At 73.1% G+C, this 55,816-nt stretch carries 52 protein-coding genes and 1 pseudogene; 33 read left to right on the top strand and 20 right to left on the bottom strand.

Annotated features, from left to right (window positions below; translation table 11 throughout):
- Positions 1 to 132: 132 nt before the first annotated feature.
- From ACZ4SW_RS19205 to ACZ4SW_RS19185, 5 genes are read right to left on the bottom strand one after another with little or no spacing between them, the layout of a single operon-like run.
- Positions 133 to 684, bottom strand: coding sequence for a NifU family protein (locus tag ACZ4SW_RS19205; protein ID WP_468244551.1), 552 nt, complete (start codon positions 682 to 684; stop codon positions 133 to 135).
- Positions 677 to 2,470, bottom strand: coding sequence for a nickel-dependent hydrogenase large subunit (locus tag ACZ4SW_RS19200; protein WP_468244548.1), 1,794 nt, complete (start codon positions 2,468 to 2,470; stop codon positions 677 to 679). The genes ACZ4SW_RS19205 and ACZ4SW_RS19200 overlap by 8 nt, the downstream gene beginning before the upstream one ends.
- A gap of 8 nt (positions 2,471 to 2,478) precedes the next feature.
- On the bottom strand, positions 2,479 to 3,600 hold the full coding sequence (locus ACZ4SW_RS19195) for an NADH-quinone oxidoreductase subunit B family protein (RefSeq protein ID WP_468244545.1): 1,122 nt from the start codon (positions 3,598 to 3,600) through the stop codon (positions 2,479 to 2,481).
- Entirely contained in the window at positions 3,597 to 4,142 is a 546-nt protein-coding gene (locus ACZ4SW_RS19190) for a hemerythrin domain-containing protein (protein WP_468244542.1), read from the bottom strand. The genes ACZ4SW_RS19195 and ACZ4SW_RS19190 overlap by 4 nt, the downstream gene beginning before the upstream one ends.
- 55 nt (positions 4,143 to 4,197) lie before the next feature.
- Positions 4,198 to 5,295, bottom strand: a complete 1,098-nt coding sequence (locus ACZ4SW_RS19185; RefSeq protein ID WP_468244539.1) for a hypothetical protein — start codon at positions 5,293 to 5,295, stop codon at positions 4,198 to 4,200.
- A gap of 191 nt (positions 5,296 to 5,486) precedes the next feature.
- Between ACZ4SW_RS19185 and ACZ4SW_RS19180 the strand changes: the two genes are divergently transcribed.
- From ACZ4SW_RS19180 to ACZ4SW_RS19170, 3 genes are all read left to right on the top strand, one after another.
- Entirely contained in the window at positions 5,487 to 5,939 is a 453-nt protein-coding gene (locus ACZ4SW_RS19180; protein ID WP_468244536.1) for a phage holin family protein, read from the top strand.
- 310 nt (positions 5,940 to 6,249) lie between these two features.
- Positions 6,250 to 6,462 (top strand): hypothetical protein, encoded by a 213-nt coding sequence (locus ACZ4SW_RS19175; protein ID WP_468244533.1) that lies wholly within the window; start codon positions 6,250 to 6,252, stop codon positions 6,460 to 6,462.
- 182 nt (positions 6,463 to 6,644) lie between these two features.
- Positions 6,645 to 7,514, top strand: a complete 870-nt coding sequence (locus tag ACZ4SW_RS19170; protein WP_468244530.1) for a helix-turn-helix domain-containing protein — start codon at positions 6,645 to 6,647, stop codon at positions 7,512 to 7,514.
- A gap of 198 nt (positions 7,515 to 7,712) precedes the next feature.
- Here the strand turns inward: ACZ4SW_RS19170 and ACZ4SW_RS19165 are convergent, their stop codons facing one another.
- The 3 genes from ACZ4SW_RS19165 to ACZ4SW_RS19155 form a co-directional block, all read right to left on the bottom strand.
- On the bottom strand, positions 7,713 to 8,084 hold the full coding sequence (locus ACZ4SW_RS19165; RefSeq protein WP_468244528.1) for a DUF2255 family protein: 372 nt from the start codon (positions 8,082 to 8,084) through the stop codon (positions 7,713 to 7,715).
- 303 nt (positions 8,085 to 8,387) lie between these two features.
- Positions 8,388 to 8,795: a (R)-mandelonitrile lyase gene (locus ACZ4SW_RS19160; protein WP_468244525.1), complete on the bottom strand. Its 408-nt coding sequence runs from the start codon at positions 8,793 to 8,795 to the stop codon at positions 8,388 to 8,390.
- Between the two features lie 100 nt (positions 8,796 to 8,895).
- On the bottom strand, positions 8,896 to 9,222 hold the full coding sequence (locus ACZ4SW_RS19155) for a carboxymuconolactone decarboxylase family protein (RefSeq protein WP_468244523.1): 327 nt from the start codon (positions 9,220 to 9,222) through the stop codon (positions 8,896 to 8,898).
- 438 nt (positions 9,223 to 9,660) lie between these two features.
- Between ACZ4SW_RS19155 and ACZ4SW_RS19150 the strand changes: the two genes are divergently transcribed.
- The 7 genes from ACZ4SW_RS19150 to ACZ4SW_RS19120 all read left to right on the top strand — a co-directional run bounded on the left by ACZ4SW_RS19150 (position 9,661) and on the right by ACZ4SW_RS19120 (position 17,884).
- Positions 9,661 to 10,401, top strand: a complete 741-nt coding sequence (locus tag ACZ4SW_RS19150; protein WP_468244520.1) for an SOS response-associated peptidase — start codon at positions 9,661 to 9,663, stop codon at positions 10,399 to 10,401.
- 122 nt (positions 10,402 to 10,523) lie between these two features.
- A complete protein-coding gene (locus tag ACZ4SW_RS19145; RefSeq protein ID WP_468244518.1) occupies positions 10,524 to 11,609 on the top strand; it encodes a substrate-binding domain-containing protein in 1,086 nt (361 codons plus the stop codon).
- A gap of 121 nt (positions 11,610 to 11,730) precedes the next feature.
- Complete coding sequence (locus ACZ4SW_RS19140) at positions 11,731 to 13,062, top strand: ABC transporter substrate-binding protein (protein ID WP_468244515.1); 1,332 nt, start codon at positions 11,731 to 11,733, stop codon at positions 13,060 to 13,062.
- Between the two features lie 25 nt (positions 13,063 to 13,087).
- Positions 13,088 to 14,065, top strand: coding sequence for a carbohydrate ABC transporter permease (locus ACZ4SW_RS19135; protein ID WP_468244512.1), 978 nt, complete (start codon positions 13,088 to 13,090; stop codon positions 14,063 to 14,065).
- Positions 14,062 to 14,925 (top strand): carbohydrate ABC transporter permease, encoded by an 864-nt coding sequence (locus ACZ4SW_RS19130; RefSeq protein ID WP_468244509.1) that lies wholly within the window; start codon positions 14,062 to 14,064, stop codon positions 14,923 to 14,925. The genes ACZ4SW_RS19135 and ACZ4SW_RS19130 overlap by 4 nt, the downstream gene beginning before the upstream one ends.
- Positions 14,926 to 14,954: 29 nt before the next feature.
- Positions 14,955 to 15,986, top strand: coding sequence for a hydroxyacid dehydrogenase (locus ACZ4SW_RS19125; RefSeq protein ID WP_468244507.1), 1,032 nt, complete (start codon positions 14,955 to 14,957; stop codon positions 15,984 to 15,986).
- Positions 15,983 to 17,884 carry a DUF2264 domain-containing protein gene (locus ACZ4SW_RS19120; RefSeq protein WP_468244504.1) on the top strand — a complete coding sequence of 634 codons (1,902 nt, stop codon included), beginning with the start codon at positions 15,983 to 15,985 and terminating at the stop codon, positions 17,882 to 17,884. Before ACZ4SW_RS19125 ends, ACZ4SW_RS19120 begins: the two co-directional genes overlap by 4 nt.
- An 11-nt stretch (positions 17,885 to 17,895) precedes the next feature.
- On the opposite strand, the gene ACZ4SW_RS19115 is transcribed toward ACZ4SW_RS19120, so the two are convergent.
- Together ACZ4SW_RS19115 and ACZ4SW_RS19110 are read right to left on the bottom strand one after the other, a co-directional pair.
- Positions 17,896 to 18,741, bottom strand: a complete 846-nt coding sequence (locus ACZ4SW_RS19115; protein WP_468244501.1) for a chitosanase — start codon at positions 18,739 to 18,741, stop codon at positions 17,896 to 17,898.
- A gap of 144 nt (positions 18,742 to 18,885) precedes the next feature.
- Positions 18,886 to 21,687 (bottom strand): SpoIIE family protein phosphatase, encoded by a 2,802-nt coding sequence (locus tag ACZ4SW_RS19110; RefSeq protein ID WP_468244498.1) that lies wholly within the window; start codon positions 21,685 to 21,687, stop codon positions 18,886 to 18,888.
- Between the two features lie 221 nt (positions 21,688 to 21,908).
- On the opposite strand from ACZ4SW_RS19110, the gene ACZ4SW_RS19105 reads away from it, so the two are divergent.
- The 14 genes and pseudogenes from ACZ4SW_RS19105 (at position 21,909) to ACZ4SW_RS19040 (ending at position 38,322) form a co-directional block, all read left to right on the top strand.
- Positions 21,909 to 23,639 carry an enoyl-CoA hydratase-related protein gene (locus ACZ4SW_RS19105; RefSeq protein WP_468244495.1) on the top strand — a complete coding sequence of 577 codons (1,731 nt, stop codon included), beginning with the start codon at positions 21,909 to 21,911 and terminating at the stop codon, positions 23,637 to 23,639.
- A 53-nt stretch (positions 23,640 to 23,692) separates the two neighbouring features.
- Positions 23,693 to 24,883 (top strand): hypothetical protein, encoded by a 1,191-nt coding sequence (locus tag ACZ4SW_RS19100; protein ID WP_468244492.1) that lies wholly within the window; start codon positions 23,693 to 23,695, stop codon positions 24,881 to 24,883.
- Positions 24,880 to 25,422, top strand: coding sequence for a hydrogenase maturation protease (locus tag ACZ4SW_RS19095; protein WP_468244489.1), 543 nt, complete (start codon positions 24,880 to 24,882; stop codon positions 25,420 to 25,422). Before ACZ4SW_RS19100 ends, ACZ4SW_RS19095 begins: the two co-directional genes overlap by 4 nt.
- 70 nt (positions 25,423 to 25,492) lie before the next feature.
- Positions 25,493 to 25,888, top strand: a complete 396-nt coding sequence (gene hypA, locus ACZ4SW_RS19090) for a hydrogenase maturation nickel metallochaperone HypA (RefSeq protein ID WP_468244486.1) — start codon at positions 25,493 to 25,495, stop codon at positions 25,886 to 25,888.
- Between the two features lie 3 nt (positions 25,889 to 25,891).
- Positions 25,892 to 26,641: a hydrogenase nickel incorporation protein HypB gene (gene hypB, locus ACZ4SW_RS19085; RefSeq protein ID WP_468244484.1), complete on the top strand. Its 750-nt coding sequence runs from the start codon at positions 25,892 to 25,894 to the stop codon at positions 26,639 to 26,641.
- The gene (hypF, locus tag ACZ4SW_RS19080; RefSeq protein ID WP_468244481.1) at positions 26,638 to 29,073 is read left to right on the top strand and encodes a carbamoyltransferase HypF; all 2,436 of its coding nucleotides are present in this window, start codon (positions 26,638 to 26,640) and stop codon (positions 29,071 to 29,073) included. Before hypB ends, hypF begins: the two co-directional genes overlap by 4 nt.
- A 53-nt stretch (positions 29,074 to 29,126) precedes the next feature.
- Positions 29,127 to 29,435, top strand: a complete 309-nt coding sequence (locus ACZ4SW_RS19075) for a HypC/HybG/HupF family hydrogenase formation chaperone (protein ID WP_468244478.1) — start codon at positions 29,127 to 29,129, stop codon at positions 29,433 to 29,435.
- Complete coding sequence (hypD, locus tag ACZ4SW_RS19070) at positions 29,432 to 30,556, top strand: hydrogenase formation protein HypD (RefSeq protein WP_468244475.1); 1,125 nt, start codon at positions 29,432 to 29,434, stop codon at positions 30,554 to 30,556. Before ACZ4SW_RS19075 ends, hypD begins: the two co-directional genes overlap by 4 nt.
- Positions 30,549 to 31,628: a hydrogenase expression/formation protein HypE gene (gene hypE / locus ACZ4SW_RS19065; protein WP_468244472.1), complete on the top strand. Its 1,080-nt coding sequence runs from the start codon at positions 30,549 to 30,551 to the stop codon at positions 31,626 to 31,628. Before hypD ends, hypE begins: the two co-directional genes overlap by 8 nt.
- A gap of 206 nt (positions 31,629 to 31,834) precedes the next feature.
- A pseudogene (locus ACZ4SW_RS19060) lies at positions 31,835 to 32,423 on the top strand (hypothetical protein).
- Positions 32,424 to 32,454: 31 nt separating this feature from the next.
- Entirely contained in the window at positions 32,455 to 34,578 is a 2,124-nt protein-coding gene (gene pabB / locus ACZ4SW_RS19055) for an aminodeoxychorismate synthase component I (protein WP_468244469.1), read from the top strand.
- Positions 34,575 to 36,101: an AMP-binding protein gene (locus ACZ4SW_RS19050; protein WP_468244467.1), complete on the top strand. Its 1,527-nt coding sequence runs from the start codon at positions 34,575 to 34,577 to the stop codon at positions 36,099 to 36,101. Before pabB ends, ACZ4SW_RS19050 begins: the two co-directional genes overlap by 4 nt.
- A gap of 240 nt (positions 36,102 to 36,341) precedes the next feature.
- Positions 36,342 to 37,520 (top strand): FAD-dependent monooxygenase, encoded by a 1,179-nt coding sequence (locus ACZ4SW_RS19045; protein WP_468244464.1) that lies wholly within the window; start codon positions 36,342 to 36,344, stop codon positions 37,518 to 37,520.
- A 13-nt stretch (positions 37,521 to 37,533) separates the two neighbouring features.
- Complete coding sequence (locus ACZ4SW_RS19040; protein ID WP_468244461.1) at positions 37,534 to 38,322, top strand: aminotransferase class IV; 789 nt, start codon at positions 37,534 to 37,536, stop codon at positions 38,320 to 38,322.
- 125 nt (positions 38,323 to 38,447) lie between these two features.
- On the opposite strand, the gene ACZ4SW_RS19035 is transcribed toward ACZ4SW_RS19040, so the two are convergent.
- Positions 38,448 to 40,025: a N,N-dimethylformamidase beta subunit family domain-containing protein gene (locus ACZ4SW_RS19035; RefSeq protein WP_468244459.1), complete on the bottom strand. Its 1,578-nt coding sequence runs from the start codon at positions 40,023 to 40,025 to the stop codon at positions 38,448 to 38,450.
- Between the two features lie 73 nt (positions 40,026 to 40,098).
- Positions 40,099 to 41,289 carry an AI-2E family transporter gene (locus tag ACZ4SW_RS19030; RefSeq protein WP_468244456.1) on the bottom strand — a complete coding sequence of 397 codons (1,191 nt, stop codon included), beginning with the start codon at positions 41,287 to 41,289 and terminating at the stop codon, positions 40,099 to 40,101.
- A 204-nt stretch (positions 41,290 to 41,493) separates the two neighbouring features.
- On the opposite strand from ACZ4SW_RS19030, the gene ACZ4SW_RS19025 reads away from it, so the two are divergent.
- Positions 41,494 to 43,224, top strand: a complete 1,731-nt coding sequence (locus ACZ4SW_RS19025; RefSeq protein WP_468244454.1) for a GAF domain-containing sensor histidine kinase — start codon at positions 41,494 to 41,496, stop codon at positions 43,222 to 43,224.
- A 28-nt stretch (positions 43,225 to 43,252) separates the two neighbouring features.
- Here the strand turns inward: ACZ4SW_RS19025 and ACZ4SW_RS19020 are convergent, their stop codons facing one another.
- Both ACZ4SW_RS19020 and ACZ4SW_RS19015 read right to left on the bottom strand, forming a co-directional pair.
- On the bottom strand, positions 43,253 to 43,954 hold the full coding sequence (locus ACZ4SW_RS19020) for a response regulator (protein WP_468244451.1): 702 nt from the start codon (positions 43,952 to 43,954) through the stop codon (positions 43,253 to 43,255).
- Positions 43,955 to 44,184: 230 nt separating this feature from the next.
- Positions 44,185 to 44,649 (bottom strand): cyclic nucleotide-binding domain-containing protein, encoded by a 465-nt coding sequence (locus ACZ4SW_RS19015; protein WP_468244449.1) that lies wholly within the window; start codon positions 44,647 to 44,649, stop codon positions 44,185 to 44,187.
- Between the two features lie 288 nt (positions 44,650 to 44,937).
- Here ACZ4SW_RS19015 and ACZ4SW_RS19010 point away from each other — a divergent pair, with 288 nt between their 5' ends.
- The 5 genes from ACZ4SW_RS19010 (at position 44,938) to ACZ4SW_RS18990 (ending at position 49,432) form a co-directional block, all read left to right on the top strand.
- A complete protein-coding gene (locus ACZ4SW_RS19010; protein WP_468244447.1) occupies positions 44,938 to 45,825 on the top strand; it encodes a universal stress protein in 888 nt (295 codons plus the stop codon).
- Positions 45,826 to 46,270: 445 nt separating this feature from the next.
- Positions 46,271 to 47,338, top strand: a complete 1,068-nt coding sequence (locus tag ACZ4SW_RS19005) for an alcohol dehydrogenase catalytic domain-containing protein (protein ID WP_468244444.1) — start codon at positions 46,271 to 46,273, stop codon at positions 47,336 to 47,338.
- A 19-nt stretch (positions 47,339 to 47,357) separates the two neighbouring features.
- Entirely contained in the window at positions 47,358 to 48,044 is a 687-nt protein-coding gene (locus ACZ4SW_RS19000; protein ID WP_468244441.1) for a helix-turn-helix domain-containing protein, read from the top strand.
- Positions 48,045 to 48,098: 54 nt separating this feature from the next.
- The gene (locus ACZ4SW_RS18995; RefSeq protein ID WP_468244438.1) at positions 48,099 to 48,830 is read left to right on the top strand and encodes a CBS domain-containing protein; all 732 of its coding nucleotides are present in this window, start codon (positions 48,099 to 48,101) and stop codon (positions 48,828 to 48,830) included.
- 23 nt (positions 48,831 to 48,853) lie between these two features.
- A complete protein-coding gene (locus tag ACZ4SW_RS18990) occupies positions 48,854 to 49,432 on the top strand; it encodes an Rv1733c family protein (RefSeq protein WP_468244436.1) in 579 nt (192 codons plus the stop codon).
- 243 nt (positions 49,433 to 49,675) lie between these two features.
- Here ACZ4SW_RS18990 and ACZ4SW_RS18985 read toward each other — a convergent pair whose 3' ends face one another.
- The 3 genes from ACZ4SW_RS18985 to ACZ4SW_RS18975 form a co-directional block, all read right to left on the bottom strand.
- Positions 49,676 to 50,299, bottom strand: a complete 624-nt coding sequence (locus ACZ4SW_RS18985) for a CBS domain-containing protein (protein WP_468244954.1) — start codon at positions 50,297 to 50,299, stop codon at positions 49,676 to 49,678.
- An 85-nt stretch (positions 50,300 to 50,384) separates the two neighbouring features.
- Entirely contained in the window at positions 50,385 to 50,840 is a 456-nt protein-coding gene (locus ACZ4SW_RS18980) for a Crp/Fnr family transcriptional regulator (RefSeq protein ID WP_468244433.1), read from the bottom strand.
- Positions 50,841 to 51,118: 278 nt separating this feature from the next.
- Positions 51,119 to 51,376 carry a DUF1876 domain-containing protein gene (locus ACZ4SW_RS18975; protein WP_468244430.1) on the bottom strand — a complete coding sequence of 86 codons (258 nt, stop codon included), beginning with the start codon at positions 51,374 to 51,376 and terminating at the stop codon, positions 51,119 to 51,121.
- 195 nt (positions 51,377 to 51,571) lie between these two features.
- Between ACZ4SW_RS18975 and ACZ4SW_RS18970 the strand changes: the two genes are divergently transcribed.
- Complete coding sequence (locus tag ACZ4SW_RS18970; RefSeq protein ID WP_468244427.1) at positions 51,572 to 52,123, top strand: hypothetical protein; 552 nt, start codon at positions 51,572 to 51,574, stop codon at positions 52,121 to 52,123.
- Positions 52,124 to 52,233: 110 nt separating this feature from the next.
- On the opposite strand, the gene ACZ4SW_RS18965 is transcribed toward ACZ4SW_RS18970, so the two are convergent.
- The 3 genes from ACZ4SW_RS18965 to ACZ4SW_RS18955 form a co-directional block, all read right to left on the bottom strand.
- A complete protein-coding gene (locus ACZ4SW_RS18965; RefSeq protein WP_468244425.1) occupies positions 52,234 to 52,797 on the bottom strand; it encodes a hemerythrin domain-containing protein in 564 nt (187 codons plus the stop codon).
- A gap of 182 nt (positions 52,798 to 52,979) precedes the next feature.
- Positions 52,980 to 53,600 (bottom strand): L-threonylcarbamoyladenylate synthase, encoded by a 621-nt coding sequence (locus ACZ4SW_RS18960; protein ID WP_468244423.1) that lies wholly within the window; start codon positions 53,598 to 53,600, stop codon positions 52,980 to 52,982.
- 204 nt (positions 53,601 to 53,804) lie between these two features.
- On the bottom strand, positions 53,805 to 54,335 hold the full coding sequence (locus ACZ4SW_RS18955; protein WP_468244420.1) for a pep a2: 531 nt from the start codon (positions 54,333 to 54,335) through the stop codon (positions 53,805 to 53,807).
- 237 nt (positions 54,336 to 54,572) lie between these two features.
- Between ACZ4SW_RS18955 and ACZ4SW_RS18950 the strand changes: the two genes are divergently transcribed.
- Together ACZ4SW_RS18950 and ACZ4SW_RS18945 are read left to right on the top strand one after the other, a co-directional pair.
- The gene (locus ACZ4SW_RS18950) at positions 54,573 to 54,818 is read left to right on the top strand and encodes a DUF5133 domain-containing protein (protein ID WP_468244418.1); all 246 of its coding nucleotides are present in this window, start codon (positions 54,573 to 54,575) and stop codon (positions 54,816 to 54,818) included.
- An 83-nt stretch (positions 54,819 to 54,901) separates the two neighbouring features.
- Positions 54,902 to 55,816 (top strand): maltotransferase domain-containing protein (locus tag ACZ4SW_RS18945; RefSeq protein WP_468244415.1); only part of this gene is annotated, 915 nt, incomplete at its 3' end.

Below are 55,816 nucleotides of genomic sequence, written 5' to 3'. Positions count from 1 at the left end.
CAACCTCCTCTTGGCGGTTGTTGGAGAGGTGCGGTTTCTCTGTCTCGATTTCGTCCCCAAAAGGTTCCCACCCCTCGCCTTCCGCCCCCCGGCCGGACGCCGAGCGGATGACGCGGGCCAGTGCGCCGGTGGTCACGACCGCTCCCCGGCGCTCACCGTGCGCACGGTGAGCGAGTCCACCGGAACGAAGGCCGGGGGCCTGGCGTCGCCGGCCGGTACCCGCTCGACGCCGGAGAGCTCGGGGGCCAGGGCGAGCACGGCCTCGCGGACCGCCTCCTCCAGCGAGGCCGAGGAGGATCCGCACCCCTTGACGGACAGCCGCACCCGGGCGACCCCGTCCTCCACTCCCGTCAGCTCCACGTCCCCGCCCCGCTCCCGCACCGCAGGACGCAGCCCGTCCACGGCACGGGCCGCCCGCAGCTCGGGCGGCTCGGGGTGGATGTCGTGCAGCACCAGGAGGTGGCCGACGAGGTCGTCACCGGCCATGTGCCCGGTCAGCGCGGGATCGGCGGCGTCCAGGACGCGGGCCAGGGCCTCGCCGTAGAGCTCGGTGAGGGTCCGTACCGCTTCGATCGCCGTCCCGGCCATCGGACCGGGGGCGCCGTCGAGCTGCTCGAGCAGCCCGTCGAGGCGGGCGAGCCGCTCCGCGACCGCCGCCCCGTCGAGCCGCGCGGAGTCATCCATGAGCCGCTCCGAACATGGGCGAGTGCAGCTTGGTCAGCGTGTTGCCCTTGCCGAGGTACATGTGCACGCCGCAGGGCAGGCAGGGGTCGAAGCTGCGGACGGTGCGCATGATGTCGACGCCCTTGAAGTCCTCCGGGCCGTTCTCCTCGAAGATCGGCTGGCCCTGCACGGCGTCCTCATACGGTCCGGGCGTGCCGTAGTGGTCCCGCGGGCTCGCGTTCCACGGCGTCGGCGGGTACGGGTGGTAGTTCGCGATCTTCTTGTCCTTGATCACCAGGTGGTGGGAGAGGACGCCCCGCACCGCCTCGTGGAAGCCGCAGCCGATCGCCTCGTCCGGGACCTCGTAGTTCTCGAAGATCTTGGTGTCGCCGCTGCGGACCTGGTCCATCGCCCGCTCCAGGAAGAAGAAGGCCATGGCGGCGGAGTAGGCGACGAAGTACGGCCGGGCCCGGTCGCGTTCGATCGTGTTGCTCCACTGGGGGATCTTCCACTCGAACGTCATCTCCGGCAGCTTGTCGCTCTTGGGCAGGGAGATGCGCACGCTGTGCCCGGTGGCCTTCACGTACGGCGTGTCGACCAGCCCGTTGAGCGCCGTCGACCACAGCCGGGCCAGCGGACCGCCGCCGGTGTCCAGCGCCAGGTGCTGGGCGCTGTTCTTGTCGTACCAGCGCGGGCTCATCACCCAGCTGTAGTTGCCCTCGAAGTTGCGCTTCTGCGGCACCGGCACCGTCGTCTGGTTCCAGGGGTGGCGCATGTCGACGGCGTTGCCGAGCGGGTCGTGAGTGACGAACGGCTCCTCGTTCACCCAGTCCTCGTAGTACGAACTGCCCAGCAGGATCCGCATGCCCAGGTTGATGTCGACCAGGTCGTTGGTGACGAGACTGCCGTCCACGACGATGCCCGGGGTGACGAACATCGCCTTGCCCCAGTCGCTCATCGTCTCGTAGCGGTAGTCCACGACGTCCGGGTTCTGCCAGGCACCCCAGCAGCCGAGCAGGATCCGCCGGCGGCCCACCTCCTCGTAGCCGGGCAGCGCCTCGTAGAAGAAGTCGAAGACGTCGTCGTTCATCGACACGGCCTGCTTGATGAAGTCCAGGACCCGCAGCAGCCGGGAGAGGTAGTCGGTGAACGTGGTCGGCTCCGGCATGGTGCCGACCCCGCCCGGATACAGCGTGGACGGGTGCACATGGCGCCCCTCCATCAGGCAGAACATCTCCCGGGTGATCCGGCTGACCTTGAGCGCCTCCTTGTACAGCTCGCCCTCGAACGGGTTGAAGGCGCGCATGATGTCGGCGATGGTCCGGTAGCCGTGGATGTAGCCGTTGCGGGCCTCGGTGCGCTCGGCCCTGGCCAGCAGGCTCGGGTTGGTGGCCTTGACCATGGCCTCGCAGAAGTCGACGAACACCAGGTTGTCCTGAAAGATGGTGTGGTCGAACATGTACTCGGCCGCTTCGCCCAGGTTGACGATGGTCTCCGCCAGCCGCGGCGGCTTGACGCCGTAGGCCATCTGCTGGGCGTAGTTGGAACACGTCGTGTGGTTGTCACCGCAGATCCCGCAGATGCGCGAGGTGATGAAACCCGCGTCCCGGGGGTCCTTGCCCTTCATGAAGACGGAGTAGCCCCTGAAGAGCGAGGACGTGCTGTGGCACTCCACCACCTCGCGGTTCGCGAAGTCGATCTTCGTGTAGATGCCGAGATTGCCGATGATCCGCGTGATCGGATCCCAGGACATGTCCACGATCTGCGCGGGCTTTCGCGCCGCGGCCCGCGGCTGGGTTGCCGTCATGTCCGTGCCTACCTCGCTCTCTCTCGCTGTCGCCTGCGCCCGTCGGGGCGCCAGTACGGGTCGTAGCCGCTCGTCAACTTGTCCTTGTTGTGGCGCCACTTGGGCTCACGGTTGACGGCCATGTTGGTGATGCCGCGCAGTCGCCGGATCACGGCCCCGTAGGGCCTGATCACGGCGGACGAGAGGGTGCCGCCCGTCGGCTCGTCCATGAACGGCATGAAGGCGTCCGGGAACCCGGGCATCGTGCAGCCGATGCAGACGCCACCGACGTTGGGGCAACCGCCGATGCCCGCCATCCAGCCGCGCTTGGGCACGTTGCAGTTGACGACCGGACCCCAGCAGCCGATCTTCACCTGGCACTTCGGCGAGTTGTAGTCCTTCGCGAAGTCGGCCTGCTCGTAGTAGGCGGCCCGGTCGCAGCCCTCGTGCACCGTCTTCCCGAACAGCCACTGCGGGCGCAGCATGTGGTCCAGCGGGGGCGGCGGCGCCGATCCGGCCGCGTGGTAGAGCACCCAGGTCAGGGTCTCCATGAAGTTCTCCGGCTGGATGGGGCAGCCCGGCACGTTGACGACGGGGAGCGCGCCCTGCGACCTGAAGTCCCAGCCCAGGTAGTCCGCGAGGCCCATGCACCCCGTGGGATTGCCCGCCATCGCATGGATCCCGCCGTACGTGGCGCAGGTGCCGGCGGCGACGACCGCCCAGGCCTTGGGCGCGAGCTGGTCGATCCACCAGTTCAGGGTGAGCGGTTCACCGGTGTCCTGGTCGTTGCCGAACGACGTCCAGTAGCCGTCGCCCTCGATGATGTTCTGGTTGGGGATCGAGCCCTCGATGACGAGGATGAACGGCGCCAGTTCACCGCGGGCCGCCGCGCGGAAGGGGGCGAGGAAGTCCTCGCCGCCCAGGCTCGGCGAGAGCACCTTGTTGTACAGGTTCACCTTCGGCAGACCCGGCACCAGGCCGGCGACGATGTCCTCGATCGCGGGCTGGCCGGACGCCGTCATCGAGACGGTGTCCCCGTCACAGCTCATGCCCTCGGAGATCCACAGGATATGGACCTCGTCGAAGCCGTTCCTCTGTTCAGCCCTCGTGGGCTGCTGGCTGACCTCCGTGGTGCCGCTTTCGACGGTCATGTCCTCGGCCTCCCTTGCAGTCGGTCCCGGAGTCGGTCGTAGGCCGCGGCCACCGGTCCGGCGAACGCCAGGGCGGGAGGCTCGTCGGGCGCGTTGGGGTGCGGTCGGGTCGGAGCGGTCTGCTTGGACCGGGCGAGAAGCCTGCCGAGCCGCAGCAGTTCCTCCTCGGTGACCGCGTCGCGGAGCAGGGGCATCAGCTCGCCCTCCTCCTCGCGGATGTGCTCCTCGACCTCCCGGCGCAGCTCGTCCATGAGTTCGGCGGTGCGCTCGTCGTCCCCGGACTGCTTGTCCAGGGCGAGGAGGGTCTCCTTGACCGCCTTGTGCTCGCTCAGGTGCTCACGGATCCGCTGGTCCCCGTCCGACAGGACCTTCTTGGCCAGCGGATAGACCATCAGCTCCTCGAGCGCCGCGTGCCTGGACAGCTCGCGGACCAGGATCTCCACCACGGCCCGGCGCTGCGCGGGGGATGCGGCGGCGTGGTAGTCGCGGAACAGTTGCTCGACCATCCGGTGGTCGTGCATCAGCAACTCGATGGCGTCCATAACGGCCTTCCTGGTCGGGGACGGTGGCGGCACGGAGGTAGGGCGGACGTGCCGGCTAGGAGGCGGAAGAGGGGGAGGGGGCCGGGGAGGGCGCGAGGGAGCGGATGGCGCCGTGCAGCCGGGCGAGCACCTCCGGCGGCATGGTCTCCACCCGGTCGAGGATCCGCGCGGCCCGCGGGTCGGTGGCGCGCGCCTCGCGTTTCTCGTCGTCCGTGAGCAGCAGCGTCCGCAGGGTGAGGATCTCGTCGATCTCCGCGGCGTCGTGCAGGTCGCCGGGGCTTTCCGGGGCCACCTGCGGATGGTCGGGCAGGATGATCGGCGACGACAGCACGAGCGAGTCGGACCCCTCCGGGCCCGCGAGCACCGGGAAGGTGTGCAGGTTGCGGCACTCCCTCACCTGCGGCGCGACCTCGTCCGGCGGGTCGATCGAGGAGAAGAATCCGAGTCCCTCGCCGCCGAGGAAGGTGTGCGCCGCGATGAGCGAGTGGCGCAGGGCCTCGTCGCGGGGAGCGTCCGGCGGCGTCGTACGGCCCGTGTTCTCGGTGCGGACGCGCAGACGGTACAGGGTGCCGGGGCCGGCGACGGGTTCGACGTGCAGCGTGGTGCGCGCCTGAACGGCGGAGCGGCGGCGCACCAGGCGTCCCGCGCCCGCGGGGAGGGGCTCGGTGTCGTGGCCGCCGGGCGCGCCGAAGGCGAACTCCGCGTCGTCGGAGAGGAGTTCGGCCAGCGGGACGGTCAGGTCGGTCTCGCGCGGCACCGCCTCCTCGAAGGACAGGTGGACCTCGTCGGCGGTCTCCAGGGAGTCCACCGGCACGTACCGGCCGTCCTCCTCCCGGCGCTCCACCCCTCGGGACTGCATCTGCAGATACCGCACGCGCACCCGCACCATGGCGCCGGGCCGCGCGCGCAGCAGGCACTCGGTCTGCTGCTGCCAGGACTCCACGGACCCCGAGACGCCCGGCGCCACCGGACCGTGGGCCTCGGCCCAGGCGCGGGGGGCGAGGATGCCGAACTGCCAGCGCACCCGGTTCTTGGCCGACGAGCGGCGGTACGGGTAGAGCAGGTACCCCTCGTAGAGGACCGCGTCGGCCACGGCGCACGCCTCATCGACCCCCGCATGCATGCTCGCTGTTCCGCCCAAGGGGTCGCTCACCGTAACTCCTCACCGACCGACTGTGCGTATTGCAGTGGTTTACAACGATCACACCTTTTATTGCGATGGGCGCGTATTGAGCGCGTACGGGTGAGTGGCGCGTCGAGACGGGAGGGAGTGGTCGTGTCGCCACGGCGTGAGCGGGTACTGCGGGGAGGTGACTCCCGGCCGTCGGCCTCGGCGGGACCCCGATGCGCAACGAGACGGAGGCGGCAGCGATGTGGATGCAAGGCGACGACTCGGCGGACGGCAGGCGCCGGGTGGGCGACGCGGCGGCCCGGCTGGCCCAGGACACCGCGCAGCTCGCCCGCCACGAGATTCTCGCGGTGCAGAGCGAGGTCAGGGCGGCGCTGCGCCGGATCGGGGCCGGCGGCGCGCTGCTGGGCGCCGCCGGGGTGTGCGGCCTGCTGGCCCTGTGGTCGGCCCATGAGACGGCCCTGCGGTCACTGGAGTCCGCCCTGCCGGGCGCCCGCGCGTCGGCCGTACTGACCTGCGCCTACGCCACGGGCGGCGCGCTGCTGGGCCTGGCGGCCCGCAACCGGGTACGGGCCGCGGGCCAGGCGTCGGCGGAGGCGCTGGACCGGGCACGGGAGGCCGTACCCTCCGGGGCGCGCCGGGCCGAGGGGGACAAGGGGGACGGCTGACCGGGGCGGCGTACGGCCGGTGAGAGACGGGCGGGGGTGACCCGGAGGGCGGGGCCCCGGCTGGGCCGGCGCGGACGCGGAACGGGAGCGACCCGGACGGCGGGCCGCCTCGGGCGTGCGGCCGTTCGGGTGATCGCGGGGGAGTCGGTGCGGCGCGTATGCGGGACGGGGGCGTCTGCTGGGCCTCGGGGTGGCAGGCTGCGGGGTCGGGTCGGGGCCGCGTGGCCACGGCCCTGCCGGGCGGCACCACGCTCGCGCGCCGTGTGGGCCGTCGGTCCCTGCACGGCGCGTACGGAAGGAAGGGGCGCCCGTGGGGATGATTCCGGTCGACTCCGCCGAACCGGCCCGTTCCGGTGGCGCGTTCATTGAGCCGGCGTACCGGCGTGTGCGAGCCGCGCAGGGCGGCAGCGCACCGGTCGGTGACGCGAGCGCCTGGGACCTGTTCCGCATGGCCTTCGCCTCGGTCGCCCCGCCCGGCGCCCACCGGCCGCCCGCCGCGGGCGGCGGCTGCGGCCGCCCGTGACACCACCCGACCGCGATCGTGCCGGACAGGCGTCGGGACCCCGGAGCGATCCGGGGCCCTTCAGGAGGGCTCGACGGAGCCCGGGGCCCACACCCGGTCCCGGCCGGCGGCTCGGAGCGTGCGCCGTACGTCCGCCGAGGGGGCGTCGATGCCCGTGCGCGGCCGCATGCGAAGCTGTGGATGTGCAACGCGACCCGAGCCTGGATGAACTGGGGGCCTTCCTCAAAGCGCGCCGTGCACAGCTGAGCCCGGGTGAGGCCGGCCTGCCCGACGCGGGCGAGCCCCGGCGTGTCCCCGGTCTGCGTCGTGAGGAAGTCGCTCGGCTGGCTGCGATCAGTACCGACTACTACACCCGGCTGGAGCAGGGGCGCCTCCAGGCGTCCGCGGCCGTCCTGGACGCCCTCGCACAGGTGCTCCGCCTCGACGGCGACCAGCGGGAGTACCTGCTGACCCTCGCGGGGAAGGCGGCACCGCCCACGGTCGGCAGGAGCGCTCGGCAGAAAGTCCAGCCGCAGTTGCAGCACCTGCTCGACGACCTCACCCTGACGGCCGGGTTCGTCATCGGGCGCACCACGGACGTCTTGGCGTGGAACGCCATGGCGGCCGCTCTGGTGATGGACTTCGGGCGCGTCCCCGAGGAGGAACGCAACTACGTGCGGCTGCTGTTCACCGAGCCCGCCATCCGTGAACTGTACCTGGACTGGGAGGACATGGCCCGGCTGGCCCTGGCCCACCTGCGCATGGACAGCAGGCGGAACCCGCACGACCCGCGGCTGACGGCACTCGTCGACGAGCTTTCCGCGCTGGATCCGCAGTTCCGGCTGTGGTGGACCTCGCACGATGTCGCCGTGCGGGCCGGCGGCACCAGGCTGCTGCGGCATCCCCGGGCAGGCGACCTGACCTTCGAACGTTCCACCTTCACCTGCGCCGAGGATCCCGAGCAGCAGCTCGTCGTGTGGACCGCCGAACCGGGCAGCCGGACGCACACGGCGCTGCGTTCCCTGGCCGCGGAGATCGAGGCGGCCGGGGCCGATCGGGACGGCGCCGCCTGACCTGAGCGCGCCAGGGCACGCACCCGTGGCTCGCCGCGCCGCCTCAGCACACAGGTCTCCGCCGGTTCACGACCGGCCGGCCGTACCTCTTCGCGGGTCCGGCGCTTCGGCCCGGAGCCCACGGAGCACCGTGCCGTCGATCCGCGTCGGACCGGCTGTCGGTGGCGGTCCGGTGGCTTCCGCCGGGGCCCATCCTGCTCACCGGGGTACCAGTCGCAGCGTCGTGGAGCGGGAGGCGACCATGGGATCGACGTACGCGCCGCCGTAGCGGCCGTACTTGGTGCGGTAGACCGCGTCGATGCGGTCGTTGAGCTCGTCGTCCGTCACCTCTGCGAACGTGACGTCCTTGTCGACGCCACCGGCGCGGATGCGCCCCTCGTGGCTCTCGCGCGCCGCTCGCCACCAGGCACCGGCCGTACCGCGGTAGGAGCGGACGTACAGGTCGTCACCGTCGCGGACCACCCAGACCGGCACCGGCGCGCGCGAGGTGCCGTCATGTCGCAGGGGTGCCATCTCCAACTCGTCCGCCTCTCCGATGCGGTCGAGCTCGTCGTTCGTCCACGTCGTCATCGGTGGTCCTCCGATCTGCCTGGTTCGGCGGGATGTGCGAGACGGCCTCGAAGCACGCCTCGACGGTGGTGGTCGCCTTGCCGGTCATGGCGGTCGCCCGTTCTGCTGCGGGGGCGGGTGCCGGCCACCGCGCGACGCGGCCGGCAGGGGTGGGCGCCGCCGATACGGCACCCACCACCGCCGGGCCCAGGTCACGGAGGCGGCAGAGGCTTGGTGGCGCGGCGCTCGTCCATGGCCTTGTAACCTTCGGCGGCCTGCTTCAGGGGGAGGGTGTCTCGGGTCGTGACTCAGGGCTGCCGGGACTCAGAAGCGGGTGCGGGTGCCGACACGCGGGCCGTTGTACTCGCCGTCCGAAACGTGCTCGAGCCATGTGGTGTCGTCCGTCTCCCACAGGGCGAGGTGGGTCATGAACTGGTCGGGCGCGGCGCCGTGCCAGTGCTCCTCGCCCGGCGGTGTGTGGATGACGTCGCCGGGATGGGCCTCGATGATGTCGCCGCCGCGGGACTGCACCAGCGCGACGCCCTCGACGATGTAGAGGGTCTGGCCCAGTCCGTGGGAGTGCCAGGCGGTGCGGGCGCCGGGAACGAACCGGACCATGTTGGCCCGCATGCGGGAGGGGTCCTCACCTCGGTAGATCACATCCGCGTAGGCGTCGCCGGTGAACCACTCGGCGGGAAGCTTCAGGGTCGGGGGCTGCTTCAGCAGTTCCATGGTGCGTCTTTCCCTTGGGGAGATGCTGCCGCCGGGGCGTGCGGCGGCCGTATGCGGTGGGCGGGCCCGCGCCGGGGGTGCGGGCGATGGAGGAAGGGCCTCAGCCGGTCCGTTCGTCCACGATCGCCTTGAGCTGGGTCATGGCCGACATGGCGTTGGGCCATCCGGCGTAGAAGGCGAGATGGGTGATGGCCTCGACCAGTTCGTCCTTCGTCAGGCCGTTCTCCAGCGCCTTGCCCAGGTGGAAGCCGAGTTGGTCGGTGCGGTACAGGGAGGCCAGAGCGATGACGGTGACCAGGCTGCGGTCGCGCGGGGACAGACCCGGCCGCTCCCAGACGTCCCCGAACAGGACCGTGTCGGTCACCTCGGCGAGTTTGGGGGCGAACTCCTGGATGGCCGGCGGCGCGAACTTCTTCCGTTCGGTCATGGGGTGGTGCTCCTAGCGTGTGTTCCGCAGTGCGGGCCGCCCGGCCTTCGGCCCGACCCGAGGGCTTGCCGGCCCGGACGTCTGCGTGAATCCGGTCCGTGGCCGGTGCCGGTCACCGGCCACGCCCTCGAACCTGCCACCGTCGCTCGAGCGTGCACAGGGGAGAGTTCTCTCCGGGGAGAGACTTGTCCGGGGATGAATCCTTCCCCCCTTCGCGGGACCGAGCGGTGCCACACCGGCCCGTGCGTCCCCCGTCAGGCCGACGGCCGAGCAGCTCCGCGATGCCGTGGCACTCCCGGCCGGACGCCGCCCAGGTCCCGGGCGGTGCCGCGGCAGCGCCTGCGCATGGATGCGGCGCGGCCCCGGGCGCCGTGCCGACCTGGTGCTGACCGAGCCCGTATGATCTAGCATTTTCCCAGGTCGGAGGGACGGTGTGGTATGTGCGGTCGCTATGTCTCCACCCGTGGCCCCCAGGACCTCGTACGACTGTTCAGGGTCACCGACTGGGACGAGCGGGACGACCTGCCGCCGAGCTGGAACGTCGCGCCGACGGACGACGTGTGGGCGGTGCTCGAACGCGCCCCTCGCGGCTCGGGAGCCGTTCGGCGGCAGTTGCGGCGGCTGCGCTGGGGTCTGGTGCCGTCCTGGGCGAAGGACCCGAAGATCGGCGCTCGGATGATCAACGCGCGGATGGAGACGGTGCACGAGAAGCCGGCCTTCCGCACGGCCTTCCTCAGGCGGCGCTGCCTGCTGCCCGCCGACGGCTTCTACGAGTGGCAGCAGGTTCCGGCCACCGGCAAGGACAAGGGGAAGGCCCGTAAACAGCCGTACTTCATCAGCCCGCAGGACGGCCGGGTGATGGCCCTGGCGGGGCTGTACGAGTTCTGGCACGACCCGTCGGCCACCGAGGACGACGACTCCGCCGCCTGGTGGGTGACCTGCACGATCCTCACCACGGAGGCCACCGACGCCGCGGGCCGCATCCACCCGCGGATGCCGCTGGCCGTCGCCCCCGACCTCCGGGACGCCTGGCTGGACCCCGCGCACCAGGACCCGGCCCGGCTGCGCGCCCTGCTGGCCCCTCCCGCGGACGGCCGCCTGGACGCCCGCCCCGTCTCCACGGCCGTCAACGACGTCCGCAACAACGGCCCGCAGTTGCTGGAGCCCGTCGAGGCGTAGGCTCACCGATCACGTCACGGACGGGACGGATGCCGTCGGGTGCGAAGCCGGTGCCGTGGCGGCATTCGCTCGTATGCTGGTGGCCGAATCGCTCAAACGAACATCCGGGGCGGGGAGGCCTCATGCGTGAGCCGGTCGATCTCAGGCGTCGGCGGATCCTGGCCGCGGTGCAGTCGCGCGGTACGGCGCGGGTCCGGGACCTCGCCGCCGAGCTGCAGGTGTCCGTGGTGACGATCCGCCGGGACGTGGAGGAGCTGACCCGTGAGGGGAGGCTGCGGCGCGGTCACGGGGTGGTCCGCTCCACGCTTCCCGCCCAGGAGGTGCCGGGCAACGCGGGCGCGGACGGGGACACCGTCGCCGTGGTGGTGCCCGAGCGGCACTCGTACCTCTACGAGACCCTGCACGGCGCCCGCACCGCGCTGGAGGAGGCCGGGATGCGCATCGCCCTGCACATCGCCCCCCAGGTGCCCGGCGCGGAACGCCCGCAGGTGGAGCGGGCCTTGGCGGAGGGCGTGCGCGGGGTTCTCCTCGCGCCGAGGTGGCGCACCCCGGCCGACGAGGAGGCCGACCACGAGTGGCTCGCGGGGCTGGGCGTGCCGACCGTGCTGATGGAACGTCGGCCCCGCAAGGGCAGCGCCCTGCACTCCATGGACTCGGTGTGCTCCGACCACTGGTACGGCGCGCACCTCGCCGTGGAGCACCTGGTGGGTCTCGGTCACCGGCGGATCGTCTTCGCGACGCGCGACGACAGCCCCACCGCGCGCACCCTGAGGGCCGCCCTCGGCGAGATCGCCGAGGCGCACCCGCTCGTCGAGGAGTGGGCCTGGGCGCTGAGTTCGCGCGCGCCCGGCGAAGGCGGTCCGACGGACCTGGCCGCTCTGCTGCGCCAGGCCGGCGCCACCGCGGCCGTGCTGCACGGCGACGTGGACGCCCTGATGCTCGTGCAGCGGCTCGCCGAGAGCGGTGTGCGGGTCCCGCAGGACTGCTCGGTCGTGGCGTACGACGACGTGGTGGCCGGGCTGGGCACCCCCCGGCTCACGGCCGTCTCACCGCTCAAGGGAGAGGTGGGCCGCGTCGCCGCCGAGCTGCTGCTGCGGCGGCTCGACGGCTCCGGCAACGGCGCGGTCCGAGCGGTGCAGCGCATCGAGCTCCTGCCGAGGCTGACGGTCCGCGACTCGACCGTGGAGTACGACGGGCACCCGGAATGAGCGTTTGACCGCTTTATTTTCTTCTGATCGCTCTATTGACCGTTTCTCGTGGGGCCATGAGGATTCCCGTGTCTCGAACAGGTCGTGTCCGCACCGGACACCAGGAGCCGCGGGAGGCACCATGCCTGGTCGACAGAGCCGTCGATCCGTGCTCGCCGCGATGGCCGCGCTACCGCTGACAGGGGCCGTGAGCGCCTGCAGCGGCTCGGCGGGTTCCCCGTCGCGCGGCACCGGCAGGACCACGCGCATCACGTTCTGGTCCGCCCTGCGCGGCAGCCAGGAGGTGGTGGACGCGTTCAACCGCACGCACGACCGTATTCAGGTCGACTTCCAGCAGATCCCCTCCGGGGGACAGGGCGGTTACGCCAAACTCAGCAACGCCGCCCGGGCCGGCAACGCGCCCGACGTCGCCACCATCGAGTACCCGCAGGTCCCCGGCTTCGCCATCGACGGCGTCGCCCGCGACATCACCGCGCTCGTCAGCGACACCCTGCGCGCGAAACTGCTGCCGCAGGCCCTCGGCCTGACCACGTTCCAGGGGCGGGTCTTCAGCGTCCCGCTCGACGTGGAACCCATGGTCATGCACTACCGGGCGGATCTCTTCGAGACGTACGGACTGCGGGTGCCGCGCACCTGGGACGAGTTCGCCGACCTCGCCCACACCGTCAGGCGCACGGCGCCGGAACGGCGGCTCGTGTTGTTCCCCACCGACGGGGCCACCCAGTTCGCCGCGTACTCCTGGCAGGCGGGCGCCCACTGGTTCGACACCTCCCAGGGCGCCTGGAACGTCTCCCTCGCGGACGCCCCCACCCGCCACGTGGCGGCGTACTGGCAGCGGCTGATCGACGACGACGTGGTGTTCGTGAACGCCGTCGAAAGCCGTCAGTCCGACGCCCAGATCGGCGACGGACTGGTGCTGACCCGGCTCAGCGGAGCGTGGGACGCCGGCGCCCAGATGAAGGCGCGGCCCGCGCAGAAGGGCCGGTGGCGCATCGCCCCGCTGCCCCAGTGGGACACGGGCCGCCCCCACGTCGGCACGCACGGCGGCTCCACCTTCGCCGTCACCAAGGACAGCAGGCACCCGGAGGCCGCCATGGAGTTCATCGAATGGCAGGTCTCCCACCCGGACGCGCTGCGCGCCCGTCTCTCCAGCGGCACCAGCAGCCAGTACCCGGCGGCCTCCGCCCTCGTCGCCGTGGGACGCGCCGCCTTCGACCGGTCCTACTACGGAGGCCAGGACATCTACCGCCTCTTCGAACAGGAGGCCCACAAGATCCGCGACGGCTGGGTCTGGGGCCCCCGGATGACCGCCACCGGGAGGGTGATGCAGGACTCCTTCGCCCGCGTGGGCGCCGGCCAGGGCACCCTCATCGACGCCGTGCGCGCGGCTCAGGACGGCACCATGCCCGACCTGAAGGCCCTGGGCCTGGCCACCACCCAGCACAGCACCTGAGCCGCCCGAAAGGCAGGTGACACCCGTGACCGCGACCACCCCGCACGCCCCGGCCGCCCCGCTCCACCCGGCCGCACCGGCCACCGCCCGCCGCACCCGCACGACCGCCAGGCGCCGTCGACTCGCCGCCTGCGCCGCCCTGATGGCGCCCTTCTTCGCCCTGCTCGTCACCGTCTTCCTCATCCCCGTCGGCACCGCCGTCTACCTCAGCTTCTCCAGCGACGACCACCCCGGACTCGGGTTCGGCCCCGGCCGCACGGTCTTCGTCGGGCTGCGCAGCTACGCGGCCGTCCTCACCGACCCCACCTTCCTGTCCGGACTCGCCACGGTCGCCCTCTACTGCCTCGTCTACATCCCCGTCATGGTCGTCGGCGCGCTCGCGCTCGCGCTGCTGCTGGACTCCGGCGTCGTACGCCTGCGCGCCTGGGCCCAGCTCGGCCTCTTCCTGCCGCACGCCGTGCCCGGCATCATCGCGGCCCTGATCTGGCTGTACCTCTACACGCCCGGCATCAGCCCCGTCATCGCCCTGTTCGCCAAGGCCGACATCACCGTCGACTTCCTCGGCCTGCACACCGTGCTGCCCTCCATGGTGAACATCGCCGTGTGGAGCAACCTCGGCTACAACATGGTCGTCTTCTACGCCGCCCTGCAGGCCGTGCCCCGAGAGGTGATCGAGGCGTCCGTCGTCGACGGCGCCGGACCGGTGCGCACGGCCCTCCAGGTCAAGGCGCCGCTGGTGCGCGCCTCGATCGTGACGGTCGCCATGTTCACCCTGATCTGGGGACTGCAGCTGTTCACCGAGCCGATGCTGCTCAGCCAGTCCTCACCGATGATCAACTCCCGCTTCTCGCCGAGCATGTACATCTACGACGCGGCCTTCACCCGGAACAACTACAGCCTGGCGGCGGCCGCTTCGGTCGTCCTGCTGCTGTGCACCATCGCCCTGTCCTACGGCGTGACCCGCTTCACCAGCCGCTCCACCACCGCCGAGGAGGCCCGATGAGCGCCACCGGCACCACCCTCCCGCGCCCCAGGCTGCTCGGCCGGGCCACCGCCAACGCCGTCGTCGCGCTGTCCGTGCTGTACACCCTGCTGCCGGTGCTGTGGCTGGTCCTCGCCGCGGGCAAGACCAGGGACGCGCTGTTCGGCAGCGACCTGCTGTCCCTGAAGGACTTCTCCTTCCTGACGAACCTGCACGACCTGTTCGCCATGGACGACGGCCAGTACGGGCGCTGGTACCTCAACAGCCTGCTCTACGCGGTCGTCGGCGCCGCGCTCGGCGCGCTGATCAGCGTCGCCTGCGGCTACGCCTTCGACAAGTACCGCTTCCGGCACAAGGAGAAGCTGTTCGGCCTGGTCCTCGCGGCGGTCATGGTCCCGCAGACCGTCCTCGCGCTCCCGCTGTACCTGATGGCCTCCGGCGCCGGCCTGGTCAACACCTTCTGGGCGGTGTTCATCCCGGTCCTGTTCAACCCGTTCGGCGTCTACCTGGGCCGCATCTTCAGCCAGGGATACGTGCCCGACGAGGTGCTGGAGGCCGCGCGCATGGACGGCGCCGGAGAGCTGACCACGTACGCCAGGGTGGCGCTGCGCATGCTCGGACCCGGTCTGGTGACCGTGTTCCTCTTCCAGCTCACCGCCATCTGGAACAACTTCTTCCTGCCCATGGTGATGCTGTCGAACCAGGACCTCTATCCCGTCAGCCTCGGCCTGTACACCTGGAACAGCTCGGCCTCCGTGTCACCCGAGTACTACCCCGTGGTGATCACGGGCTCGCTGCTCGCCGTCCTCCCGCTGATCCTCGCCTTCGTCCTGCTGCAGCGCTTCTGGCGCAGCGGACTGACCGCCGGCGCCGTCAAGTAGCCCCTCCCGTCAGGAGTTCCCGCACCGACATGACCCTCTCGACGCCAGGACCCGGCTTCCGCCCCCGTGCCGCCCTCGCCATGTCCCCCGAGGCCGCCGCGGCCGTCCTCGACCCCGAGTCGCTGGACGCGCTCGCCGCGCTCTGCGACCTCACCCCGCCGCCCGTCCTGGACGACTTCACCACACCCCGGGCCCGCGCCGTCCTCGCCGACGTCGACCTGCTGGTCACCGGCTGGGGCTGCCCCCCGCTCGACGAGGACGCGCTCGCGGCGGCGCCCCGGCTGCGCGCGGTCGTGCACACCGCGGGCAGCGTCCGCGGCCACATCACCGACGCCTGCTGGGAGCGCGGCGTCCAGGTGTCCTCCGCGGCCTCCGCCAACGCCGTCCCGGTCGCCGAGTACACCCTCGCGATGATCCTGCTCACCGGCAAGCACGTCCTGGAACGCGCCCGCGCCTACCGCGCCACCCGCACCCGGGACGACTGGCTGCGCACCCCCCGCACCATCGGCAACCACCGCCGCACCATCGGCATCCTGTCCGCGTCGCTCACCGGCCGCCGCGTCATCGAACTGCTCCGTCCGCACGACCTGCACGTCCTCCTCCACGACCCGTACGTCACCGACGCCGACATCGCCCGACTCGGCGTGGAACGCGTGGCGCTGGACGAGTTGTTCACCCGCAGCGACACCGTCAGCGTGCACACCCCGCTGCTGCCCGCCACCCGCGGCCTGGTCAGCCGCGAACTGATCCAGGCCATGCGCCCCGGCGCCGTCCTCATCAACACCGCCCGCGGCGCGGTCGTCGACCAGGACGCGCTCGCGGAGGCCGCCGTGGCCGGCCGCGTCCGCGCCGTCGTCGACGTCACCGACCCCGAAGTGCTGCCGCCGGAGCACCCGTTGTGGGACTGCGACAACGTTCTCATCACCCCCCACCTGGCCGGCTCCCAGGGCAACGAGTGGCGCCGCCTCGCCGACCTCGCCCTGGCCGAGACCGCGCGCTGGGCCTCCGGCGCCGGCTTCCTGCATCCCGTACGACGCGAAAGGCTGGCATTCCAGGCATGAGCAGCACGAGCATCCCCTTCGAACTGCCTCCGGAGAACCGCGAGTCGAGCCCGTACACCGGATACACCCGGGCCCACTGGGAGGCCGTCGCGGACGGGCTGCTGGCCTCGGCGTGGCGCTGGAGCACACCGGATCGCGCCCTGCTCCACCTGCCCGGGCGTCCCTCCCGCTCGGGAGTGCGCTCCGACGGACTGGAGGGCTATGCCCGCACGTTCCTGGCCGCCGCCTTCCGGGTGGCGGGCGCCGCCGGCGACGACCCGCACGGCTGGCTGGAGCGGTACGCGCGCGGCCTCGCCGCCGGCACCCGCACCCCCGGCCGCGACGACACCGCGTCCTGGCCGCTGATCCTGGACCACGACGTGCAGGGCCAGCCGATGGTGGAGTCCGCGTCGGTCGCGCTCGGGCTGCGCCTGACGGCGCCCTGGCTGTGGAAGAACCTCGACGCCGGGGTCCAGGACCGCGCGGAGGAATGGCTGCGCGGGGCGCTGCGCCACACACCCGCGCCGAACAACTGGTACCTCTTCCCGTACACCGTCGCCGGGTTCCTGGAGTCGGTCGGCCGCGGCGACGCGCAGACGGCCGCGGCACGGCAGCGGGCGCTGGACCTGCTGGAGGAGTGGTACAGGGGCGACGGCTGGTACGCGGACGGGGACGGCCGCGCCTTCGACCACTACAACGGCTGGGCCCTGCACCTGTACCCGGTGCTCGACGCCCACCTCGCCGGGGACGAGGAGTCGTCCGCCCGCCACGGGGCGCGGCTGCGGGAGCACCTGGACGGCTTCTCGCTGATGTTCGGCGCGGACGGTGCGCCGCTGCACTTCGGCCGGTCGCTGGCGTACCGGTTCGCCGCGTCGGCCGCCGTCGGCCTGGGCGCCCTGACCGGCCACACCCCGCTGACCCCGGGCACCTCGCGGCGCCTGGCGAGCGGCAGCCTGCGCTACTTCCTGGACCGCGGCTCGCTGACCGAGGACGGGCTGCTGAGCCTCGGCTGGCACGGCCCGCACGGGGCGACCCTGCAGACCTACTCGGGCCCCGCGTCCCCCTACTGGGCGTCCAAGGCGTTCGTGTCCCTGCTGGCACCCGCCGGTCACCCCCTGTGGACGTCCCGGGAGGAGCCCGCGCCGGCCGAGGAGGCCGACCGGGTGCTCGCCCTGCCCGCGCCGGGGCTGCTGGTGCAGGCCACCCGGGCCGACGGGATCGTACGGCTGCACAACCACGGCAGCGACCATGTGCGGCCCCACGAGGGCGAGTTCGCCGCCGAGGACGATCCGCACTACGGGCGCCAGGCCTACTCCACCCGCACCGGACCCACGGCTTGCGGGAACGTCCCGGACAACCACCTGTCCGTCGAGGTGAACGGCCGGGGAAGCGTACGCCGCCGGATCCGTCCCCTGGGGGCCGGCCACGGCGACGGCTGGGGCTGGGCCGCTTCCTGGCACCGGCCCGTCTTCGTCGCCGGGCCGCCGATGGTGCCGGGCCTGCGCGTGGAGAGCATCACGATCGTCCGGGGACGCCACGAACTGCGGGTCCACCGTGTGGTAGGCGCCCCGGACGGCGCCCGGGTCGTCCACACCGGCTGGGCCACCGGCCCCGAGGAGCCGGTGGTGTCGGAGCTGCACGGGCTGTACGGCTGGGACGAGGGCCCGGAGCCGGTCGCCGCGCCGGGCGGCACGGCCTACGCCCGCTGGGCCCGGGTTCCCCGGCTCACCGCACGGGCCGGTGGCACCACCGTCCATGTGTGCCTGGCGAGTCTCACGGCGGAACCCGGGCCCGCGCCCCTGGCGGAGGCGGTCGCCGACGTCAGGGTCGACGGCGACGGCGTCGAGGTGACGTGGGCCCACGACGGGGCGCGGTCCCGGGTCGCCTTCCGGCCGCTCGGCGTCTCGCTCCTGCAGTGAGTGACGGGCCGTCAGCCGATGTGGTAGCTGTCCCCGTACACCTTCCAGTCCAGCGGCGGGTCGAGGTTCAGGTTGCCCTTGCGCAGGAACACCCGCTGTTCGGTGTCGACCCTGCTGGTGTCACTGTGGGCCTCCTCCTGCTTCATGGCCCACACCCGCGCGTCGAGGAAGGCGTTCAGGTAGGCCACCTCGCCGCCGCCCTGCGCCGGCGGCTTCGCCGTGCGCAGGGCCCGCTTGCGGATGTTGCGGAAGCTCGTGGGGTCGTCCCCGTCGCCGTGCATCACGATGGCGTCGTAGTACGTGAACTGACCGAGGACGCCGAGCCCGTCCGCCTTGCCCTGCCGGACGGCCGGGTTGAAGTACACCCGGTCGCGTTCGTCGTTCTGCGCCTGCTGGAACGCCGCGTCCTGCGCCGCCTTGCGCCAGTCCTTGGGGAAGTTCGGGTCCAGTCCGTCGTGGGAGTCGCTGCCGTTCACACGGCGCAGCGCCGGCAGGTACTTGGCGAGGACGTTGCCGGGCTTGCGGTCGGTGTAGAGCTGCACGAGGTCCAGCATGTCGCCGGTGCCGGAGCAGAATCCGATGATGCCGGCGGTGTAGCCGCGGCCGTCGCCGATGTCCTCGATGTACTTGTACTGGGCCTTCCAGTCGAGGGAGGAGTTCTCCGCGCTGGAGACCAGTTCCATGGCGATCTCCTTCTTCGCGGGGTCGTCGAGCCCGGCCGCCTTCGCCGCCTCGGGCGCCGCCGCCGCGCGCGGGGCGTCGAGGAGCGGGACGGCCGCCAGGGACGCGCCGATGAGCGCGAGGACGGCGCGGCGCGGCGTGCCGGCGGGCTCTGCGTCGGGGGTGTGATGCACCACTGGGACTCCAAGTGAGGGTGGGGGGTGGGTACTTGGGCCGTGCTTGTTAGGAAGGTTTCCTATCAGATGGCCTGACGTCCGGTCACCCGTACGGCGGGCAAGAGACTGGTAAGAGAGCGCGGGGACGAACGGGGCGTCCGCCCCTCAGGGCAGCGGCTGCTCGGCCCAGATGACCTTGCCCCTGGGCGTGTAGCGGGTGCCCCAGCGTTCGGTGAGCTGGGCCACGAGGAACAGGCCGCGCCCGCCCTCGTCGGTCATGGCCGCGTACCGCAGGTGGGGCGAGGTGGTGCTGCCGTCGAAGACCTCGCAGATCAGGCTGCGGTCGTACAGCATGCGGACGCGCACCGGCGCGCTGCCGTACCGGATCGCGTTGGTGACCAGCTCGCTGAGGACCAGCTCCGTGGTGAACGCCAGCTCCTCCAGGCCCCACCGAGCCAACTGCCGGGTCACCGTCGCCCGCACCTCGGCGACGGCCGCCGGATCCGTCGGCACCTGCCACTCGGCCACCCGGTCGGCGGCAAGGGCCCGGGTGCGGGCGACGATCAGGGCGATGTCGTCGCTCGGCTGGTCCGGCAACTCCGACTCCAGCACGGCCCGGCAGGTGTCCTCCGGCGACGGCCCGGCACCGGCCAGCGCGGTGCGCAGCAGTTCCAGGCCGTCGTCGATGTCCCGGTTCCGGTCCTCGACCAGCCCGTCGGTGTACAGCACCAGCCGGCTGCCCTCCGCCAGCTCCAGGTCGGCCGTCTCGAACGGAAGCCCCCCGAGGCCGAGCGGGGGACCGGCCGGAATGTCGGGGAACTCCACGCTCCCGTCCGGCCGGACCACGGCCGGCGGCGGATGGCCGGCCCGGGCCAGCGTGCAGCGCCGGGAGACCGGGTCGTAGATCGCGTACAGACAGGTCGCACCCGTCACGGGGGCGCTGCCGGGGTCGGTCGCCTCGTCCTGGTCGATGCGGCCGACCAATTCGTCGAGGAGCCCCAGGAGTTCGTCCGGCGGCGGGTCCAGCGCGGAGAAGTTGTGGACCGCGGTGCGCAGCCGCCCCATCGTGGCCGCGGCGTGCAGCCCGTGGCCCACGACGTCGCCCACCACCAGCGCCACCCTGGCTCCGGACAACGGCAGTACGTCGAACCAGTCTCCGCCCACCCCCGCCTGCGCCGGAAGGTACCGGTAGGCGATGTCCAGGGCACCCTGCTCGGGCAGCGTCCGCGGCAGCAGACTGCGCTGCAGCGTCACCGCCATGCTGTGCTCGCGGGTGAACCGGCGCGCGTTGTCGATGGAGACCGCGGCGCGGGCGACCAGCTCCTCGGCGAGGGCCAGGTCCTCCGTGTCGAAGGGCTCGGGCTTCTCGCAGCGCCAGAAGTTGACCAGGCCCAGGATCAGCGTCCCCGCCCGCACCGGCACCGTGATCAGCGAGTGGATCCCGTACTCCACCACCTGGGCCGCCCGCTCGGTGTCCTGCGCCAGCCAGCCCGGGGCCTCGGCGAGACGGGGCTCGAGGACCGCCCGTCCGCTCCGCAGGCCCACGGCCTGCGGAGCGGACGGGACCCAATGGACCCGCCGGCCCACCGGGTACAGGGGAGAGTCCTTGCGGATGCCGCTGAACGCCGTGCGGCACAGTTCGGTCCCCGCCTCCGGCTCCTCACCGCCGAGCACCGCGTCGTACAGGTCCACGCTCGCGAAGTCCGCGAACCGGGGGACGGCCAGCTCGGTCAGCTCCTCGGCGGTACGCGTCACATCCAGGCCGGTCCCGATGCCCAGGCCGGCGTCGTAGAGCAGGCTGAGGCGCTCCCGCGCCACCTCGGCACGGCCGGACAGGGCGCGCAGCTCCGTGGAGTCGCGCAGCGTGGCCACACTGCCGAGCGGGCCGCCGTCCACGTCGGTGGGCCGCTGGTTGACGGCCAGCAGCCGGTCCCCGACCAGGTGCACCTCGTCGGTGGCGACCCGCCCGGACGCCAGGAGGGCGGCGGTCTCCGGGGCGAGGCCCAGCTCGGAGACATGCCGCCGCTCGGCGTCCTTCGGCAGGCCGAGCAGGCGGTGCGCCTCGTCGTTGGCGAGCAGCAGGTCGCCGTCCTCGCCGAGGATCAGCACCCCTTCCCGCACCGAGTGCAGCACCGCGTCGTGGTGCTCGTACATGCGGGTCATCTCCCGCGGCCCCAGGCCGTGGGTCTGGCGCAGCAGCCGCCTGCTGACCAGCGCCGTTCCCGCCGTGGCCAGGGCCAGGCCCAGCGCCGCGGCGGCCAGGACGAGCGGGAGCTGCCGGTTCGCCGCGCCGCCCACGCGTTCCGTCGTGATCCCGGCCGCCACCAGGCCCACGACCTTGCCGTCGGGCGCCTTGACGGGCACCACCGCCTGCACCAGCCGCCCGATGGTCCCGTTGATCTCCTCGATCTCGGTGCCGCCGGCCAGCGCCGGCCGGATGTCCCCGACGAACTTCTTGCCGATGCGGTCCGGTCGAGGGTGGGTGTAGCGGATCCCGTCGGTGTTCATGACGACGACGAAGTCGACCTTCGCCGCCGTGCGGGCGGCCTCGGCCCGCGGCTGCAGCACGGCCGTGGGGTCGGGGCTGCTCAGCGCCTGGGCCGTGCCCGGCGCGTTGGCGAACGCCTCGGCGACGGCGAGGGAGCGGTGGCGGGCCTCCTGCGTGGTGTCGTGCCGCACCTGCAGCACCAGCGCCACCACCGACGCGAGGACCAGCAGCAGCACGATGACCACCTGCAGGACGAAGACCTGCCCGGCGACGCTGCGCCCGCCCAGGACCGCCCGCAGTCCCGCCCCCGGCCGCCGACCGGACCGGCTCGCCTCCCGCTCGCGGCGGGCGAGCGAACGGCGCGGGGCTCGCCCCGGGCCCTGTTCGGACGCCCCTGGAGGGCGGTCGTGCGCGGGTGCGCGCACACCGCTGGGACGACGGGGCGAACGGGTACCGGGTCGCCCCGGAAGCCGGACCATGTGCCATGTTTACACTGCCGTGCCCCGGGAGGCGAGGGGCGTCACGGAGGGTGGCGGTTCCGGAACAGTCCCCGTGACGTGCCCGCCGCCGAGTGGCGGCCCCGATACCCGCCTTTCGAGTGAACCTGCCGCCTGTCTACGGGGACGGCCGAGGGGGCGTGGCCGACGATCGCAGACGGCCGGGCACATCTGTCCGTACCGTCGTCCGCCGGGAGTACGCCGTGCACATTCTGCTCGTGGCCAGCGCGTTCAACAGCCTCACCCAGCGCGTCCATGCCGAACTGCGCGACCGCGGGCACACCGTCGCCGTGGAACTGGCCCTGCCCGACGGTTCGCTGAGCCGGGCCGTACGGCGGCACGCCCCCCAACTCGTCCTGGCGCCGATGCTGAGGACGGCGATCCCCCGGGAGGTGTGGGAGGCGTACCCGTGCTTCGTCGTCCACCCCGGTCCCGTCGGGGACCGGGGGCCGTCCTCCCTGGACTGGGCCGTCCAGGAGGGCGCCGAGCGGTGGGGCGTGACGGTCCTCCAGGCGGAGGAGGAGATGGACGCCGGTGCGGTGTGGGCGTCCGTCGCCTGCCCCCTCCCGCCGCTGTCCAAGAGCGACCTGTACCGGGGCGAGATCGCCGACGCCGCCCTCGCCGCCGTCCTCCTCGCCGTGGAGCGCTTCGCGTCGGGGACCCACGCCCCCGTACGCCAGGACACGGCGCGCACCCGTCCGTATCTCGACCAGAGCGTGCGGCGCATCGACTGGGACGCCGACACCACCGACACCGTGGTGCGCAAGCTCCGCGCCGCCGACTCGCAGCCCGGCGTGCTGGACGTGCTGCTCGGCGACGAGTGGTACCTGCACGGCGGCCACCCCGAGAACGATCTGTGCGGCGCCCCCGGGCAACTGCTCGCCACCCGGGCCGGGGCGATCTGCCGGGCGACCCGGGACGGCGCCGTGTGGATCCCCGAGCTGCGGCGGCGGCGCCGCCCGGGGCAGCCGCGCTCACTCAAACTCCCCGCCGTGCAGGCACTCGGCGACCGGCTGCCCTCGCTCCCGGAGCTGCCCGTGCCCCCGGGCGCGCGGTGGCCCACCTGGACGGACATCCGCTACCGCGAGGAGGGCGGCGCCGGCTTCCTGTCGTTCTCCTTCCCCGGCGGCGCGATGAGCACCACGCAGTGCCGGCGCCTGCTGGACGCCTACCGGGACGCCTGCGCGCGCCCCACCTCGGTGCTGGTCCTCGGCGGGCAGCGGGACTTCTTCTCCAACGGGATCCACCTGGGCGTCATCGAGGGCGCCGAGGACCCGGCGGCCGAGTCCTGGGCGAACATCAACGCCATCGACGACCTGGTCGAGGCGGTCCTGACGACCACGGACCGGCTGGTGGTGGCCGCGCTCGCGGGCAACGCGGCGGCGGGCGGCGTGATGCTCGCCCTGGCGGCGGACGAGGTGTGGTGCCGCTCCGGCTGCGTACTGAATCCCCACTACCGGCTGATGGGCCTCACCGGCTCCGAGTACTGGACGTACACGCTGCCCCGCCGGGCGGGCGCCGCCGCGGCCGACCGGATCGTGGGCGAGGCGTTGCCGATGAGCGCCGCGAGCGCCCACGGCCTCGGGCTGGTCGACCGGGTGATCGACTGCGCGCCGCAGGACTTCGCCGCGGAGACCGGCCGGCTGGCGGCGCGGCTGGCGTCGCTGCCGGGGACACGGACGCGGATCGCGGCGAAGAAGGAGGCGCTGGAGCGCCAGCAGAGCACCGAGCCGCTGTCGGCCTTCCGGGAACGGGAGCTGGCCGCGATGCACCGCGTCTTCCACGACCCGGACGCCTCCTACCACGCCCTCAGGCGCGCTTTCGTCCGCAAGGAGAAGCCGTCGTGCACACCCCCGCACCTCGCCCTCCCCACCGGCCCCCGGACGGCGGCGGACCCCCTCCGCGTCGAGGCCGCCGAGGAGCCCACTCCCTGACCGGGCGCCCCGTTCGTCCGGGGCTCTGAGCCGGCACCACAGGAAGGACCGCCATGAGCGTGACCGCGTTCGCCCCGCAGACCGAGGCCCGCTTCGCCCTCGCCCGGAAGGTGGCGGACGCCGTCCTCTTCGAGGGCTGCCCGCTCCACCCGTACCGGACCTCCGCCCCCGGCACCCGGCTGCGCAGGCAGTGCGGCGTACTCGTACCCCCCGCCTGGGGCGCGGGCAGCGAGGACTACGACTTCCAGCACACCGAATGCCTGATGGAGCCCGGGCCCGACGCGACCCTCGCGGTCGAGCTGCGCTTCCTGCGCGCCCGGCGGCGCACGGTCCAACGGGCGCTGCCCACGGGCGAGTTCGAGACGGTGCCCGAACTCAGGGTCGGCGAGGGCCTCCTGGCGCCCTGCGACGAGGGCACCGAGGAGCGCGTCGAGGCGGTCGTCACGGTGGACGAGCTGACCGGCGGCGACGGGGTCCTGGTCGCCTTCGGCCGCCCCGCGGCGGAGGAGTGCGAACAGATCTCCGGCGAGGACGGCCGGGTCCTCGGCCGTACCGTCCGCCGGGGTGAGGAGATCAGCGGCCTGCTGCGGCTGTCGGCCCACCGCATGGAGGGGCCCTGCCCCGTCCTGCGCCTCACCGCCGTGGTCGAGAACACCGGCACCTGGGCGCCCGAGGCCGGGCAGGCCGCCGACCGGGGAGCCGCCCTGCCGCACTCCCTGCTCTCCACCCATCTGCTGATGGGCCTGAGCGCCGGCTCCTTCCTGTCGATGAGCGATCCCCCGGAATGGGCCAGGCCCGCAATCGCCTCCTGCCGCAATCTGCACACCTGGCCCGTCCTCGTCGGTGAACCCGGCCACGCGGACGTGATGCTGTCCTCACCGGTCGTCCTGGAGGACCACCCGGGCATCGACGCGCAGGGCGCTCCGCGCGCCGGCACGCCGTGGTGGGACCCGGCGGAGGAGCCCGGCGACGCCCCGGACACCGAGCGGGTGCTCGTGGACGGGCGGCCGGTGGGCCCCGGAAGCCGGGTGCGGCTCAACCCGGGGCAGCGGCGCACCGACGCCCAGGACGTGTTCCTGCGGGGCCGTCCCGCGACCGTCGAGGCCCTGCGGCACGACGTGGACGGCTCCGTCCACCTGGCGGTGACCGTGGACGACGACCCGGGCGCCGACGTCCGCCGCGAGCGGGGAACCTTCCACTACTTCCGCCCCGACGAGGTCACCCCGCTGGAGGAGCACCTGTGAGCGGCACCGTTCTCGTCGCCGGCATCGGGAACGTCTTCCTCGGCGACGACGGCTTCGGCGTGGAGACCGTCCGCGCGCTCACCCGCCGCCGACTGCCCGCCGGCGTCGAGGTCGTGGACATCGGCGTCCGCGGCGTGCACCTCGCCTACCAGCTCCTCGACGGCTACGACACCCTGGTCCTGGTGGACGCCACCGCGCGCGGCGAGGCCCCCGGCACCCTGTACGTCATCGAACACGACGACACGGGCGCGGACGCGCTCCAAGGGGTCGCGATCGACGGCCACCGGATGACCCCCGACGCCGTACTCGCCCTGCTGAGCACGCTCTGCGCCGGAACCGGAGCCGTGCCGCCGCGTCGCACGCTCGTGGTCGGGTGCGAACCGGCCTCGGTGGAGGAGCGCGTCGGCCTCAGTCCGCCCGTGTCCGCCGCGGTCCCCGAGGCCGTCCGGCTGATCGAGGAGCTGCTGTGCGGCGAACGGCGTACGCCGCCGGGCGGTGACGGCGTGCCGGTCCACGGGCCCGGGGCGCCTCACCTCTAATGGATTGCGGCGCGCACGCGGTCCCCGTCCCCACGGGACGGGGACCCGGCCTTCGCCGGGACGGAGACCCATGCACGAGATGTCCATCGCGCTGGCGGTGATCGGCCAGGTGGAAGAGGCGGCCGAGCGGGCCGGTGACGTCACCGCCGTGCGTTCGGTACGGCTCCAGGTGGGCGAACTCGCCGGTGTCGTACCCGACGCCCTGTCCTTCTGCTTCGAACTGGCCTGCGCCGGGACCGTGCTGGAGGGCGCCGAACTCGTCACCGAGGAGGTGCCGGGGCGGGCCCGCTGCGAGCCGTGCGCGCACGAATGGGCCGTCGGCATGCCACCCCTGCTGAGCTGCCCGCGGTGCGACGGCGGCGCCATCGATCTGCTGTCGGGCCGGGAACTCCAGATCGTCAGCGTGCACTGGGAGGACACCCGGACGCCCGCACCCACCCGCGAAACCGTCCCCGAGGAGCGCTGAACCATGTGCCGAGTGGTCGACCTGCAACAGGCCGTACTCGCCAAGAACGACCAGGCCGCGCACACCCTGCGGGCGGACCTCGCGGCCCGCGGCACCGCCGTCGTCAACCTGCTGTCCAGCCCGGGCAGCGGAAAGACGGCCCTCCTGGAACGGGAACTCACGCTGGCCCGGGAGCGTTCCGTGCCGGTCGCGGCGCTCACCGCCGACCTCGCCACCGAGAACGACGCGGTGCGCCTGGCCCGGTCGGGCGTCCCGGTCAAGCAGGTCCTCACCGACGGACTGTGCCATCTCGAGGCCGACATGCTCGCCCGGCACCTCCACGGGTGGCTGCCCGAGGCGACCCGGTTGCTGTTCGTGGAGAACGTCGGAAACCTCGTCTGCCCCGCCTCCTACGACCTGGGGGAGACGCTGCGCGTGGTGCTCGCCTCCGTGACCGAGGGCGAGGACAAGCCGCTGAAGTACCCCACCGCCTTCGGCCTGGCCCACCTGGTGGTGGTCACCAAGACCGACATCGCCGAGGCCGTCGCCTTCGACCTGGCGGCGTTCCGCGCGAACGTCGAGCAGGTCAACCCCGGGGTGGAGGTGCTGCTCACCTCCGCCCGCCGGGACCTCGGGCTCGGCGCCCTGCTCGACCGGGCCCTGGCCGCCGCGGACGACGGCCCCCCGCACACACCCGTCATGGCCCGGCCGGCCCACGGCCACAGCCATGACCACACGGACCACGCCGGCGCCCTGGCGCAGTCCCGCTCGTGAGCGCTTCGCCCGCGACGGCCGCCGCCGTCCAGGCCCCGCTGCGCCGCAGGGTCACCGTGCGGGGCGTGGTCCAGGGCGTCGGCTTCCGGCCGTACGTCCACGGCCTCGCCACCTCCCTCGGCCTGTCGGGGCAGGTGACCAACACCCCGGACGGTGTCGTCGTGGAGGTCGAGGGGACGCCCGCGGCCGTCGGCCGGTTCTGCGACCGCATCGCCGAGGACGCGCCACCGCTGGCCCGCGTGGAGCGCGTCGACCACCAGGACGTGCCCGCCACCGGCGACACCACGTTCACCATCCTCGCCTCCCGCACAGACGGCCCCGCGGGCACGCTCATCCCGCCCGACACCGCCACCTGCGCCGCGTGCCTGCGGGAACTCGCGGACCCCGCCGACCGGCGCCACCGCCACCCCTTCATCACCTGCACGCACTGCGGCCCCCGGTTCACGATCGTCACCGGCCTGCCGTACGACCGGGCGAAGACCACCATGGCCGGCTTCCCCCTGTGCCCGGACTGCGCCCGCGAGTACGCCGATCCCGCCGACCGCCGCTTCCACGCGCAACCGGTCGCGTGCCCCTCCTGCGGGCCCCGCCTGCGGCTGCTCGTCCGCCCCCGGGACGGAGGCGGCCCGCCGCAAGAGGTCACGGACACCGACCCCGTCGCCGGGGCGCGCAGGTTGCTGGCCACCGGTGCGATCCTCGCCGTCAAGGGCCTGGGCGGCTACCACCTGGCCTGCGACGCCACCGATCCCGCCGCCGTCGCCCGGCTGCGCGGCCGCAAGGCCCGCGGGGACAAGCCGTTCGCCCTGATGACCCGGGACCCGGACGGCGTCGCACATCTGGTGCGGCTCACCGACGAGGAGCGCGGCCTGCTCACCGGCGCCGTCCGGCCCATCGTGCTGCTGCGCCGCCTGGCGTCCGCGAGCACGGCCCCCCGGCCCGCCGAGGCCGTCGCACCCGGCAGCCCCGACCTCGGCGTCATGCTGCCGTACACCCCCGTCCACCATCTGCTGCTCGGCCTGCCCGGCGACCCCGACGGGCCCCGACTGCTCGTCATGACCAGCGGCAACGTCTCCGGCGAGCCGATCGTCACCGACGACGACGAGGCGCTCGAACGGCTGGCGCACCTGGCCGACGCCTGGCTCGTCCACGACCGGCCCATCCAGGTGCCGTGCGACGACTCCGTGGTGCGCGTGTGCGACGGCAGGCCGCTGATCGTGCGCCGCGCCCGTGGCTACGCCCCCCTCCCGCTGGACCTGCCGGTGCCCGTGCGCCCCGCCCTCGCGGTCGGCGGCGACCTGAAGAACGTGTGCTGTCTCGGCGAGGGCCGCCGGGCCTGGCTGTCCGCGCACATCGGCGACATGGACGACCTCGCCACCCAGCACGCCTTCGAACGCGCCGTGGCCCAACTGGAGTCGATCACCCCGGTGCGGCCCCGGCTGCTGGCCGCGGACCGGCATCCCGCCTACCGCTCCGCCCGGTGGGCGGCCCGCAACGCGGCGGGCCGCCCCGTGGTCCGGGTCCAGCACCACCACGCCCACGTGGCCGCCGCGATGGCCGAGAACGGACTCGACGGCAGCAGGCCGGTGCTCGGAGTCGCCTTCGACGGCACCGGCTACGGCGACGACGGGGCGGTCTGGGGCGGGGAGTTCCTGCTCGCCGACTACGACGGTTTCACCCGCCTCGGACACCTCGCCTATGTGCCGCTGCCCGGCGGCGACACCGCGGTGCACCGGCCGTACCGCATGGCGCTCGCGCATCTGCGCGCCGCGGGCCTCGACTGGTCCGGGGACCTGCCCTGTGTGACGGCCTGTCCGATCGAGGAACGCCGTGTGCTGGCACGGCAGTTGGAACGGAACCTGAACTGTGTGCCCACCTCCAGCATGGGCCGGCTGTTCGACGCGGTGTCCTCCCTGGCCGGCGTCTGCCACCGGGCGGGATACGAGGCCCAGGCCGCCGTCGAGCTGGAGGCCGCCGCACTGCGGGCCCCCGCGGGGGACACCTCCGCGTACGCGTTCGCCGTACGGGACCCGGAGAGGGGCGACGGCCCGGAGACGGAAGTCGGCCGGGGGAGGGACCGCGGCCCGGACGAGAACGGCGGCCCGCTCCTGGCCGACCCCGCGCCCGTCCTCGCCGCGATCGTCGACGACCTCCGCGCGGGCGCGGGGCCGGAGCTGATCGCGGCCCGTTTCCACCGGGCCGTGGCCCACCTCGTGCACCGCGTCTGTGCGCTCGGGCGGGAGCGGCACCACGTCGACACGGTCGCCCTGACCGGCGGCGTGTTCCTCAACTCCCCGCTCTCCTCGGCGTGTGCGCGGGCCCTGGGCGCGGACGGCTTCACGGTGCTGCGCCACCACCTCGTCCCGCCGGGCGACGGGGGCCTGGCCCTCGGACAGCTCGTCGTGGCCGCACGCGCCGGGGCGGGCCCCGACTGACCGACCGTCCCGGCAGCGCCGGGCGACGCACCCCCCACAGCGAGGAGAGGCCCATGTGCCTGGCGGTACCCGGCAGAGTGCTGGACATCGAGGAACGCGACGGCACCCGGATGGCCACCGTCGACTTCGGCGGTGTGGTCAAGGAGGTGTGCCTGGAGTACCTGCCCGACCTTCGGGTCGGCGAGTACGCCATCGTCCACGTCGGCTTCGCCCTGCAGCGCCTCGACGAGGAGTCCGCGAAGCAGACGCTCGAGCTGTTCGCCGAACTCGGCATGTTGCAGGAGGAGTTCGGCGACCCCTGGGAAACAGCCGCGGAAGCGGGCGGAGCGCTGCCGCCCGCGCGCGAGGAGGCGCGGAAGTGAAGTACATCGACGAGTTCCAGGACCCGGATCTGGCACGCCGGCTCCTCGACGAGATCCACGCCACGGTGACCCGGCCCTGGGCGCTGATGGAGGTCTGCGGCGGACAGACGCACAGCATCATCCGCCACGGCATCGACCAACTGCTGCCCGACCAGGTCGAACTGATCCACGGGCCGGGCTGCCCGGTGTGCGTGACCCCGCTGGAGGTCATCGACAAGGCACTGGAGATCGCCTCCCGCCCCGAGGTGATCTTCTGCTCCTTCGGTGACATGCTCCGCGTGCCGGGCACCGGACGCGACCTGTTCCAGGTACGGGGGGAGGGCGGCGACGTACGGGTCGTCTACTCCCCGCTCGACGCGCTCAGGATCGCCCGGCAGAACCCCGGCCGGCAGGTGGTGTTCTTCGGCATCGGCTTCGAGACGACCGCGCCTCCCAACGCGATGACGGTGTACCAGGCGCGCAAGCTCGGTGTCCCGAACTTCAGCATGCTGGTCTCCCATGTGCGGGTGCCCCCCGCCATCGAGGCGATCATGCGCTCCCCGCAGTGCCGGGTGCAGGGCTTCCTGGCCGCGGGACACGTGTGCAGCGTCATGGGGATCGACGAGTACCCGGAGCTGGCCGAGCGCCACCGGGTCCCGATCGTGGTGACCGGATTCGAACCCCTCGACGTCCTGGAGGGCGTGCGCCGGACCGTGGCCCAGCTCGAGCGCGGTGAGCACACCGTCGACAACGCCTACGCCCGCGCGGTCCGCCCCGAGGGGAACCCGGCCGCCAAGGCCATGCTGGAGGACGTCTTCGAGGTCGTCGACCGCTCCTGGCGCGGCATCGGGGTGATCCCGGACAGCGGCTGGCGGCTGTCCGCCAAGTACCGCGACTACGACGCCGAGTACCGGTTCTCGGTCGAGGGCATCCGGACCGAGGAGCCCGCCGCCTGCCGCAGCGGCGAGGTCCTGCAGGGCCTGCTCAAGCCGCACGAGTGCCAGGCGTTCGGCACCGTGTGCACCCCGCGCACCCCGCTCGGCGCCACCATGGTCTCCAGCGAGGGCGCCTGCGCCGCGTACTACCTCTACCGGCGCCTGGACACCACCCCTGCGGCCCGGGAGGCGACCTCCGTTGTCTGACGCCATCGACATCACCGCACCGCTTCCGGACCCGGCGTCCTGGACCTGCCCGGCCCCGCTGCGCGAGCAGTCCCGCATCGTGATGGGCCACGGCGGGGGCGGGGCCCTGTCCGCGGAGCTGGTCCAGGACGTGTTCGCGCCCGCGTTCGGGGGCGAGGTGCTGCACCGGCTCGGCGACGCCGCCGCCCTGTCGCTCGGCGGTCTGCGCCTGGCCTTCTCCACCGACTCCTTCGTCGTGCGGCCGCTGTTCTTCCCCGGCGGCAGCATCGGGGACCTCGCCGTCAACGGCACCGTCAACGACCTCGCGGTCAGCGGGGCCCGGGCGGCCTACCTCTCCTGCGGGTTCATCCTGGAGGAGGGCGTCGAACTCGACACGGTCACCCGGGTCGCCGACACCCTGGGCGCGGCCGCGCGGGCGGCCGGGGTCGAGGTGGTGACGGGCGACACGAAGGTGGTGGAAGCCGGCCACGGCGACGGCATCTACATCAACACCGCCGGGATCGGGCTCATCCCGGCCGGCGTCGACCTGCGGCCGCAGCGGGTCGTCCCCGGGGACGTCGTGATCGTCAGCGGCGCGATCGGCGTGCACGGTGTGGCGATCATGAGCGTGCGGGAGGGGCTGGAGTTCGGCGTGGAGGTCGTCAGCGACTGTGCGCCGCTCGGCGGGCTGGTCGACGCCATGCTCGCCGTCACCCGGGACCTGCACATGCTGCGGGACCCCACCCGGGGCGGGCTGGCGGCCGCGCTGAACGAGATCGCCGCCGCCGCGGGCGCCGGTGTGGTCATCGAGGAGCGCAAGGTCCCCGTCCCGTCGGCCGTCGCCAACGCGTGCGCCGTGCTGGGCCTGGACCCCATGTACGTGGCCAACGAGGGCAAGCTGGTGGCGTTCGTACCGCGTGAGCACGCCGACGCGGTGGTGGAGGCGATGCGTGCCCACCCGCGCGGCGCCGAGGCCACGATCATCGGCGAGGTGGTCCGCGACCACCCCGGCATGGTGGTGGCCCGTACCGGCCTGGGGGGCACCCGGGTGGTCGACATGCCGCTCGGGGAACAGCTCCCCAGGATCTGCTGACCGCAGAGGCTGCGGGCGGTGATTGTCCGGTGATTTCCGAATCCATGGCAAGCGGTTTCAGGGATTCGAAGGACGTTGCTTGCAGTATGGATCGCCAGAAGGCGGCAAGGCGGACCAAACGGCGATGAAGAGTTACGTTCCGGACACTCGAAAAGACCTTCGTTGAAGGTTTGAACCTGCGGTGGTCTTCCTTCGTACTCGATGCTGTGACCAGAAATCCCGGTACCGTCACCGTCGCATATGAGGTGGCGGCGGGCCGTGCGGCCGATTTCCACTCGTGGGGGTGGGCCGTGCTGCGTGCGACCGCTCAGCAGCCTGGTTTTCTCGGTGGTGGGGCGCTCGTCGACGGAGAGGCGGAGTGGCATGTGATCTACCGCTTCGACGGTGAGGGCTCCGCCCGCGCCTGGGAGAACTCGCTCGCCTGGGCCCAGTGGACGGCCCGGTGCGGAAGGGCTCGCCCGGGAGACGGGACGACGGAGTGTTCATGGTTCCAAGATCTGGTTCGATTCCCGGGAACCGCGGAAGCCCGCCCCGCCCGTGCCGGGTCCCCCGGCGAAATGGAAGTTGTGGTTCGTGAATATGAGCGCGGTTTTCCCGCCCGTGCTCCTGTTCAATCTGACAGTGCTCCCCCATCTCGGCAGCCTGAACCCTCTCATCCGCACTCTGCTGCTGTGCCTGTGTGTGACGGCCCTCGTCACCTGGATTCTGATGCCGCGACTCCAGTATTTCTTCAAGAAATGGCTGTATCCGCCGCTTCAGGCGCTCCGTGGACGGCACAAACGGCGGACCGTGTAAGGCCCGAGAACGACGCAAGGGAGGTGGGCGGGTGAAGACCCTGCTCATCGACAATCACGACTCGTACACGTACAACCTGTTCCAGCTCATCGCCGAGGTCAACGGCGAGCGGCCGGTGGTGATCCTCAACGACACCCCCGCCGACGCCGCGCCGGACCTGGGGGAGTTCGACAACGTGGTGATCTCGCCGGGCCCCGGACACCCCGCGGAACCGCGCGACTTCGGCATCGCCGCCCGGATCATCGCCGACGCCGGCATCCCGGTGCTCGGCGTCTGCCTCGGCCACCAGGGCATAGCGGCGGGGGAGCGGGGCCGCATAGCGCCCGCACCGCAGCCCCGGCACGGGCACCTGTCCTCCGTCCGGCACGACGGCCGGGACCTGTTCCACGGGCTGCCGCAGAACTTCACCGCCGTGCGCTACCACTCGCTGGCCGTCACCGAACCGCTGCCGGAGACCCTGGAGGCCACCGCCTGGGCCGAGGACGGCGTCGTGATGGGCCTCAGGCACCGCACCCGGCCGCTGTGGGGCGTGCAGTTCCACCCGGAGTCCGTGCTCACCGACTACGGCCACCGCCTGCTCGTGAACTTCCGCAACCTCACCGCCGAGCGCGCCCGCAGGCCCCGTACGAAGAACACCACGATCCCGCGTTCCGCGCCCGTCCCGGGCCCCCGCCGCGCCGCGTCCCCCGCCCACCGGCTGCACTACCGCCGCCTGGCCGGCGCCGTCGACGCCGAGGCCGCCTTCGCCCGGATGTACGAGGACGCCCCGCGCGCATTCTGGCTGGACAGCTCGCGCGTCGAACCGGGCCTGGCCCGCTTCTCGTTCTTCGGCGACGGCAGCGGCCCCCTCGCCGAGTTCGTGCGCTACGACGTGGACGCCGGCGTGTGCGAGGTCGAACGGGCCGGCCGGCCCCCGCGCAAGGTCCGCGCGAGCGTCTTCGACTACCTCAAGCGGCAACTCGCCACCCGCCGCGTCGATGCCACCGGACTGCCCTTCGACTTCACCGGCGGCTATGTCGGCTACTTCGGCTACGAGACGAAGGCCGACTGCGGCTCCGCGAACCGCCACCGGGCCCGGACGCCCGACGCCTGCTGGCTGTTCGCCGACCGCCTCATCGCCGTGGACCACGAGGAGGGCGCCACCTACGCGGTCTGCCTCGCCGAGGACACCCCGCAGGCCACCCAGGAGGCCACCGAGTGGCTGGACGCCGCGACGGCCCAGCTCAGCTTCGTCGCGGGACAGGACACGGCGACCGAGCCGCCGAGCGAGGAACCCGGGCCGGACCCCACCGCTGCCGAGCCGTGGCTGGTCCGGGACCGGGCCACGTACCTCGCGGACATCGAGGCATGCAAGGAAGCGCTCCGAGTCGGCATCAGCTACGAGGTCTGCCTGACCAACGCCGTGCGGTTACCGGCACCGCGCGACTCCTACGCCTTCTACCGGGCGCTGCGCCGCGTCAACCCCGCCCCCTACGCGGCGTTCCTGAGGTTCGGCGACCTCGACGTGGCCGGGTCCTCACCCGAGCGGTTCCTGCGGATCACCCGGGACGGCGTCGCGGAGGCCAGACCCGTCAAGGGCACCGCGCCCCGCGGGGAGAACCCGGCGCAGGACGCCCGGCTGCGGCACTCGCTGGCCGTGGACGAGAAGACCCGCGCCGAGAACCTGATGATCGTCGACCTGCTCCGCAGCGACCTCGGCCGCGTCTGCGAGACCGGATCCGTACGGGTCACCCGGCTCATGGCCACCGAGACGCACGCCACCGTGCACCAACTGGTGTCCACCGTCGAGGGGCGGCTGAGCGAGGGCGCGGACGCCGTGGACTGCGTCCGCGCCTGCTTCCCCGGCGGCTCCATGACCGGCGCGCCCAAGCTGCGCAGCATGGAGATCATCGACGCCCTGGAGACCGAGGCGCGCGGGGTGTACTCCGGTGCCCTCGGCTACTTCGGCTGCAGCGGCGGCGCCGATCTGAGCATCGTCATCCGCACCGCCGTCATCGCCGACGGCCTGCTGCACCTCGGCGCCGGCGGCGCGATCGTCCTCGGCTCCGACCCGGCCGCCGAGTACGACGAGATGCTGCTGAAGACCGCCGCCCCCATGCGCGCCCACCGGGAGCACACAGCGGCCCCGGCCAGCGAGGAGGAGCCGGCCCGATGACCACACCCCAGGCCACGCTGATACCCGCCGACGCCCAGGCGCCCGGCAACCTCGCGGCCCAGCTCGCCGCGCTCGCCGAGCGGCGTGCGTGGACCGACCGGCCCGCCTTCCACCAGGGCCACCGCACCTGGACCCACGGCCAGGTGCACGACCTCGCCGCCCGCGCGGCCACCGTCCTCGCCGACCACGGCGTCGGCCCCGGCGACCGGGTGCTGCTCGCGCTGCCCGACTCCGTCGCCTGGGTGACGGCGTTCCTCGCCACCGCGCGCCTCGGCGCCGTCGCCGTCCTGGTCAACCCCGAACTCACCCCGCCCGAACTGAGGTTCATGGCCGAGGACACCGAAGCCGTGCTCTGCGTGTCCGGGCCGGGCCCCGACGACCGGTTCCCGCGTCACCGCCGGCTCGGCGCCGACCAGCTCGTCGCGCTCACCCGGACCGCACCGCCCACGACAACCGCCCACCAGGCCGGCCCGTACACCCCGCTCTACATCCAGTACACCTCCGGAACCACCGGCCGTACCAAGGGAGTCGTGCACGGCCACGGCGACCCGAAGGCGTACCACGACCTGATAGGCCGCCGACTGCTGCGGATCACCCCCGACGACGTCACCCTGTCGGTGTCGAAGCTCTTCTGCGCCTACGGCTTCGGCAACGCCTTCGTCTTCCCGCTGTTCTCCGGCTCCTCCGCGGTCCTGGTGGACCGCCGCCCGAACCCCTCGGCCGTGGACGAGCTCGTCGTACGGCACCGGGTCACCCTGCTCTACTCGGTGCCCTCCCAGTACGCGGCTCTGGTCGCGGAGCGCGCCGACGGGCACGAGGCGTGTTTCGCCTCCGTCCGGGCCGCCGTCTCGGCCGGGGAGGTCCTGCCCGCCGGGCTCGGCCGGCGGATCACCGACCTGCTGGGCGCTCCCGTGCTGGAGCAGATCGGCTCCACCGAGGCCGGACACGCCTTCTGCGCCAACAGCTTCGACCACAACCACCCCGGCACCGTGGGCCGCCCCGTGCCCGGCTTCGAGGTGGAGGTGCGCGACCACGCCGGACGCCCGCTGCCCGACGGCGAGGAGGGCGAGCTGTGGGTGCGCGGGCCGACGGTGACGACCGGCTACCTGGGCCGGCCGGAGGAGACCGCCCGCACCCTCGTCGGAGGCTGGCTGGCGACCAGGGACCGGGCCCGGCGCAACCCCGACGGCACCTTCACCCACCTGGGCCGCGCGGACGACATGGAGATGGTCGGCGGCATCACCGTCTCCCCCCTCGAGGTCGAGGCGCTGCTGCGGACCCATCCGGCGGTGAGGGAGGTGGCGGTCGCCGCGGTCACCGACCACCGGGGCGCGGGCCGGCTGCGTGCCTTCGTCGTCCCCGTCACCCCGATACCCGTCGGCCTGGAGGCCGACCTCATCTGCCTGGCCCGCGAGAGCCTCGCCGCCTTCAAGGTGCCCCGCGGCGTCAGCTTCGTACCGTCGCTGCCCCGCACCCCCACCGGGAAGCTCCGCCGCCATCTGGTCCGCCGGGGAGCGTGGTGACCATGGCCGACGCACGCGCCTTCCACCTGGGCCCGGTGTTCCGGCGGGCGGCGAACCCCATGGCGCGGTCTTCGTCACGCTGGACCGGCCCCTCGACCCGGACCGCCGGCGGGAGGCCACCGAGGACCTGCCCGCCCTGGCCGAGCCCCGGCAGTGGCGGTTCGAGGAACTGCCGATGACCGCGACCTGGAAGGTGAAACGCGTGGAGATCACCCGCAGACTGGCCGAGAGCAGCCGGGTGTGAGCGCGGTCGTCGTCGTGGGCGCGGGCCCGGTCGGACTCGCCGCCGCCCTCGCCCTGCGGGCCCGGGACCTCCCCGTGGTGCTCCTGGAGGCGGACCCGGAAGGCCGGGAACGGCCCGGCAGCCGGGCCCTGTTCGTCCACCGGGAGAGCCTGGAACTGCTGGACGGGATGCGGCCCGGGCTCGCCGCCGAGATCAGCGCGTTCGGGCGCACCTGGCACACCAGGCGCGCCCTCTACCGCGGCCGCGAGGTGTACGCCCGCACGTTCCCGCCCCCTTCCGGGCTGCCGCCCTTCACCAGCCTGCGCCAGGTCGACACCGAGCGTTTCCTGCTCACCGCCTGTGAGGAGGCCGGTGTGGAGTTCGTCTGGGACGCCCGGGTGGAGGGCGTCCGGTCCACGCCGACCGGGGTGACCCTGACCGGCGAGGACGGCCGCACATGGTCCGCCACCCATGTGATCGCCGCCGACGGCGCCCGCTCCGCCGTGCGCCGCGAACTCGGCGTCCCGATGGAGGGCGGCCACGCGAGCGGCTTCCATGTGGTGGTGGACGTCGCCGACATCCCGGGCGCGCACCTCCCGCTGGAGCGGGTCTTCCACTACGAGCACCCCTCGCTCGGCGGGCGCAGCGTGATGCGGGTGCCGTTCACCGGCGGGTTCCAGCTCGACCTGCAGTGCCGGGACGACGACGCGGAGGAGGAGTACGGCACCGAGGAGGCCGTACGGCGGTGGCTGCCCGCGGTCGTGGGGGAGGGGTACGAGGACCGCGTCCTGTGGGTGTCCACGTACCGCTTCCCACGCAAGGTCGCGGCGTCCTTCACCGACCCGCAGTACCGGGTGCTGCTCGCCGGTGAGGCCGCGCACCTCTTCCCGCCGTTCGGCGCCCGCGGCATGAACAGCGGCATCGCGGACGCGGCGGCGGCAGCCGAGGCCGTCGCCGCCGGGACCGTGACGGCGGTCGCGGAGTACGCCGCCGCGCGGCGGGCGGCGGCGCTGTTCAACAGCGCCGCCGCTGGGACGGCCCTGGCCCGTCTGCGGCCCGAGCGCCGGATCGTACGGGTCGGACAGCGTGCCGCCGCCGCCCTCGCCCCCCTCCTGCCGTGGTGCGGCGCCTGGCTGGAGCACGCCCCGTACGGGCCCCGCAACGGTCCGCCGGCGAGCGCCGGCCGCAGGTACTGAGAAAGGAACCTCCATGACCCGACCGGCCATCGCCGAGGGCCTGCTGACCTGGACACCGGCCGACGGGCTGTCCCCCGGAGCCGACACGGGCGGGCGGCTGCTCGTCGCCGACTCCTGGCTGCTGCGCGACGGACGCGTCCGTGGCTTCGAGCGCCACCGCGAGCGTTTCCTGCGCGCCTGCGCCGGCTGTGACGGGCCGCCGCCACGCCGGCTCGTGGAGTTCTGGCGGGACGTGACCGCCGCGCTGCCGCGCACGGGGGAGTGGTTCCCGCGGGTCGAACTCGCCGCCGAGGCGCCCCGGTTGCGGCTGCGGCTGCGCCAGGCCCCGCCGCTCGCGCCGGACGTGCGGGTGTGGGCGCTGGGCCAGCCCGACCCGCGAGCCGCGCCCCGCCGCAAGGGCCCCGACCTGGACCGGCTGGCCCGGGTCCGCAACCGGGCCTCGCTGCACGGCGCCGAGGAGGCCGTGCTGATCACCCCGTCCGGGGTGGTGCTGGAAGCCGCGTACTCCAGCGTGGTGTGGTGGGAGGAGGACACTCTGTGCCTGCCCTCACCGCATCTGCCCGTGCTCGCCGGGGTGACCGCCGCCCTCGTCCAGGAGCGCGCCGCCCGGACCGGCGTCCGCATCGCCCACCGGGAGCGGGCCGTCGAGGAACTCGACGGCCGCGAGGTGTGGCTGGTGAACGCCCTGCACGGCATCCGGCCCGTGACGGAGTGGACGGAACGGCCCATGGCGGCGGGAGTTGCGGCACGCGCGCCGGAATGGCGGGCCTGGCTGGACGACATGAGGGAGCCGCTGGCGTAAAAGCCGCTGAATTCAGGGAAGAGGCGCCGGGGCCCGTTCGACACGAGAAGGGGAATCGCTGTCGACCAGGGGGTGACCCCTATCCCTGAATGAGACCCCGTCGGCGAGAAAGCCGGGAATTCCTTTCAGGCCGTTCCCTTGTAGACGTCCTTCACGTTCGGGCGCGGCGCGGGGCGATGGCGGGCGGCCGGGCCCAGCGCGAAGGCGTGCAGCAGGTTTTCCGTCGTCCGGGTGACGAAGGCGCGGGTGCGGGCGTCCATACCGTGGTCGCGGCCCCCGTCCGGGGTGCCTGCCATCAGGCCTTCCACCCAGCGCATGGTGCCGGTCGCGAAGACCCCCGCCCCGCTGGGCACCGTGTAGTACGCCGAGTCGCTGTTGCTGCGCCGGCCGTTGCACACCAGCGGCGAGTGGGCCGTGATCTCCAGGGGCTCCGGGACGGGCGCGCCCGGCGTGACCCGGTCGTACTCCACACCGACCAGATGGCCGAAGCCGTCACCGGGGCGTACCCCCGTGCCCTCGTACAGCCAGTGGTCCGCCGCGTGCACGACGTACGGCGCGTCCGTCGGGTAGCCCTCGTACAGCACCCCCGTCATCGACGACTCCGGGTCGGCCGCCGGGGACTGACGGAAGTCCGTCGTCACCAGCGCCGGGTGGGTGGTGTAGCAGGGGTCGGCACGGAAGGACGACTTGTAGCAGACCACCGTACGGTCCGGTCGTGCCTCGCCCTGCTCCAGACGGACCCTGCGGAAGCAGGTGTTGGCCCCGAGGAAGGCCACGTTGGTGCCCGCGTCGCGGGCCTGGGTGACATGCCGGCGCTGCTCCGGGGTCCAGTACTCGTCGTGGCCGAGGCACAGGACGGCGCTCGCGCCGCGCAGCACTCCCGGGTCGCGGTACACGTCCATCCCCGTGGTGTACGCGAGGGGGATGCCGAGCCGTTCGGCCAGCACCACCGCCGCCCGCTCGTACACCAGGAACTTCTCCGCGCCGCTGGAGTCGTAGGGCCGGTCGAAGCTGACGGCGAGGGACCGGGTGGCATACGCCCCGGAGGAACCCTCGTAGAGGCTGTAGCCGCCCCACCGGTTGTACGCCTGCCAGGTGGCCGGGGCGTGCATCAGCACCGTACGCCCCGCGCCCTGCGTGGAGCGCACGATCAGCGGCACGTACCGCTGGTGCCCGCCCTCGGCGTCCAGCCGCAGCAGATACGCGCCCTCCGGCCAGCCCGCCGTGCTGAAGGCCAGGGTGCGCCTCCAGTCGGTGCGGATGGTGCGGGTGCCGGACTCCAGGCGCGGCTCCGGCTGGACCCGGCCCGGTACGCGTGCGGAGGACCAGACGAGCCGGGCCCCGTCCCCGCCGTACCAGCCGACGCGGAAGGCCGAGACACGGAAGGACGACGCGGTCGTCGACACGTACAGACCGCACTCCTCGCCCGGGGTCACGCTCACCCGGTCCGCGTACCCGGCGACGGCCGGTGCGGGACCCTGGGAGCGGATACGCCAATCGGGTGTACCGGCGCGATCGCGTTCCGCCTCGGGACGGTGCGAGGCGGCCGTCGGGGGACGGCCGTGCGCGGAAGGGGCCGCGTCGCAGGCGGCGGCCGCCGAGACGAGCCCGAGGCCCGCGCACGCCCCCAGGAAGGTCCTGCGCCGCAGCCCCGGTATGTGCTCCGTCCCGTGCCGCGGCACCTCTGGCTGGTCGGGGCCCACATCGCCTCCCGTGCGTCCGGCTCGCGTGTCGCCCCCGCGCGTCAGCGTCGCACGGCGCGGAAGGGCGCGCGCGTCATGGGGGCGCCGGGCGCAGCGCCTGCAGCACCGCCCAGGCGACGGACACGAACGGCACGGCCACCACGGCGCCGACCACGCCGGCGACGATGCTCCCGGCGATGACGGACACGGCGACGACCAGCGGATGCAGCCGGACGGCCCAGCTCATCACCACCGGATGCAGGACGTGCCCCTCGAGCTCTCCGATCACGACGATGAGCAGCACCACGGCCGCGGCGATGATCGGGCCGCGCCCGGCCAGCGCGACCACGGTCGCCACGGCGAGCGCGACCGGCGAGCCGACCAGCGGCACGAACGTGGCGAAGAACTCCAGCAGGGTGAGCGGCAGCGCGAGCGGCACCCGCAGCACCAGCAGGACGATGCCGACGAGGATGGCGTTGGTCGCGGCCACGATGATGATGCCCCGCGTGTACCCGGCGAAGGTCCGCCAGGCCGCGTGCCCCGCCCGGTCCCACGCCGACCGGGCGCCCCGGGGGAGGAGCTGGTCGCGCACCCAGGACCACAGGCGTTCCCCCGAGTGGATGAAGAAGACGGCGAAGAACAGCGCGAGCGCCAGCCCGGTCACCAGCTCCACGACCCGGGTCAGGCCGCTGAGGGCGCTGCTGAACAGGGCCGCCCGGTGGGACGAGACATACGAGCCGATCTGGTCCTGCAGGTGTGAGAGGGTCTTGTGACTGAGCCGGAACGGCGGGCGCTCGAGCCACTGTTCGATCCGGTGGATGCCGCCGCGGAACTCACCGGTGAGGCTCCCCCACTGGCCCGCCACCGCCTCACCCACGAGGGCGAAGAGGGCGAGCAGGAGCAGCCCGCTCCCGACGAGGGACACCGCGACGGTCAGGGCTCGTGGCAGCCATCGGGCGAGCAGGTCGGCGAGCGGGCGCAGCACCGAAGTGATCACCAGCGCGAGGAACAGCGCGACGGCGATGAGCTGGAAGCGGCCGAGGATGGTGAACACGCCGTAGACGACCACCCCGACGAGGATGAGGCGCCAGGCGTAGGCGGCGGCGACGCGCAGCCAGGGAACGACGTGCTCGGCCGCGGGCGCCCGGTCGGCGGCCCGGGAGCGCGGAGGGAGACGCACGGACGGGGACGGCCGGCTGCCCCGCACCACGGCCACCCCGCGCCGCCCCCGCCCCGTCCCGCCCGCGTCCGCCACCACACCTCCCGCGCGCCGACTGCCGGTCACCTCCTCAGCCAGTAGGCACCACCCGCGCACGGGCCGCCACACCACGCCCGTCCGCCGGTGACCGTCGCCGCGCCCGCGCACACCGTCACGGTGTCACCCGGAGTGACCGGAAAGTGCGCCGTTCGGGCGGAAAAGTCAGTATTGTGAGGGCGGGAGAGTCGCCGTCGACCCGCACCCTGTCTGCGTGATCCGCCGGAGGAATCGATGAGCGGGGAAGCGCGCGGGCGGTCGGAGCAGCACCTCAAGCTGCGGCTGGACGAGCTGCTGGACGAACTGCAGGCCCGCATCGACGCCGCACGCGGCACCCAGGACCGGGTGCAGCGCCTCCTCCAGGCCGTCCTGTCGGTCGGACGCGAACTCGATCTGGCGCAGGTGCTGCGCAGCATCGTCGAGGCGGCCGTGGTGCTGGTCGACGCGGAGTACGGCGCACTCGGAGTCATCGGCGACGACCTCACGCTCTCCCAGTTCCTCACCGTCGGCGTCAGCGAGGATGCGCGGGCCAGGATCGGGGCGCTGCCCAGCGGGCACGGCATCCTCGGCGAGCTGATCCGCCATCCGGAGCCGCTGCGCCTGTCCGAGATCTCCGACCACCCGGCCTCCTACGGCTTCCCGGCCCACCACCCGCCGATGCACTCCTTCCTCGGTGTGCCCATCCGGGTGCGCGACCAGGTGTTCGGGAACCTCTACCTCACCGAGAAACGCGGCGCCGAGGAGTTCGACGCCGAGGACGAGGCCGTGCTCTCGGCCCTGGCGGTGGCGGCCGGTGTCGCCATCGAGAACGCCCGGCTGTACGGGGAGACACGCCTGCGCGAGCGCTGGGTGGGGGCCAGCTCCCAGGTCACGAGCGCGCTGCTGTCGGGCGCCCCGAGCGCGGACGTGCTGGAGCTGATCGTCGAGCAGGCGCGCAGGATCGCCTCCGCCGAGGTCGGCATGATCGCCGAACGGGTGCCCGGGGAGGACGTGCTGCGCCCGGTGTTCGCGGTCGGCCTCGAGGCCGACCGGCGCCGTGGACTGGTGATGTCCCGGCAGGACGGCTTCGTCGAGGCGGCGCTGAGCACCGCCGAACCGGTGGTCAGCCCCGACATCCGGCACGACCCCCGCGCCGACCCGGACTCGGCCCTGTGGACCGGACTGGGCCCCGTGGTCGGCGTACCGCTGGTGGCGAGCGGCAAGTCCATCGGCGTCCTGGTGCTGGGGCGTACCGCGGGGCGCATCCCGTTCACGGACACCGACGCCGGCCCCCTGCTCGGGTTCGCCGGGCAGGCCGCCCTGGCGCTGGAGCTGGCCGAGCGGCGCCGGGACGCGGAGCAGATCACGCTGCTGAAGGACCACGACCGGATCGCCCGCGATCTGCACGACCTCGCGATCCAGCGGCTGTTCGCGGCCGGCATGACCCTGCAGAGCACCCAGCGTTTCGTCGACCACCCCGTGGCCGCCGAACGGCTCTCGCGGACCGTCGACGACCTCGACGAGACCATCAAGATCATCCGTTCCACCATCTTCGGGCTGCGCGCGCACGGCGACCGCAGGCAGGCGGGGACCGGGCTGCGCAGGCGGGTGTCGGAGGCGGTGACGGCGTCGGCCGACTCCCTCGGTTTCACGCCCGCGCTGCGTGTCGAGGGCCTGGTGGACACCGACGTCCCGGGCGATGTCGCCGACGACGTGACCGCCGTGCTCGGAGAGGCCCTGAGCAACGCGGCCCGGCACTCCGGCGCCCGCTCCGTGGACGTCCATCTGCGGCTCAGCGACGGCGAGTTGACGCTCACGGTGGCCGACGACGGCTGCGGTGTGCCGGCCGGCGCCGTCCGCAGCGGCCTGCGCAACCTCGAGGAACGGGCCGCCGCCCTCGGTGGCACGCTCAGTGTGGGGGAGCGCCCGCAGGGCGGCGGGACACGCCTGGTGTGGCGCGTTCCGGTCCTGCTGGACGCGGACTGACGGTGCGGCCCCTCCGGTACGGGAGGGCTCAGCGGGCGGTCCGCTCTCCCGGCCCGGACGGTTGCAGATGGGAGGCGAGGACCGCCGCCTGGACGCGGCGCTGCACGCCCAGCTTGGCCAGCAGCCGCGAGATGTGGTTCTTGACCGTCTTCTCCGACAGGTAGAGCTTCCGGCCGATCTCCCGGTTGGTCAGCCCGTCCCCGATCAGCGCGAGGATGTCCCGCTCGCGCGGGGACAGGCCCGCCAGCTCGGGTGACAGCGCCGGATGCTCGGTGGGGTCGCCCCGCAGGGAGTGCATCAGCCGCGCGGTCGTCGCCGGATCGAGCATCGACTGGCCGGAGGCGACGGTGCGGACAGCGGACACCAGGTCGGAGCCCCTGATCTGCTTCAGCACGTACCCCGCGGCACCCGCCATGATCGCGTCGAGCAGCGCGTCCTCGTCGTCGAACGAGGTCAGCATCAGACAGGCCAGCCCGGGCATGCGGCTGCGCAGCTCACGGCAGACGGTGATGCCGTCGCCGTCCGGCAGGCGCACATCGAGGACGGCCACATGCGGCCGCACCGCCGGACCGCGGGCGAGCGCGTGTTCGACCGTGTCGGCGTCCCCGACCACCGCGATGTCGGGTTCGGCGTCCAGCAGGTCGGCCAGGCCGCGCCGGACGACCTCGTGGTCGTCCAGCAGGAACACCCGGATCGGGTCCTGCTCGCTGAAGGTGCGCGCCTCGGCCATGACGACTCCTCGTTCCCTGTCGAGTCTTGTCGAACCCCCGCCGAAGGACGGACCGCCGCCCGCCCACTGTCGATGATCTTCACGCGCGGGCCCGGGCACACCGGGGCCGACCGTCCCCACTCGCCGCCGCGGTGCGCCCTCTTCGGCCCGACGCCGCGGATCCCGGCCCCCCGGCCGCCGTTCCCCGGAGCCGGACGGTGCCGGCCCCCACGCCCCCTGCCGGGACCCGGTCAGGCGTAGCTCCCGCTGCCGTAGGGGGCGTACAGGTCCAGCAGCCGGGTGCGCTCGGAGCCGAGGCGGTGGGACAGGATGCCCCCCATCCACTGGGAGACCGCGAAGCCGAGCGACGGATCGTCCTGGCACATCGAGCGGACCGCCGCGGCGTCGAACTCGTACGCCCGCACCGGCGTCGTCGCCTCGGCGCCCAGGTGCCAGGAGTGCGGGCTGAACATCCAGGACCAGCCGAGGAGTTCGTCGTGCCCGAGGGTCTCGATGACGGCGGCGCGGCGGCCGGGCACATGCAGGTCCAGGTCGACCGTGCCGGATCGGATGATCCAGAACCGGTCGGCGCGTCCCCCCTCCTCGCACAGGCGCGTTCCCTGCGCGAAGGACACCTCGCGGGCCGTGCGCATCAGCCGCTCGCGGTGCGCGGTGGGCAGCGCACGCAGGATGCTGGTCGTCGGGGGAGCGTTCATGACGGCCTCCAGGGGCGGCGTGGGGACCCGACCCTCACAGCCTGTCCCCGCGCCGGGCCCCGGACCATGGGCCACTCGGCCCCCGGCCCGGGCCGTCCGGTACCGCGCCGACGGACCCCGCCACCTCGGGCGTGCGCCCCGGCCGGGGGCCACGGGCGGCGACGGGGCCCGTGGCGGCGTTGGGCCGTTGGGCCCCCCTGATGGGCCCCGGCGGCCCCTGCGCACGACGCCGCTCCCGCGTCAGGCTCGACGCAGGAGCAGCGGAACCCCGGACAGGAGGTGCGCGCCATGGCCCGGCCCGTCACCGCGGGAGTCGACGCGTCCGACGAGAGCCTCGCGGCCGCCCACTGGGCCGCCCGGGAGGCGCTGCGCCGGGGAGCGCCGCTGCACCTCGTCCACGCCTGGAAGCGGCAGCCGCTGCCGGCGCCGTCCGGCGGGTGCGAGGACGACCGGCGCGAGGTGGGGGAGGGGATCCTGGAGCGGGCCGTCCGCAGCGTTCGCGCCGCGCATCCCGGGCTGGAGCTTGAGGCCTCCCTGCCGGCCGAGCCCCCGGTGACCGCCTTGCTCGCGGCGGCCGGGGAGTCGGAGATGCTGGTGCTCGGGTCCCGTGGGCTCGGCCGTGTCGCCGGCTTCGTGGTCGGCTGGGTGTCCCAGCGGGTCGTCGCCAGGGCGGCGCGCCCCGTGGTGCTCGTACGCGCGGGTGAGACCTCCGCCGACGAGCACCTGCCGGCCCTGGACGGCGTCTCGCCCGAGGAGATACCCGAGATCCCCTACCGCGACGTCGTGCTCGGGCTGGATCCCCGGTCCCCGCCCCAGGAGCCGATCGAGTTCGCCTTCGACTCGGCGCGGCGCCGCGGCACCGCGCTGCACGTGGTCCACGCCGCCGGTGACGTCCGTGCGCACGCGGCCGACGGGCCGGACGCACCGGCCGAACAGGAGCACCTGGTGACCGCCGCGCTCCGGCCCTGGCGCGAGAAGTTTCCCGGGGTCCCGGTGACGGAGACCGTCGCCGCGGGCCGCCCCGCCCCGCAGTTGGTGAGCGCCTCCACCCGCGCCTGTCTCGTCGTCGTGGGGCGCCGGACGAGGGACGGTCTGTTCGGCCCGCACATCGGCTCCGTCGCCCACGCCGTGCTCCACCACGTGGCCTGCCCGGTAGCCGTCGTCCCGCACGCCTGACCCGGGCCCCGTCGGGGGGCCTCCATGAGAGCAGCCGTCGTACGGAGTTTCGATTCTTGAATATCTATTCGAATGGCGGCCGCCGAGGCGCGGGACGCCCGAACTCGACAACCGCTGCGCGGATACCGTCCTGACGCCGCCCGTCACGGCGCCGATGACCTGCGGGACGGTCGTCGGCGTCTCGGCGTGCCGCCGTCGAGGGCGTGGCCGAGGGTGGGCGCGCCCGGAGGGGTCGCGTCCAGAGGGGTACCCGGAGGGGCACGACCTCTCCTGCGGTCCGCTCGGGCCCGGCCGGGCGATCGGGGCCGACCGGCCCAAGCCGACCCCCGAGAGGTGGGACAATCTGGATGTAATGCGCGAAACCGGCATCATGCCGGATGCGCTGCCCTACCGGCTTCCGGACGGTCCCCGGGCCCAGCCCCGGGGGGAGGAAGGAAGGATCGTCATGAAGGGCTTCGTCTTCCACGGCCCCGGAAAGTCCGCCTGGGAGGAGGTCCCGGACCCGGACATCAAGGAATCCACCGACGCGATCGTCCGCGTGGAGACCACCACCATCTGCGGGACCGATCTGCACATCCTCAAGGGCGACGTGCCCGAGGTGCGTCCCGGCACGGTACTGGGCCACGAGGCGGTCGGTGAGATCGTCGAGGCCGGACGGGACCTGCACGCCGTGCAGCCGGGGGAGCGCGTACTGGTCTCCTGCATCACCGCCTGCGGCCGGTGCGGCTACTGCTGGGAGCGGAGGTACGGCCAGTGCCGCGGCGGCGGAGGCTGGATCCTCGGGCACGTGATCGACGGAACCCAGGCCGAGTACGTCCGGGTCCCCCACGCCGACCTGTCCGTGCACGCCCTGCCCGGCGCGGTGGAGGGCAGGGACGCCGTGCTGCTCGCGGACATCTTCCCCACCGCCTACGAGGTGGGCGTGCTCAACGGACACGTGCGCCCCGGGGACAGCGTGGCCGTCGTGGGGACCGGCCCCATCGGGCTCGCGGCGATCACCACCGCCCGGCTGTTCGCCCCCGAGCGGATCGTCGCCGTGGACCCGGCCGCGATGCGGCTGGACGCCGCCAAGGGGCTCGGCGCGGACGCGCTGGCCGACCCCGCCGACGCCCAGGAACTGATCGCCGACCTCACCGACGGACTGGGCGCGGACGTGGTCATCGAGGCGGTCGGCGTGCCGGAGAGCTTCGAGCTGTGCACACGCGTGGTGCGGCCCGGCGGGCACATCGCCAACGTCGGTGTGCACGGCCGGCCGGTGACCCTGCACCTGGAGGACCTGTGGAGCCGGAACGTCACCATCACCACCGGCCTGGTGGACACCTACTCCACGCCCGCGCTGCTTCGGATGGCGGCCGCCGGCCGGCTGCCCACCTCGTCGCTGGTCACGCACACCTTCCCGCTGGACCAAACGGAGGAGGCGTACGACGTCTTCGGCCGGGGCGCCGACACCGGCGCGCTCAAGGTCGTACTGGGCGGGGAGCAGCACGAAGTCGTCGCCGTACGGGCGACGTGACGGAAGGAAGTGACGGGCCATGTCCGCACAGGCATCACCGGACGCAGTGGAGGGCCACCCGGGTCACCACCCCGCCGGAAGCCTCGGGTGCCGTATCGCCCTGCGGCGCGAGGAACTCGGACTGTCCCGCAAGGAAGCGGCGTGCCGGGCGGGGATGGCCGACAGTTATCTCCAGTACCTGGAGGAACAGCCCACCGCCGCGCCCGGCGTGAGCACCCTGCTCAGGCTGGCCGGCGCACTCGAGACCACGGTGCTCGAACTCACCGGCGGGGACGTCGACCTGCCGCCCGGCCTGGGACAGGCCGGAGGACACCCGAAGTTCACCGAACTCAGCATCCGGGAGTGCCGGGACCTGCTGTACACGCACGGCGTGGGGCGGCTCGCGGTGCCCACGGAGTCGGGGCCGGTGATCGTCCCCGTCAACTACGGAGTCGTCGGAGACGCGATCGTCTTCCGGACCGCTCCCGAGGCGGTGCCCTCGCAGGCCGCCGACTGCCTGGTGGCCTTCGAGGTCGACCGCATCGACGGATCGTTCAGCCAGGGCTGGAGCGTGCTCGTGTGCGGACACGCCCGCACGGTGACCGATTCCGACGACGTGCGGCGACTGGAGGAGCAGGCGTCCAGCGCGCCGTGGGCCGGGGGACAACGCGACCTGTGGATCCGCATCGATCCGCACAGAATCACCGGACGGCGCATCACCGTGTGAGCCGGCCCGGCGGCTCTCGCCGGGGCGCGCCGCCGCACCCCATCGGAGGACACCATGGACGGCACCCCCCACTTCGTCGGCGACGTCATGACCCGCAGGGTCGTCGCCGTCCAGCACGCGGCGACGTTCAAGGACATCGTCAAGGCCATGCGGCAGTGGAAGGTCAGCGCCCTGCCCGTCCTGAAGGAGGGGAACCGGGTCGTCGGCGTCGTCTCCGAGGCCGACCTGCTGCGCAGGCAGGAACTCGGCGACGCCGAACCCACCCGGTACGCGTCCCCGGAGCGGGCCGCCGACCTGGGCAAGGCCGGTGCGGTGACCGCCGGGGAACTGATGACCGCGCCCGCCGTCACCGTCCATGTGGAGGCGAGCCTCGCCCAGGCCGCCCGCACCATGGCCCGGGCCGGGGTGAAACGCCTTCCGGTGGTCGACGACGAGGGCACGCTGCTCGGCATCGTCAGCCGCTGCGACCTGCTCAGGGTGTATCTGCGCGACGACGAGGACATCGCCGGGGAGATCCGCCGCGAGATCGTCGCCCGGCTCTTCCCCGCCCCCTTGGAGCCGGTCCGCGTGGAGGTGCGGGACGGCGTCGTACGGCTCACCGGCCGGGTCCGGGACACGAGTCTCGTGCCCCTCACCGCGCGGCTGGTGCGGGGCGTCGAGGGCGTCGTGGACGTGGACTGCGCGCTGATGGGGCCGCCCCGGGTCCCGAACCTCGAAGCCGACTTCCCGGAGGTCCCGGAGGACGAGATGTCGCGGTGGCCCTGGAGAGCCGGCAGCATCACATGAGGCGCCCGAGAAGGTGACGACCGATGGCGACGATCTGTCGTACGGCGGGAACCAGGGTGTGGCTGTGGCGATGGCGGCGCAATCCGCTGCTGCGGCGCAGCGACCGCCTGGAGGCCTGGATCGTCCTCGTCACCTGGCTGCTGGCCCTGCTGGCCGGGGTGCTCGCGGGCTGCGCGGCGGCGGACGCGGTGGAACACGGTCTCGCCGCCCGGGCCGCCCGCTCCCACCCCGTGCGGGCCGTGCTGACCGAGGACGCGGCGAGGAGCCCGCAGGACGTGCCCGCGTACGGGGAGGGCGGCGTGTGGGCGAAGGCGCGCTGGAGCGCCCCCGGCGGCCCGCACACGGGCCTGGTGAAGGTGGAGCCCGGGCTGAAGGCGGGATCCCCGGTCACGGTGTGGACGGACCGCGCCGGGGACCTGGTGTCCAAACCGGCCACCGGCGGCGAGACACGGCTGCAGGCGTCCTTCGTCGGCACGCTGGTCGGCAGCGGTGCCGCGGGCGGCGTGCTGGCCTGCGGCTGGCTGGTGCGCGGTCGCCTGGAGCGGCAGCGCATGGAGGAATGGGCCCGGGAGTGGGAGTGCGTCGGGCCGCAATGGAGGTAGGCGGCCGCAGGAGTGCGGCCGACGTGCGTGGCCGCGCCGGTCCGTGCCGACCTCCATGCCGACCTCCGTGCCGACCGAGGCGCTGCTGCGTGGCCGGGGCGGTCGGAGGTCGGCGCGGCAGGCGCACGCCGATGTGTGTGGCCGCAGGTCGGCAGCGGTGGACGGCCGGCCGGCTGCGGGCCCCGTCCGCTCCGGGAGCGGACCGCACACGGGCGGGCGTCCGGTGTCTGCCGCCGAACCGCGTCAGCCCGCGTCGTCCCCGCCGGTGAGGTGGCAGTCCACATCGACCACGCCCTCGACGGCCCGCGCCAGCCGGACGGTCATGGGGATCATGGCCGTGTCCCCGACCTTTCCCGTGAGGGTGACGACGCCCTCGGCGACCAGGACGTGGATCGGCTCCACCGGGGCCGGGAAGAGGACGTCGACGATGTCGCGGCGTATCTCGTCGGCGATGTCGTTGTCCTCCCGCAGGAACACCTTGAGCAGGTCGGCGCGGCTGACGACGCCCTCGAGCAGGCCCTCGTCGTTGACCACGGGGAGCCGCTTGACCCTGCGCACGGCCATGATGCGGGCGGCCTGGGCGAGGGTCGCGCCCGCGTGCACGGTGACCGCCGGCGCGGTCATCAGCTCGCCCGCGGTCACCGCCCCGGCCTTGGCGAGGTCCGACAGGCGCCGCAGCCGGGTGTACGGGTCCTGACCGCCGTCGCGGAACTCCTCCTTGGGCAGCAGGTCGGCCTCGGAGACCACACCGACCACCCGGCCCTCGCCCGCCAGGACGGGCAGGGCGCTGACCTTCCACTGCTCCATGAGCTTGACGATGTCCTTGAACGGGGCGTCACGGCCCACGGCGACGACGGTGTGCGTCATCACGTCGCTGACGACGTGCGGCCCGACGGTCACGATCTCCTCCCAGGGGGTCGGATGCGGTGCCCGGCCGGTCGGACCCGGGCCCTCAAGCGCTGCCGCTGCCGTAGGGGCCGTAGAGATCGAGCAGCCGGACGCGGGCCGCGTTCAGCCGGTGGGCGAGGACCCGGCCCACCCACACGGCGATGTCACGGCCGAACTCGGAGTCCTCGGCGCACATCGTCCGCACGGTCACCGCGTCGAACTCGTAGGCCCGCACCGGCGTCATGGCCTCGGCGCCCAACTGCCAGACATAGGGCTCGAAGTGCCATGACCAGCCGACCAGCTCGCCGTGGCCCAGCGACTCGATGACGGCCGGTCGCCGGCCGGGCACGTGCACGTCGAGGGCGACGGTCCCGGTCCGGACGATCCAGAACCGGTCGGCCCGTCGGCCCTCCTCGAACAGGCGGGTTCCCTCGTCGAAGGAGACCTCGCGGGCGATCCGCATCAGCCGTTCGCGATGCGGGGCCGGAAGGGCCGCGCCCACGGTGGTGACAGAGGCCATGGCTTCCGTGTCCTTTCGTTCCTGCCGCCGCGAGGACAGGCCCGGCCGCATTCGGCGGGGACTCCACATGACATGACATGACATGACGGGGCGGGAAGGACCCATCCGGTTCTCTCGGATCCTGATTGCGCGGTGCGCGGCCGAAAGCCGCTTCCCCGCGTCTTCCGCGGGTCCTTCCCGTCACCTTCAGCACACCACGCACCGGCCGCGTCCGCCAGGGCCGATCGGCCCCACCACGCCCGTCCACCCGCGCCGGGCGGGGCGGCGCCGACCGGGCGTCACGGTGCGACGGGACCCGCCATCTGCACGATGTCCTCGGAGGCGACGTCGTGCAGCCGGATGGCGAGATCCTCCAGCGCCCGGCTGGCGGCGAGTTCGTCACCGATCTCGGGGATCGGCCGGTCGACGGGGTTGCGCCGGGCCACGCCCCTGCCGGCGACGGTCGACGTGTCACGCGTCCTCAGGACGGCCCGCGCATGCGTGTCGTCGCCGTCCTCGGTGATGTAGATGTCCACGGTCCACTGCTTGGCTTCCATCGGGATCACTTCCCGCACGACGAGGTGTTCGTCCTCTTCTTCGGCTACTTCCAGCCTGCGCCTGCCCCCGGGCCGGGTCCACACCGGCGGTACGGCGGCCGTGGCCGCCCCCTGTGACGGACCACACGGTTTGGTGCACTCCCTCTGTGATTGGCGCCATTTCTCCGTTTCCGGCCGACCGGTAGCGTGACGCCGATGTCAGCCGATCTGTCCCCCGTCATAGCCGCGACCACCCAGTGGCTGCTGCGCTCCTACCCCGGAACCGGAGGGGCCCTGGACGCGGCCCTCGCCGAGGCCCAGGCCTCCCAGGCGGTCATGGTCGCCGCCTGGCTGCGCTACCCCACCGAGGCCGACGCGGCCCTCGTGGTGCTCGTCGGGCCCGGCGGCTCCGACCGCCTGGACTGGCTGACCGGAGCCGAGACGGCGGCCGTCGCCGAGGCCGACGCCGGCTGGCGGACCTGGGTGGACGAGGTGGTCGCCAGCTGGGCTGCCTGCCTGCTGACCATGCCGTCCCTCGCCCGTGAGGCGGTCGCCGCGCTCGACGGCAGCGAGCACGCCCGCGGTCTGGTGTTCGACTTCCGCAGGCTGACCGACCCCGGTGAGCAGGACCGCCGGGCGGCGGCCCTGCTGCGCCACCCCGACCTGCTGGCGTCGCTCGCCGGCCTGCACCATGACTCCCTCGTGGAGCGACTGCACGGCGAGCCCGTGGATGAGGGCGGCCACCTCGGGGACCCGGTCGTCGGCTGACGCGGGTTCGCCACGAGGCCGGACGACCCGACGCCCCGACCGATGGCCGAACAGGACACGAAGGACGGGCCGACCGCGGGCGGCGTCCGCCGTCGGGCGGGCTCGCGCTGTCAGGAGGAGCGGCCCCGGCCCGTGACGAAGTCGCGGACCCGGTCCACCAGACCCGCCCCCGGGGCGAGCAGCTTGTTGAGCGGCGGCGTGTCGGGGGCGGCCGGGTGGGGCCGCGTGGGAGCCGTCTTCTTGGCGGTGCGGATCTTGTCGCCGAGCTGGTCGAGCACGTCCTGGCCGCAGGCCTGGCGCAGCTTGGGGAAGAGGTTGTTCTCCTCGTCCTGGACGTGCGAGGTGACCTCGTTCTTCACGGCCAGGAACGTCCGGTCGAACTCCGGGTCGTCCACGGAGCACCCCTCCAGCCGTTTGAGGGCCTCCTCCACCCGCGCATGGTCGGCGAGTTCCTTGTCGGCCATCGCGCCGCCGCCCTCGACGTGCTCCCGCACCGCCGGGTACAGGTACTGCTCCTCCGCGACGGAATGCCGTACGAGTTCGATCGTCATCTCGTCGGCCAGCTTGCGGCGGTCCCGGTGGCCGCTGGGCAGCGACTCGATCCGCTGGAAGAGGTCTTCGACCTCCCGGTGATCGGCGGTGAGCTCGGCGATGACGTCGCCACCGTGTGCCATGGCGGTCTCCCTGTGACGTGGCTGATGGGGTGAGGCGGACGGCTGTCCACGGCTGCTCGTGGCAGCCCGAAACCGCCCGGACATCACTTCCCGCGCCGAACAGGGCGTTAACGGCAGTCGCCGGCGGTCCCCGGATCGGCCCAACGGCCTCCTCGCCAACGTGGCCCCCGGAAGGCGCGGAGTCACTCGAAGCGTGCGGTGTCGCCCGCTCCCTTGCGTACGATCTCGGGCTCGCCCCCCGAGAAGTCGATGACCGTCGTCGGTTCGGTGCCGCAGTCCCCGGAGTCGACGACGGCGTCCACGACGTGGTCGAGCCGCTCCTTGATCTCCCAGCCCTGCGTCATCGGCTCCTCCTCGCCCGGCAGGAGCAGGGTGCTCGACAGCAGTGGCTCGCCGAGCTCGGCCAGCAGCGCCTGCGCCACCACATGGTCGGGGATGCGGACCCCGACCGTCTTCTTCTTCGGGTGCAGCAGCTTGCGCGGCACCTCGCGGGTCGCGGGCAGGATGAACGTGTAGCTGCCGGGCGTCGACGCCTTGATCGCGCGGAACACGTCCTTGTCCACGTACACGAACTGGCCGAGCTGGGCGAAGTCCCGGCACACCAGTGTGAAGTGGTGGCGCTCGTCGAGGTGGCGGATCGCCCGGATGCGTTCCATGCCGTCCCGGCTGCCGAGCCGGCACCCCAGCGCGAAGCAGGAGTCCGTCGGATACACCACGAGCGCACCGTCACGGATGCTGTCGGCGACATGGCCGATCGTGCGCGGCTGCGGGTTGTCGGGATGAACGTCGAAGTACTTCGCCATCCGCCGAGTGTCGATCACACGCGGGTGCGCTGTCCATGCGACCTGGCTCCCGCTCGGGTCGGGTGCGACCGTCGGCCATGGCCGCCCGTGCCGGGGCTCGGCGTCGCCGCCGGCCGCGGGCGGTGGGAGCGGCCTTCCCGCCCCGCTGGAAGCCGCCGGGTGGCGGCGTGTGCCGCCGGGCAGCCGCCCCGCAGGCCGCCGTGGTCAGGCGGGGACCGGGACCGGCTCGTGCTGCCCGGCTCGCGCGGCCTGTCGCTCCCGGCCCGTGGCGTCCGCCGTGAGCGGCAGTGCGCGCGGCAGGGGACGCGTCTCGCGCAGGCTCGGCGCGGGGGCCACCGGCACCAGGGGCGCGGGGTCGCCGGCCCGGGCGCGCTGCGAGAACCAGATGATCTTTCCGCCGGTGCCGGTGGCGCAGCAGCCCCAGCCGTTGCTCAGCGCCGCGATCCGCGCCAGGCAGCCGCTCGGCGCGGAGTGCGGCAGGATGTCGCGCTCGCTGTCCTGGACGGCGGTGATCAGGTGCTGGCCGTTCCACCACATCTCGATGGTGGTGTTCTTGTCCGTGGCGTGGGCGTCGATCGTAAGCAGCAGCGCTTCGGCGCACTGACAGACGGGTTCGACGAGGGTCTCCAGGTCCCAGTGGCGGAGGTGGGCGGCCAGGATCCGCCGGACGTGCCCGATCCGCTCCGGGCTGACCTCGACGTCGAGGTGGTAGTAGCAGGGCGCTGCGGTCTTCATCTTCGTTGGCTCCTCACCGGCGAAGCCCCCGCTTCTCTCGCCCCTGTAGGTCGAGCCCCCGTACACGAAGCGTGAGCGGTCGTCGCTCTCGAGTCAGTCCCAGAGTGCGAGCACTACTCCATTCGTGCAACAGGAGGCCCCATCAGCCCCATTGTTGAAATCCGAACAGGACGCTGAGTGATGTGCCGTGCACCATGGGTGAAACACCCGGCGGCGAGAGCGGAGGTGACCGGTGCCATGCTCCTGCCGGACAGAGCCGAGGTCGCCAGGCATCTCGAGCGGTATCGGACGTGGGAGCGCCTGATGCTCGCGTCCCCCGACGACCGCGAGGTGCGCGGCACCTTCGAGAGCACCGGCCACACCCTGTGCGTGCTCATGGGGAAGCGCTGCGCGCGGGAGGCCGCCGACGCCGCCGAGTTGTATCTCCGCACGCACCGTGAGCGGGCCGCCCGCAGCTTCCCGGCATCGTCGGCGGACGCGTAGTAAGACGCCGCACGCAGCCCAGGACCCACGACCGCAGAGCCGGCGCCCACCGAGCTCCACGACGGCGGAGGAGGCGAGGACCGATGGAACCGCAGGCCGCGCACCGGGACGGGGCGGGCCCTGTCGCCGGGGAGGCGAGGCCCGCGATCGGACGCGTACCGGTCGTGGACGTCCGCCCGGCCGTCGACGGCGGCCGACGCCCGGCCAAGGCGGTCGAGGGGGAGACCTTCGAGATCACCGCCACCGTCTTCGGCGAGGGGCAGGGCGCGATCGGCGCCGACGTCGTCCTCACCGACCCCGAGGGCCGCCCCGGCCCGTGGACGCCGATGCGTGAACTGGAGCCCGGCACCGACCGCTGGGGCGCGGAGGTGACCCCGACGTCCGTCGGCCACTGGACCTATGCCGTTCAGGCGTGGAGCGATCCGGTCACCACCTGGCGCCGGCACGCCCGGATCAAGGTGCCGTCCCGCATCGATGTCGCCCTGGTCCTGGAGGAGGGTGCCGACCTCCACGAGCGCGCGGCCCTGGGAGTGCCGGAAGGGCCGCGGCGGGACGTGCTGCGCTCGGCGGCCCGCGCCCTGCGCGACGAGTCCCGTCCACCGGTCGCCCGTCTTGCGGCGGCGTTGACTCCGGAGGTGGATGCGGTGCTGGCGCGGTATCCGCTGCGTGAGCTGGTCACGTCGTCGGAGCCGTTGCCGTTGGTGGTGGAGCGGGAGCGGGCGTTGTTCGGGTCGTGGTACGAGTTCTTCCCGCGTTCGGAGGGGACGCCGGAGCGGCCGCACGGGACGTTCCGGACGGCGGCGCGGCGGTTGCCGGTGATTGCGGGGATGGGTTTCGACGTGGTGTATCTGCCGCCGGTTCATCCGATCGGGACGACGTTCCGCAAGGGGCCCAACAATTCTTTGTCGGCGGGGCCGGGGGATGTGGGGGTGCCGTGGGCGATCGGGTCGCCGGAGGGCGGTCATGACGCGGTGCACCCGGATCTGGGCTCGATCGAG

Source organism: Streptomyces sp. NPDC028331, assembly GCF_055565775.1.
The sequence above is the reverse complement of the archived record's forward strand: the minus strand, read 5'-3'. Positions and strand labels throughout refer to the sequence as shown.

Bases quoted from the DNA above. Each gene is read 5' to 3' on its own strand.
- ACZ4SW_RS19200 (WP_468244548.1), bottom strand. From the start codon at position 2,470: ATGACGGCAACCCAGCCGCGGGCCGCGGCGCGAAAGCCCGCGCAGATC.
- ACZ4SW_RS18950 (WP_468244418.1), top strand. From the start codon at position 54,573: ATGCTCCTGCCGGACAGAGCCGAGGTCGCCAGGCATCTCGAGCGGTAT.
- hypB (WP_468244484.1), top strand. From the start codon at position 25,892: ATGTGCCGAGTGGTCGACCTGCAACAGGCCGTACTCGCCAAGAACGAC.
- ACZ4SW_RS19000 (WP_468244441.1), top strand. From the start codon at position 47,358: ATGTCCGCACAGGCATCACCGGACGCAGTGGAGGGCCACCCGGGTCAC.
- ACZ4SW_RS19110 (WP_468244498.1), bottom strand. From the start codon at position 21,687: ATGGTCCGGCTTCCGGGGCGACCCGGTACCCGTTCGCCCCGTCGTCCC.
- ACZ4SW_RS19130 (WP_468244509.1), top strand. From the start codon at position 14,062: ATGAGCGCCACCGGCACCACCCTCCCGCGCCCCAGGCTGCTCGGCCGG.
- ACZ4SW_RS19125 (WP_468244507.1), top strand. From the start codon at position 14,955: ATGACCCTCTCGACGCCAGGACCCGGCTTCCGCCCCCGTGCCGCCCTC.
- ACZ4SW_RS19180 (WP_468244536.1), top strand. From the start codon at position 5,487: ATGCGCAACGAGACGGAGGCGGCAGCGATGTGGATGCAAGGCGACGAC.
- ACZ4SW_RS19190 (WP_468244542.1), bottom strand. From the start codon at position 4,142: ATGGACGCCATCGAGTTGCTGATGCACGACCACCGGATGGTCGAGCAA.
- ACZ4SW_RS18995 (WP_468244438.1), top strand. From the start codon at position 48,099: ATGGACGGCACCCCCCACTTCGTCGGCGACGTCATGACCCGCAGGGTC.
- ACZ4SW_RS19160 (WP_468244525.1), bottom strand. From the start codon at position 8,795: ATGGAACTGCTGAAGCAGCCCCCGACCCTGAAGCTTCCCGCCGAGTGG.
- ACZ4SW_RS19205 (WP_468244551.1), bottom strand. From the start codon at position 684: ATGGATGACTCCGCGCGGCTCGACGGGGCGGCGGTCGCGGAGCGGCTC.
- ACZ4SW_RS18970 (WP_468244427.1), top strand. From the start codon at position 51,572: ATGTCAGCCGATCTGTCCCCCGTCATAGCCGCGACCACCCAGTGGCTG.
- ACZ4SW_RS19010 (WP_468244447.1), top strand. From the start codon at position 44,938: ATGGCCCGGCCCGTCACCGCGGGAGTCGACGCGTCCGACGAGAGCCTC.
- ACZ4SW_RS19040 (WP_468244461.1), top strand. From the start codon at position 37,534: ATGACCCGACCGGCCATCGCCGAGGGCCTGCTGACCTGGACACCGGCC.
- ACZ4SW_RS19140 (WP_468244515.1), top strand. From the start codon at position 11,731: ATGCCTGGTCGACAGAGCCGTCGATCCGTGCTCGCCGCGATGGCCGCG.
- ACZ4SW_RS19155 (WP_468244523.1), bottom strand. From the start codon at position 9,222: ATGACCGAACGGAAGAAGTTCGCGCCGCCGGCCATCCAGGAGTTCGCC.
- ACZ4SW_RS19075 (WP_468244478.1), top strand. From the start codon at position 29,127: ATGTGCCTGGCGGTACCCGGCAGAGTGCTGGACATCGAGGAACGCGAC.
- ACZ4SW_RS18980 (WP_468244433.1), bottom strand. From the start codon at position 50,840: ATGGCCTCTGTCACCACCGTGGGCGCGGCCCTTCCGGCCCCGCATCGC.
- ACZ4SW_RS19005 (WP_468244444.1), top strand. From the start codon at position 46,271: ATGAAGGGCTTCGTCTTCCACGGCCCCGGAAAGTCCGCCTGGGAGGAG.
- ACZ4SW_RS19150 (WP_468244520.1), top strand. From the start codon at position 9,661: ATGTGCGGTCGCTATGTCTCCACCCGTGGCCCCCAGGACCTCGTACGA.
- ACZ4SW_RS19025 (WP_468244454.1), top strand. From the start codon at position 41,494: ATGAGCGGGGAAGCGCGCGGGCGGTCGGAGCAGCACCTCAAGCTGCGG.
- ACZ4SW_RS19015 (WP_468244449.1), bottom strand. From the start codon at position 44,649: ATGAACGCTCCCCCGACGACCAGCATCCTGCGTGCGCTGCCCACCGCG.
- ACZ4SW_RS18975 (WP_468244430.1), bottom strand. From the start codon at position 51,376: ATGGAAGCCAAGCAGTGGACCGTGGACATCTACATCACCGAGGACGGC.
- hypA (WP_468244486.1), top strand. From the start codon at position 25,493: ATGCACGAGATGTCCATCGCGCTGGCGGTGATCGGCCAGGTGGAAGAG.
- ACZ4SW_RS19020 (WP_468244451.1), bottom strand. From the start codon at position 43,954: ATGGCCGAGGCGCGCACCTTCAGCGAGCAGGACCCGATCCGGGTGTTC.
- ACZ4SW_RS19120 (WP_468244504.1), top strand. From the start codon at position 15,983: ATGAGCAGCACGAGCATCCCCTTCGAACTGCCTCCGGAGAACCGCGAG.
- ACZ4SW_RS18985 (WP_468244954.1), bottom strand. From the start codon at position 50,299: ATGACGCACACCGTCGTCGCCGTGGGCCGTGACGCCCCGTTCAAGGAC.
- ACZ4SW_RS19050 (WP_468244467.1), top strand. From the start codon at position 34,575: ATGACCACACCCCAGGCCACGCTGATACCCGCCGACGCCCAGGCGCCC.
- ACZ4SW_RS18990 (WP_468244436.1), top strand. From the start codon at position 48,854: ATGGCGACGATCTGTCGTACGGCGGGAACCAGGGTGTGGCTGTGGCGA.
- ACZ4SW_RS19195 (WP_468244545.1), bottom strand. From the start codon at position 3,600: ATGACCGTCGAAAGCGGCACCACGGAGGTCAGCCAGCAGCCCACGAGG.
- ACZ4SW_RS18960 (WP_468244423.1), bottom strand. From the start codon at position 53,600: ATGGCGAAGTACTTCGACGTTCATCCCGACAACCCGCAGCCGCGCACG.
- ACZ4SW_RS19165 (WP_468244528.1), bottom strand. From the start codon at position 8,084: ATGACGACGTGGACGAACGACGAGCTCGACCGCATCGGAGAGGCGGAC.
- ACZ4SW_RS18955 (WP_468244420.1), bottom strand. From the start codon at position 54,335: ATGAAGACCGCAGCGCCCTGCTACTACCACCTCGACGTCGAGGTCAGC.
- ACZ4SW_RS18965 (WP_468244425.1), bottom strand. From the start codon at position 52,797: ATGGCACACGGTGGCGACGTCATCGCCGAGCTCACCGCCGATCACCGG.
- ACZ4SW_RS19145 (WP_468244518.1), top strand. From the start codon at position 10,524: ATGCGTGAGCCGGTCGATCTCAGGCGTCGGCGGATCCTGGCCGCGGTG.
- ACZ4SW_RS19100 (WP_468244492.1), top strand. From the start codon at position 23,693: ATGAGCGTGACCGCGTTCGCCCCGCAGACCGAGGCCCGCTTCGCCCTC.